At 69.4% G+C, this 56,086-nt stretch carries 48 protein-coding genes and 3 tRNA genes (1 of these 51 cut by a window edge); 31 read left to right on the top strand and 20 right to left on the bottom strand.

Features of this window, described 5'->3' with window-relative positions; all coding sequences use genetic code 11:
- On the bottom strand, positions 1-814 hold the 5' portion of the coding sequence (locus tag AC3WQY_RS17455; RefSeq protein WP_492709815.1) for an efflux RND transporter periplasmic adaptor subunit. Its footprint begins 266 nt before the window's first position; only the first 814 of its 1,080 coding nucleotides appear in the window; the start codon lies at positions 812-814; the stop codon falls past the left edge of the window.
- Positions 815-969: 155 nt separating this feature from the next.
- Between AC3WQY_RS17455 and AC3WQY_RS17450 the strand changes: the two genes are divergently transcribed.
- Entirely contained in the window at positions 970-1,335 is a 366-nt protein-coding gene (locus tag AC3WQY_RS17450) for an ArsR/SmtB family transcription factor (protein WP_285235642.1), read from the top strand.
- Positions 1,332-1,655 carry a rhodanese-like domain-containing protein gene (locus tag AC3WQY_RS17445; protein WP_492709814.1) on the top strand — a complete coding sequence of 108 codons (324 nt, stop codon included), beginning with the start codon at positions 1,332-1,334 and terminating at the stop codon, positions 1,653-1,655. The genes AC3WQY_RS17450 and AC3WQY_RS17445 overlap by 4 nt, the downstream gene beginning before the upstream one ends.
- Positions 1,656-1,660: 5 nt before the next feature.
- Here the strand turns inward: AC3WQY_RS17445 and AC3WQY_RS17440 are convergent, their stop codons facing one another.
- From AC3WQY_RS17440 to AC3WQY_RS17420, 5 genes are all read right to left on the bottom strand, one after another.
- Positions 1,661-2,236 carry a DUF4337 domain-containing protein gene (locus AC3WQY_RS17440; RefSeq protein WP_492709813.1) on the bottom strand — a complete coding sequence of 192 codons (576 nt, stop codon included), beginning with the start codon at positions 2,234-2,236 and terminating at the stop codon, positions 1,661-1,663.
- Between the two features lie 17 nt (positions 2,237-2,253).
- Complete coding sequence (locus AC3WQY_RS17435; protein WP_492709812.1) at positions 2,254-2,754, bottom strand: dihydrofolate reductase; 501 nt, start codon at positions 2,752-2,754, stop codon at positions 2,254-2,256.
- A gap of 70 nt (positions 2,755-2,824) precedes the next feature.
- Positions 2,825-3,670, bottom strand: a complete 846-nt coding sequence (locus AC3WQY_RS17430) for a thymidylate synthase (protein ID WP_492709811.1) — start codon at positions 3,668-3,670, stop codon at positions 2,825-2,827.
- A gap of 35 nt (positions 3,671-3,705) precedes the next feature.
- Entirely contained in the window at positions 3,706-3,918 is a 213-nt protein-coding gene (locus tag AC3WQY_RS17425) for a hypothetical protein (protein ID WP_285232151.1), read from the bottom strand.
- Positions 3,919-4,081: 163 nt separating this feature from the next.
- Positions 4,082-5,902 (bottom strand): ABC transporter transmembrane domain-containing protein, encoded by a 1,821-nt coding sequence (locus AC3WQY_RS17420; RefSeq protein ID WP_492709810.1) that lies wholly within the window; start codon positions 5,900-5,902, stop codon positions 4,082-4,084.
- A gap of 104 nt (positions 5,903-6,006) precedes the next feature.
- Here AC3WQY_RS17420 and AC3WQY_RS17415 point away from each other — a divergent pair, with 104 nt between their 5' ends.
- The 4 genes from AC3WQY_RS17415 to AC3WQY_RS17400 are packed head-to-tail and all read left to right on the top strand — an operon-like array spanning position 6,007 to position 10,723.
- A complete protein-coding gene (locus AC3WQY_RS17415) occupies positions 6,007-6,510 on the top strand; it encodes a MarR family winged helix-turn-helix transcriptional regulator (RefSeq protein ID WP_492709809.1) in 504 nt (167 codons plus the stop codon).
- Positions 6,507-7,910, top strand: coding sequence for an efflux transporter outer membrane subunit (locus tag AC3WQY_RS17410; RefSeq protein WP_492709808.1), 1,404 nt, complete (start codon positions 6,507-6,509; stop codon positions 7,908-7,910). The genes AC3WQY_RS17415 and AC3WQY_RS17410 overlap by 4 nt, the downstream gene beginning before the upstream one ends.
- Before the next feature lie 9 nt (positions 7,911-7,919).
- Positions 7,920-9,152, top strand: coding sequence for an HlyD family secretion protein (locus tag AC3WQY_RS17405; protein ID WP_492709807.1), 1,233 nt, complete (start codon positions 7,920-7,922; stop codon positions 9,150-9,152).
- 2 nt (positions 9,153-9,154) lie between these two features.
- Complete coding sequence (locus AC3WQY_RS17400; RefSeq protein WP_492709806.1) at positions 9,155-10,723, top strand: DHA2 family efflux MFS transporter permease subunit; 1,569 nt, start codon at positions 9,155-9,157, stop codon at positions 10,721-10,723.
- A gap of 371 nt (positions 10,724-11,094) precedes the next feature.
- On the opposite strand, the gene AC3WQY_RS17395 is transcribed toward AC3WQY_RS17400, so the two are convergent.
- Positions 11,095-13,185 carry an acetyl-CoA hydrolase/transferase C-terminal domain-containing protein gene (locus AC3WQY_RS17395; protein WP_492709805.1) on the bottom strand — a complete coding sequence of 697 codons (2,091 nt, stop codon included), beginning with the start codon at positions 13,183-13,185 and terminating at the stop codon, positions 11,095-11,097.
- A 172-nt stretch (positions 13,186-13,357) separates the two neighbouring features.
- Between AC3WQY_RS17395 and AC3WQY_RS17390 the strand changes: the two genes are divergently transcribed.
- The gene (locus AC3WQY_RS17390) at positions 13,358-14,197 is read left to right on the top strand and encodes a GGDEF domain-containing protein (RefSeq protein WP_492709804.1); all 840 of its coding nucleotides are present in this window, start codon (positions 13,358-13,360) and stop codon (positions 14,195-14,197) included.
- Between the two features lie 12 nt (positions 14,198-14,209).
- The gene (locus tag AC3WQY_RS17385) at positions 14,210-15,091 is read left to right on the top strand and encodes a delta(1)-pyrroline-2-carboxylate reductase family protein (RefSeq protein ID WP_492709803.1); all 882 of its coding nucleotides are present in this window, start codon (positions 14,210-14,212) and stop codon (positions 15,089-15,091) included.
- Between the two features lie 17 nt (positions 15,092-15,108).
- On the opposite strand, the gene AC3WQY_RS17380 is transcribed toward AC3WQY_RS17385, so the two are convergent.
- From AC3WQY_RS17380 to mutL, 7 genes are read right to left on the bottom strand one after another with little or no spacing between them, the layout of a single operon-like run.
- Positions 15,109-16,206 (bottom strand): lipocalin-like domain-containing protein, encoded by a 1,098-nt coding sequence (locus tag AC3WQY_RS17380; RefSeq protein ID WP_492709802.1) that lies wholly within the window; start codon positions 16,204-16,206, stop codon positions 15,109-15,111.
- Entirely contained in the window at positions 16,206-18,752 is a 2,547-nt protein-coding gene (locus tag AC3WQY_RS17375; protein WP_492709801.1) for an ABC transporter permease, read from the bottom strand. Before AC3WQY_RS17375 ends, AC3WQY_RS17380 begins: the two co-directional genes overlap by 1 nt.
- A 3-nt stretch (positions 18,753-18,755) precedes the next feature.
- Positions 18,756-19,388 (bottom strand): ABC transporter ATP-binding protein, encoded by a 633-nt coding sequence (locus tag AC3WQY_RS17370; protein WP_492709800.1) that lies wholly within the window; start codon positions 19,386-19,388, stop codon positions 18,756-18,758.
- Entirely contained in the window at positions 19,375-20,331 is a 957-nt protein-coding gene (miaA, locus tag AC3WQY_RS17365) for a tRNA (adenosine(37)-N6)-dimethylallyltransferase MiaA (RefSeq protein ID WP_492709799.1), read from the bottom strand. Before miaA ends, AC3WQY_RS17370 begins: the two co-directional genes overlap by 14 nt.
- An 18-nt stretch (positions 20,332-20,349) precedes the next feature.
- Positions 20,350-21,576, bottom strand: a complete 1,227-nt coding sequence (locus AC3WQY_RS17360) for a Bcr/CflA family efflux MFS transporter (RefSeq protein ID WP_492709798.1) — start codon at positions 21,574-21,576, stop codon at positions 20,350-20,352.
- Complete coding sequence (locus AC3WQY_RS17355; RefSeq protein WP_492709797.1) at positions 21,576-22,853, bottom strand: pseudouridine synthase; 1,278 nt, start codon at positions 22,851-22,853, stop codon at positions 21,576-21,578. Before AC3WQY_RS17355 ends, AC3WQY_RS17360 begins: the two co-directional genes overlap by 1 nt.
- A 45-nt stretch (positions 22,854-22,898) precedes the next feature.
- On the bottom strand, positions 22,899-24,797 hold the full coding sequence (gene mutL / locus AC3WQY_RS17350; protein ID WP_492709796.1) for a DNA mismatch repair endonuclease MutL: 1,899 nt from the start codon (positions 24,795-24,797) through the stop codon (positions 22,899-22,901).
- Between the two features lie 183 nt (positions 24,798-24,980).
- Between mutL and AC3WQY_RS17345 the strand changes: the two genes are divergently transcribed.
- Together AC3WQY_RS17345 and AC3WQY_RS17340 are read left to right on the top strand one after the other, a co-directional pair.
- On the top strand, positions 24,981-25,424 hold the full coding sequence (locus tag AC3WQY_RS17345) for a low molecular weight protein-tyrosine-phosphatase (protein WP_492709795.1): 444 nt from the start codon (positions 24,981-24,983) through the stop codon (positions 25,422-25,424).
- A gap of 5 nt (positions 25,425-25,429) precedes the next feature.
- On the top strand, positions 25,430-26,875 hold the full coding sequence (locus AC3WQY_RS17340; RefSeq protein ID WP_492709794.1) for a diguanylate cyclase domain-containing protein: 1,446 nt from the start codon (positions 25,430-25,432) through the stop codon (positions 26,873-26,875).
- A gap of 9 nt (positions 26,876-26,884) precedes the next feature.
- Here the strand turns inward: AC3WQY_RS17340 and AC3WQY_RS17335 are convergent, their stop codons facing one another.
- From AC3WQY_RS17335 to AC3WQY_RS17320, 4 genes are all read right to left on the bottom strand, one after another.
- Positions 26,885-29,998 carry an efflux RND transporter permease subunit gene (locus AC3WQY_RS17335; RefSeq protein WP_492709793.1) on the bottom strand — a complete coding sequence of 1,038 codons (3,114 nt, stop codon included), beginning with the start codon at positions 29,996-29,998 and terminating at the stop codon, positions 26,885-26,887.
- Complete coding sequence (locus AC3WQY_RS17330; protein WP_492709792.1) at positions 29,995-31,245, bottom strand: efflux RND transporter periplasmic adaptor subunit; 1,251 nt, start codon at positions 31,243-31,245, stop codon at positions 29,995-29,997. The genes AC3WQY_RS17335 and AC3WQY_RS17330 overlap by 4 nt, the downstream gene beginning before the upstream one ends.
- A 97-nt stretch (positions 31,246-31,342) precedes the next feature.
- A complete protein-coding gene (locus tag AC3WQY_RS17325) occupies positions 31,343-32,251 on the bottom strand; it encodes a pseudouridine-5'-phosphate glycosidase (protein ID WP_492709791.1) in 909 nt (302 codons plus the stop codon).
- On the bottom strand, positions 32,244-33,329 hold the full coding sequence (locus AC3WQY_RS17320) for a carbohydrate kinase family protein (protein WP_492709790.1): 1,086 nt from the start codon (positions 33,327-33,329) through the stop codon (positions 32,244-32,246). The genes AC3WQY_RS17325 and AC3WQY_RS17320 overlap by 8 nt, the downstream gene beginning before the upstream one ends.
- A 158-nt stretch (positions 33,330-33,487) precedes the next feature.
- On the opposite strand from AC3WQY_RS17320, the gene AC3WQY_RS17315 reads away from it, so the two are divergent.
- Both AC3WQY_RS17315 and gph read left to right on the top strand, forming a co-directional pair.
- Complete coding sequence (locus AC3WQY_RS17315) at positions 33,488-35,233, top strand: sensor domain-containing protein (RefSeq protein ID WP_492709789.1); 1,746 nt, start codon at positions 33,488-33,490, stop codon at positions 35,231-35,233.
- A 31-nt stretch (positions 35,234-35,264) separates the two neighbouring features.
- Positions 35,265-35,984 (top strand): phosphoglycolate phosphatase, encoded by a 720-nt coding sequence (gene gph, locus AC3WQY_RS17310; protein WP_492709838.1) that lies wholly within the window; start codon positions 35,265-35,267, stop codon positions 35,982-35,984.
- Here gph and AC3WQY_RS17305 read toward each other — a convergent pair.
- A complete protein-coding gene (locus AC3WQY_RS17305) occupies positions 35,956-36,567 on the bottom strand; it encodes a chalcone isomerase family protein (protein WP_285235064.1) in 612 nt (203 codons plus the stop codon). The two genes, gph and AC3WQY_RS17305, sit on opposite strands and share 29 nt — an antisense overlap.
- 385 nt (positions 36,568-36,952) lie before the next feature.
- On the opposite strand from AC3WQY_RS17305, the gene trpE reads away from it, so the two are divergent.
- The 15 genes from trpE (at position 36,953) to AC3WQY_RS17230 (ending at position 52,105) form a co-directional block, all read left to right on the top strand.
- Positions 36,953-38,437: an anthranilate synthase component I gene (gene trpE, locus AC3WQY_RS17300; protein ID WP_492709788.1), complete on the top strand. Its 1,485-nt coding sequence runs from the start codon at positions 36,953-36,955 to the stop codon at positions 38,435-38,437.
- A complete protein-coding gene (locus AC3WQY_RS17295) occupies positions 38,438-39,022 on the top strand; it encodes an anthranilate synthase component II (protein ID WP_492709787.1) in 585 nt (194 codons plus the stop codon). It abuts the gene before it with no gap.
- Positions 39,019-40,050, top strand: a complete 1,032-nt coding sequence (gene ltaE / locus AC3WQY_RS17290; protein WP_492709786.1) for a low-specificity L-threonine aldolase — start codon at positions 39,019-39,021, stop codon at positions 40,048-40,050. The genes AC3WQY_RS17295 and ltaE overlap by 4 nt, the downstream gene beginning before the upstream one ends.
- Position 40,051: 1 nt before the next feature.
- Complete coding sequence (gene trpD, locus AC3WQY_RS17285) at positions 40,052-41,089, top strand: anthranilate phosphoribosyltransferase (protein WP_492709785.1); 1,038 nt, start codon at positions 40,052-40,054, stop codon at positions 41,087-41,089.
- Positions 41,090-41,094: 5 nt separating this feature from the next.
- The gene (gene trpC, locus AC3WQY_RS17280) at positions 41,095-41,886 is read left to right on the top strand and encodes an indole-3-glycerol phosphate synthase TrpC (RefSeq protein ID WP_492709784.1); all 792 of its coding nucleotides are present in this window, start codon (positions 41,095-41,097) and stop codon (positions 41,884-41,886) included.
- The gene (locus AC3WQY_RS17275; protein WP_492709783.1) at positions 41,886-42,593 is read left to right on the top strand and encodes a uracil-DNA glycosylase; all 708 of its coding nucleotides are present in this window, start codon (positions 41,886-41,888) and stop codon (positions 42,591-42,593) included. Before trpC ends, AC3WQY_RS17275 begins: the two co-directional genes overlap by 1 nt.
- A gap of 96 nt (positions 42,594-42,689) precedes the next feature.
- Entirely contained in the window at positions 42,690-43,634 is a 945-nt protein-coding gene (locus AC3WQY_RS17270; RefSeq protein WP_492709782.1) for a glucosamine kinase nucleotide-binding domain-containing protein, read from the top strand.
- Positions 43,634-44,377 carry a GntR family transcriptional regulator gene (locus AC3WQY_RS17265; RefSeq protein ID WP_285235072.1) on the top strand — a complete coding sequence of 248 codons (744 nt, stop codon included), beginning with the start codon at positions 43,634-43,636 and terminating at the stop codon, positions 44,375-44,377. The genes AC3WQY_RS17270 and AC3WQY_RS17265 overlap by 1 nt, the downstream gene beginning before the upstream one ends.
- Entirely contained in the window at positions 44,374-45,501 is a 1,128-nt protein-coding gene (gene nagA / locus AC3WQY_RS17260) for an N-acetylglucosamine-6-phosphate deacetylase (protein WP_492709781.1), read from the top strand. The genes AC3WQY_RS17265 and nagA overlap by 4 nt, the downstream gene beginning before the upstream one ends.
- On the top strand, positions 45,494-46,504 hold the full coding sequence (locus tag AC3WQY_RS17255; protein ID WP_492709780.1) for an SIS domain-containing protein: 1,011 nt from the start codon (positions 45,494-45,496) through the stop codon (positions 46,502-46,504). Before nagA ends, AC3WQY_RS17255 begins: the two co-directional genes overlap by 8 nt.
- Positions 46,505-46,520: 16 nt before the next feature.
- Positions 46,521-48,008 (top strand): beta-N-acetylhexosaminidase, encoded by a 1,488-nt coding sequence (nagZ, locus tag AC3WQY_RS17250; RefSeq protein ID WP_492709779.1) that lies wholly within the window; start codon positions 46,521-46,523, stop codon positions 48,006-48,008.
- A gap of 28 nt (positions 48,009-48,036) precedes the next feature.
- Positions 48,037-49,314 carry an MFS transporter gene (locus AC3WQY_RS17245; RefSeq protein ID WP_492709778.1) on the top strand — a complete coding sequence of 426 codons (1,278 nt, stop codon included), beginning with the start codon at positions 48,037-48,039 and terminating at the stop codon, positions 49,312-49,314.
- A 3-nt stretch (positions 49,315-49,317) separates the two neighbouring features.
- Positions 49,318-50,214, top strand: a complete 897-nt coding sequence (locus tag AC3WQY_RS17240) for a glycoside hydrolase family 16 protein (protein ID WP_492709777.1) — start codon at positions 49,318-49,320, stop codon at positions 50,212-50,214.
- Between the two features lie 27 nt (positions 50,215-50,241).
- Positions 50,242-51,312, top strand: a complete 1,071-nt coding sequence (locus AC3WQY_RS17235) for an acyltransferase family protein (RefSeq protein WP_492709776.1) — start codon at positions 50,242-50,244, stop codon at positions 51,310-51,312.
- Between the two features lie 64 nt (positions 51,313-51,376).
- Positions 51,377-52,105, top strand: coding sequence for a DUF6445 family protein (locus AC3WQY_RS17230; protein WP_285235079.1), 729 nt, complete (start codon positions 51,377-51,379; stop codon positions 52,103-52,105).
- 51 nt (positions 52,106-52,156) lie between these two features.
- Here AC3WQY_RS17230 and AC3WQY_RS17225 read toward each other — a convergent pair whose 3' ends face one another.
- Entirely contained in the window at positions 52,157-54,784 is a 2,628-nt protein-coding gene (locus AC3WQY_RS17225) for a TonB-dependent receptor (RefSeq protein ID WP_492709775.1), read from the bottom strand.
- Positions 54,785-55,233: 449 nt separating this feature from the next.
- Here AC3WQY_RS17225 and AC3WQY_RS17220 point away from each other — a divergent pair.
- The 4 genes from AC3WQY_RS17220 to AC3WQY_RS17205 form a co-directional block, all read left to right on the top strand.
- Positions 55,234-55,319, top strand: a tRNA-Tyr gene (locus tag AC3WQY_RS17220).
- An 82-nt stretch (positions 55,320-55,401) separates the two neighbouring features.
- Positions 55,402-55,475 (top strand) — tRNA-Gly (locus tag AC3WQY_RS17215).
- A gap of 70 nt (positions 55,476-55,545) precedes the next feature.
- A tRNA-Thr gene (locus AC3WQY_RS17210) sits at positions 55,546-55,620 on the top strand.
- Between the two features lie 47 nt (positions 55,621-55,667).
- On the top strand, positions 55,668-56,086 hold a 419-nt coding region (locus AC3WQY_RS17205; protein ID WP_492709774.1), incomplete at its 3' end, for a GTP-binding protein.

Here is a 56,086-nt window from a genome sequence, read left to right as displayed (position 1 = left end):
GCTTGGGCGCAAGATCCAGGCGCAGCTGCAGGGTGTGCGAACTGGCGTCGACGATGGGCAGTTGCTGCACGCGCGTGGGAGCTAACATGCCGCCGGCCAGCCCGGGGATTTCCACCATCGGCGCGCTGCCGGCGGCCAGGCCGGCGGCGATGCTTTGCGGCACATTCGCAGTGACGCGCAGCGCGCTGGGGTCGTACACCGTCACCAGCGGACGCCCCGGCATGGCCATGTCGCCCAGGGTCACGGGCAGCTCGGCCACCACGCCGTCGTAGGGGCTGCGCACGGTGTTGAAACCGCTCTGCGTGCGTGCCACGGCCAGCTGGGCCAGCTGCGCATTCACCTGGGCCTGGGTGGCCTTGTATTGGGCCTCGGCCTGGTCCAGCGCGGCCTGGCTGATGTAGTGCTGCTTGTGCAGCAGCTGCTGGCGCTCGAACTCGCGGCTGGCCAGTTGCAGCGAGGCGCGCGCCGCCTGGGCCTGGGCCTCGCTGGCATTGGCCGCCTGTTCGGCGGCGCGGGCATCGATGCGCATCAGCACCTGGCCGGCCTTGACTCGGTCGCCCGCCTTCACGTCCAGTTGCACGATCGCGCCCGCCACCTGGGCGGCCACCACGGTCTGGCGCAGGGCTTCCACCACGCCGTCCAGGCTCTGCGCCTGGCGGCCGCTGGCGGCGGCCACCGTCAGGCTGCGCAGCGCCGGCGCCGCAGGCGCTGCGTCTGCGGCCGCAGCGCCGATGCTCAGGCTGGCCAGGCTGGCCAGCAACAGCCAGCGCCTGGGGCGCTGCAGGGGCGAGGGACGGGAGGCGTTGGTCTTCATGGCGCGGCTTCTTTCCTGCTCAGCCGGATGGCTGGACAATCAAATATCGTTAACGTATTATTTAACCATTCACGCAAATAGTCAAATAGACATTGCAGCAAGCCCACCAGGTGACAGCCATGCCCTCAGACGCAGATGACGCCGCGCAATCCGCCATGAAGACCTTGCCCGCGGCCGCGCTCGAGCAGGTGGCGGGCTATTTCCAGGCGCTCTCGGAGCCGACGCGCTTGCAGATCCTGAACCTGCTGCGTCAGCAGGAGCGCAAGGTGGGCGAGATTGCCGAGCTGTGCGGCTCCACCGCGGCCAATGTGTCGCGGCATCTCAGCATGCTGCAGCAACATGGGCTGGTGCTGCGCGAAAGCCGCGGCACCAGTGCCTATTACCGCATTGCCGACGCCACCGTCTACGAACTCTGCGACCTGGTCTGCGGCCAGATCGCCCGACAATCGGCACGCCTCATCGACGAGCGCGCCGCCTTCTTTCCACCCAGCAAGCCGACTGCCGGCAAGACATCGCCATGAACCACGCCCTTCTGCAACTCGACCCTCTCGCCGCCCTGCAGGCCCTGCAAGCCGGTGGCTGCTGGCTGGTGGACGTGCGCGAAGCCCATGAGGTGGCGCGCGCCGCCTACGACCATGCGCAGGTCATCCGCCTGCCGCTGAGCGAGCTGGAGCGCCGCCATGCCGAGCTGCCGCGCGATGCCGATCTCATCATGGCCTGCGCCGCCGGTGGCCGCAGCCTGCAGGCCATGCAATACCTGCTGCACCACGGCCACACGCGGGTGCGCAATCTGAGTGGGGGCATGGGCGCCTGGCGCGCCCATGGTCTGCCGGTGCGCTGAGCTTCCTAGAAGTGGAACCAGGCCGCCACGCCCACCAGCACGCCCAGCACGCCCACGCCGATGGTGGCGGCCTCCATCCAGCGCTTCTTGGTGAGCAGGGCGATCGCGGCCAGCGCGATCGAGATCTGCAGCGCCGTGGTGGCCTGGGCCCAGCGGTGGTGCTGGTGCATCTGCTCGGCGCTCATGTGGTCGAACTCGGCGGATTCCTTCTCCAGCGCCTCGGCCTTGTCCTTGATCTCGGCCTTTTCCTTCTTGTAGCGCTCGATCTCCTCGAGGTACTTGCTGCGCTTGTCGTCCGTCACCAGCACCGCCGCCAGCTCGGCCAGGTTCTGCTTGCTGCTCTTGGCCTGGTAGTAGTTCCACTGGTTGGAGGCCTCGGTCTTCTTGATCGCGGCATCGTTCTTGTACAGGCCGGCGTTGGCCTGGGTCGCGCCCCCCATATAGGAGAACATCGCACCGACGGTGGCGAGGATGGCGGTGATCACCGCCAGCTGGCCGGCCAGGCCCTTGGGCTCGTGCTGGGCCGCATGCTCCAGCTCATGGTCATGCGGGCCGTGGACGTGAAAACCGTGTCCGGACATGGGTGAATCTCCTTGAATTACTTGCTGCGGCGCTGGTAGCGCACAAAGGCATAGGGCCAGCCCTGGGCGGACTGCTGCGGTTGGCGCGCGACCTCGGCGAAGTCCTCGGCACGCCAGCTGGGGAAGAAGACATCGGCGCCCTCGAAGCTGGCGTCGATCTCGGTCAGTTCAAGGGCGTCGGCCCGCGGCAGGGCGAGGGCATAGATCTCGGCCCCGCCGATCACGAAGACCTGGGGCTCGCCGGCGCAGGCGGCCAGCGCCGCCTCCAGGCCGGCGCACACCTCGGCGCCTTCCAGCATCAGACCCGCCTGGCGTGACAGCACGATGTTGCGGCGCCCGACCAGGGGGCGGAACTTGGCCGGGATCGAATCCCAGGTCTTGCGCCCCATGATGACGGTGTGGCCCAGGGTCAGGGCCTTGAAGTGCGCCATGTCCTCGGGCAGGCGGCACAGCAGCTCGTTGCCGCGACCGATGGCGCTGCCGCGCGCCACGGCAGCGATCAGGGTGATGCCGCTCATGTTCGCACCCCAGGCGCTGCGCGCCGCCCCGCCGAGCGGGGATTCGCCCCTTCGGGCGGCCGTGCGTGGCTCATACCGCCACCGGCGCCTTGATGGCCGGGTGGTGCTTGTAGTCCAGCACCTCGAAGTCCTCGAACTCATAGTCGAAGATGCTGGCCGGCCTGCGCTTGATGTTGAGCGTGGGGTAGGGGAAGGGCGCGCGCGCCAGCTGGGTCTGCACCTGCTCGGCATGGTTGCTGTAGATATGGCAATCGCCGCCGGTCCAGATGAAGTCGCCCACCTCGAGATCGCATTGCTGGGCCAGCATATGGGTCAGCAGGGCGTAGCTGGCGATGTTGAAGGGCACGCCCAGAAAGATGTCGGCGCTGCGCTGGTAGAGCTGGCAGGACAGACGCCCCCGAGCCGTGGGCGAGTCCGGTGGCGCCACATAGAACTGGAAGAACGCATGGCAGGGCATCAGCGCCATCTGGTCGAGCTCGGCCACGTTCCAGGCGCTCACGATGATGCGGCGCGAATCGGGGTTGTGCTTGAGCTGCTTCACCACCTCGGCGATCTGGTCGACGTGGCTTCCGTCGGCCTTGGGCCAGCTGCGCCACTGCACGCCGTAGACCGGGCCCAGCGAGCCGTCGGGCCGGGCCCATTCATCCCAGATGCTGCAGCCGCGTTCCTGCAGCCACTGCACATTCGAGTCGCCGCGCAGAAACCACAGCAGCTCGAGGATGATGGACTTGAGGTGCACCTTCTTGGTGGTGACGAGCGGAAAGCCCTCGCGCAGGTCGAAGCGCATCTGGTGGCCGAACACACTCCTCGTGCCGGTGCCGGTGCGGTCGCCCTTGTGCACGCCATGCTCGGCCACATGGCGCATGAAGTCTTCGTACTGGCTGCGCACCGGGCGCGAATGGGATGCTTCGGTCATGGGGGCGGATTCTAGTTACCTCCGCCGGTCCCCTCTCAGACCTGCTCCGGCTTTTCGAAGTCCTGGACCAGCGCACCCCATTCGGATGCGCTCATGTCGATTTCGACGATCTCGGGGCGGCGCGGTTCAATGCCGCGCCGGCGCTCGCCCTTGACCAGCGCGGGTTGATCCTTGACGCGCCGGTCCGCTCCCGTCCGGCGCTCGCGGCGGCCGCCCTGTTCCGCGTCCGCGCCTGCACTCTTTGCCATACATCGCTCCCTTCGACCGGGGCAAACAAAACCCATCGGTCCCGACCAGCGCGGCTGGTCGCCATGGCGCTACTGTAGCCAAGGCGCGAGCCCATGCCCGCGGCCCGGCCCGCCGCCGCGTGAGGGATTTCCGCTCTTTGCGGCCCGCTGCCGCGCCGGCCTGCTAGGCCTCGAACTGCAGCGCCGCCAGGCGCGCGTACAGCCCGCCGCGCGCCACCAGCTCGGCATGCGAGCCCTGCTCGACGATGCGGCCCTGATCCATCACGACGATGCGATCGGCACGCTGGATGGTGGCCAGGCGGTGCGCGATCACCAGCGTGCTGCGGTCGCGCATGGCGGCCTCCAGCGCCGCCTGCACCACGCGCTCGCTCTCGGCGTCGAGCGCGCTGGTGGCCTCGTCCAGCAGCAGCAGGGGCGGGTTCTTGAGGATGGCACGCGCGATGCTGATGCGCTGGCGCTGCCCGCCCGAGAGCCGCACGCCGCGCTCGCCCAGAAAGGTCTGGTAGCCCTCGGGCAGCTTCATGATGAAGTCGTGCGCGAAGGCGGCCTTGGCCGCGGCCATCACCTCGGCATCGCTGGCCTCGGGCCGACCGTAGCGGATGTTCTCCAGCGCGTTGTTGGAGAAGATCACGCTGTCCTGCGGCACCAGGCCGATGCGCTGGCGCAGTTCCTTGAGCGCCAGCTGCGGCAGGGCCTGGCCATCCAGGCGGATCTCGCCGGCCTGGGCGTCATAGAAGCGCAGCAGCAGCTGGAACACCGTGCTCTTGCCGGCGCCGCTGGGGCCCACCAGGGCCACCGTCTCGCCGGCCTTCAGCTCCAGATCGAAATCCGCCAGCGCTGCGTGGTCGGGGCGCGAGGGGTAGTGGAACTGCACGCCGCGCAGGCTCAGGCTGGAGCCACCCTGGGCGGCGGCCAGGGCCTGGGGGCGGGCCGGGTCCAGCACCGGCGAGCGGCTGGAGAGCAGCTCCATCAGGCGCTCGGTGGCGCCGGCGGCGCGCAGTACATCGCCCCAGACCTCGGCCAGCACCGCCACGCTGCCCACCAGCAGGGTCACGTAGACGACGGTCTGGCCCAGATGCCCCGGCGTGATGCGGCCGGCCAGCACCGCCTGCGTGCCCTGGTAGAGGCCCCACAGCAGCGCGCCGAAGGTGGCGCTGATGATGAAGGCCACCATGCCCGAGCGCACCTTGGTGCGCTTGCGCGCGGTGTCGAAGGCGGCCTCGCTGGCGGCGCTGAAGCGGCCGGCCTCGGCGCCCTCCTGGGTGTAGCTCTGCACCACGGTGACGGCGTTCAGCACCTCGGCGGCGATCGCGCTGGTGTCGGCCACGCGGTCCTGGCTGGCGCGTGAGAGGCGCCGCACGCGCCGGCCGAAATACAGCGCCGGCAGCACCACCAGCACCAGGATGCCCAGCACCTGGGTCATCACATAGGGGTTGGTGACCACCAGCATGATGAGGGCGCCCACGCCCATCACGATATTGCGCAGACCCATCGAGAGGCTGGAGCCCACCACCGTCTGCACCACCGTGGTGTCGGTGGTGAGGCGGCTCAGCACCTCGCCGGTCTGGGTGGTCTCGAAGAACTCGGGGCTCTGCTTCAGCACATGGCGGTAGACCGCATTGCGCAGGTCGGCGGTGACGCGCTCACCCAGCCAGGTCACCATGTAGAAGCGCGAGGCCGAGAACACCCCCAGCGCCACGCCCACGCCGAACAGCGCCAGGAAATGCTCGCGCAGCGCCATCACGCGCGCCCCCGGGTCGGCGGCCACGATGCCCTGGTCGATCAGCACCTTCAGCGCCAGCGGCAGGGCCAGCGTGCTGAGCGCGGCCAGCAGCAGGAACAACACCGCCAGCGCGATGCGGGCGCGGTAGGGGCGCAGAAAGGGCAGCAGGCCCGAGAGCGCCTTGGGGCTGCCCTTGGGGCGTTCCTGCGGCTTGCTGGCGGCGAGTGGCGGGGCGGTGGTGGCAGTGGCGGTCGAGCTCATCGGCGCAGTGTAGGGGCCCGCCCATGACGCTCGCTGCCGCGACAACCCCAGCTTGCGCAGGGATATATGCTTGGGCAATAATTGCCTAGGCAATCAATCAAGCCATGAGCAAATCCAGCAGCAAACCCGTCAACTTCTACAGCGCCGACACCTACCGGGTGGACGAAAGCCTGGGCTGGCTGGTCAAGCACCTGATGCAGTCCATCGTCTACCAGGCCGACCGGCGGCTGGACCCGCATGACCTGACCCATGCGCAATGGGGCCCGCTGCTGCGCCTGCGCTTCATGGGCCGCAGCTCCAGCGCGGCGCTCGGCCGCGAGCTCGACATGGACGCCGGCGCACTGACGCGCCTGCTGGACCGGCTCGAGGCCAAGCGCCTGATCCAACGCGAGCGCTCCAGCGAGGACAGGCGCGTCGTCATCGTCTCGCTGAGCGAGGAGGGCGCAAGGCTCACCGCCAAGGTGCCGGCCATCCTGTCCGAGGTTTTCAACGCCCATCTGGTCGGCTTCAGCCACGAGGAATGGCGCACCCTGATCCAACTGCTGCAACGCGCGGTCGCCACCGGCGACGCCCTGCGTGCGGCCTCCAAGGAAGAGAAAGAGGCATGAAGAGCCCATACAAGACGCTGCGGCTGGCGCCGCTGCTGGCCAGCCTGGTGCTGGCCGCCTGCGCCCCGATTCCCAAGCTGCCCACGCCCGCCGCGGCGCTGCAGGGCGAACAGCTGGGCCTGGCGCCCCAGGAGCAGGCCAGCCTGAGCAGCGCATGGTGGCAGGGCTATGGCGATGCCCGGCTGAATGCCCTGGTGGAGAAGGCCCTGGCCGACGCCCCCAGCCTGGCGCTGGCGCGTGCGCGCATCGCGCGCGCCAGCGCCGGCATCGAGGCCGCCGAGGCGGCCGACAAACCCGCCACCGGCCTGGGACTGGACATGCAGCGTCAGCTCTATACCGAGACCGGGCTCTATCCGCCGCCGATCGCCGGCAGCGTGCGCAACACCGCCACCCTGCAGGCCGGCATCAGCTATGACTGGGACTTCTTCGGCCGCCACCAGGCCGCCCTGCAGGCCGCGCTGGGCCAGCGCCGTGCCGCCCAGGCCGATGCCGCCGCGGCGCGCCTGACGCTGGCCGCCCAGGTGACGCGCAGCTACCTGGCGCTGGCCCGCGTGCTGGCACAGCGCCAGCTGCTGGCCGAACAACAGGCCCTGCGCGCCGCCAGCCTGCAACTGGTGCGCGAGCGCGCCGCCGCCGGCCTGGACACCCAGCTGGAGCTGCGCGGCGCCGAGGCGCCGGTGGCCGAGCTGCAGCGCCAAGGTCTGGCGCTGGACGAGCAGTCTCAGGCCCTGCGCCACCAGCTGGCGGCGCTGACGGTGCAGCCGGCCCAGGCACTCGCCGAGCTGCGCCCGGCACTGCCGACGGCCCAGGCCTGGGCGCAGGAGCCCGGCATCGACCTGCTGGGCCGCCGGCCCGATCTGCAGGCGGCGCGCTGGCGGGTGGAAGCCGCCACCCAGGACGTGACGGTGGCGCGCAGCCAGTTCTATCCCAATGTGACGCTGACGGCCTTTGCCGGCTTCAGCGCCATCGGCTTCGACCGGCTGCTGGAATCGCGCAGCCTCCAGGCCGGCTTCGGCCCCTCGCTGCGCCTGCCGATCTTCGACACCGGCCGCCTGCGGGCGCAGCTGAAGGGCTCGGCCGCCGAGCAGGATGCCGCGGTGGCGGCCTACAACGCCGCGCTGCTGGAAGCGGTGCGCGACGCCAGCGACCAGCTCAACACCATGAAGTCCCTGCAGGCCCAGGCACAGACCCAGGCCACGCTGGTGGCGAATGCCGAGCAGCAGCTGAAGCTTGCCGAACAGCGTCAGCAGGCTGGCCTGGGCAATCGCCTGCCGGTGCTGGCCGCTCAACAGGCTCTGCTGGCGCAGCAGCGCCAGGCCCTGGACCTGAGCGGCCTGGGCTTGGACGCCCAAGTCAATCTGATGCGCGCCCTGGGCGGCGGCACCACCGAATCAAACTGAGAACCGACCATGAGCAACAACGACAACAGCACCCCTAGCAACGGCAAGCGCAAGCGCGGCCTGACCCTGGTCGCCAGCGCCGTGCTGCTGGGCTTCGCCGGCTACAGCGTCTACCAGTGGCTGGTGGCGAGCCGCTACGAGAAGACCGACAACGCCTATGTGCAGGCCAATGTGGTGCAGATCACGCCCCTGGTGGGCGGCACCGTGCGCGCCATTCATGTGGACGACACCGATTTCGTCAAGGCCGGCCAGCCCCTGGTGAGCCTGGACCCGGCCGATGCCAGCGTGGCGCTGGAGCAGGCCCAGGCGGCGCTGGCGCAGACGGTGCGCGAGGTGCGCACCCTGTACGCCAACAACAGCGCTCTGCAGGCGCAGCTGCAGGGCCGCGAGTCCGAGGTGGCGCGCGCGCAAAGCGAGCTGACCCGCCTGCAGGCCGATGTGCAGCGCCGCGCGCCCCTGCTGGCCAGCGGTGCGATCGGCAAGGAAGAGCTGGAGCATGCGCAGGCCCAGGTGACGTCGGCGCGCAGCGCCCTGGCTACCGCCCAGGCCGGGCTGCAGAGCGCGCGCGAGCAGCTCGCTTCCAACCAGAGCCTCACCGAAGGCACCAGCGTGGCGGAACATCCCAATGTGCAGCGCGCCGCGGCGCGCCTGCGCGAGACCTACCTGGCCTTTAAGCGCAGCGAGCTGCCGTCGCCGGTGAGCGGCTGGGTGGCCCGGCGCAGCGTGCAGCTGGGCCAGCGCGTGGCCGCCGGCGCACCGCTGATGGCGGTGGTTGGCCTGCAGGAGGCCTGGGTCGATGCCAACTTCAAGGAAGGCCAGCTGGCGCGCCTGCGCATCGGTCAGCCCGTCACCCTGGTGGCCGACCAGTACGGCGACAAGGTCGAGTTCCACGGCACGGTGGCCGGCCTGGGCGCCGGCACCGGCGCGGCCTTTGCGCTGCTGCCGGCGCAGAACGCCACCGGCAACTGGATCAAGGTGGTGCAGCGCGTGCCGGTGCGCATCGCGCTGGACGCCAAGGAGCTGGCCGAGCATCCGCTGCGCGTGGGCCTGTCGATGAATGTGGCGGTGGACGTGCGTGATCAGGCCGGCAAGTCGGTGGCCGACGTGCCGCGCAGCGCGCCGCTGGCCGCCACCAAGGTGTTTGACGCGCAGGACCAGGCCGCCGAAGCCGAGGTGGCGCGCATCATCAAGGCCAATCTGGGCCACGCCGCCGCCAAGTCCGGCAAGCCCGCCAAGGCCTGAGCATGAGCAGCAGCTCCCCCGCCGCGGCCGCGCCCGCGCCCCTGCATGGCTCGGCCCTGGTGCTGGGCACGCTGGCGCTCTCGCTGGCGACCTTCATGAATGTGCTGGACTCGTCCATCGCCAATGTCTCGCTGCCGGCGATCTCGGGCGATCTGGGCGTGAGCCCGGTGCAGGGCACCTGGGTCATTACCAGCTTCGGCGTGGCCAATGCGATCTCGGTGCCGCTGACCGGCTGGCTGACGCAGCGCTTCGGCGCGGTGCGGCTCTTCACCATGAGCGTGCTGCTCTTCGTGGTGGCCTCCTGGCTGTGCGGCTTCGCCCATTCGCTGGAGATGCTGGTGGCCTGCCGCGTGCTGCAGGGCCTGGTGGCCGGCCCGATGATCCCGCTCTCGCAGACCCTGCTGCTGGCCAGCTACCCGCGCGAGAAGGCCGGCACGGCGCTGGCGCTGTGGGGGGTGACGACCCTGGTGGCGCCGGTGGTGGGGCCGCTCTTAGGCGGCTGGATCACCGACAACGTCTCGTGGCCCTGGATCTTCTACATCAATGTGCCGGTGGGCCTGCTGGCCGCCGGCCTGACCTGGAGCATCTACCGCGAGCGCGAGACCGCGGTGAAGAAGCTGCCCATCGACGGCGTGGGCCTGGCCCTGCTGGTGATCTGGGTGGGTGCGCTGCAGATCATGCTGGACAAGGGCAAGGAGCTGGACTGGTTCGCCAGCGGCGAGATCCAGATACTGGCGCTGACGGCGGTGGTGGGCTTTGCCTTCTTCCTGGTCTGGGAGCTCACCGATGAGCATCCGGTGGTGGACCTGCGCCTGTTCGCGCGCCGCAACTTCCTGTTCGGCGCCGCCACGCTCTCGGTGGCCTACGGCCTGTTCTTCGGCAATGTTGTGCTGCTGCCGCTATGGCTGCAGCAATGGATGGCCTACACCGCCACCGACGCGGGCATGGCGCTGGCGCCGGTGGGCCTGCTGGCCATCCTGCTCTCGCCGGTGGTGGGCCGCCATGTGGGCGTGCGCGACCCGCGCTGGATGGCCACCTTCGCCTTCGTGATGTTCGCGGTGGTGCTGAGCATGCGCGCCAACTTCACCACGCAAACGGACTTCGCCACCATCATGATCCCGACCGTGCTGCAGGGCGCGGCGCTGGCCTTCTTCTTCATTCCGCTCACCACGCTGACGCTGGCCGGCATCACGCCCGACCGCATCGCGGCGGCGGCCGGTCTGTCGAACTTCGTGCGCATCACCGCCGGCGCCATGGGCACCTCGATCTCCACCACGCTATGGGAAAACCGCGCGGCCCTGCATCACCAGCATCTGGCCGAGCGCCTGGCGCAGGGCGATCTGGTGGCCGGCGAGTCGATCTCGCGCCTGCAGGCCTTGGGCATGGCGCCGCAGCAGGCCCTTGCCTATATCAACCGGCTGATCGATCAGCAGGCCTTCACTCGCGCCGCCGACGACATCTTCCTGGCCTCCGCCTTCATCTTCCTGCTGCTGATCGGCGGCGTCTGGCTCACCAAGCGTCCGCCACGCCTGGGTGCGGCGGGGCCGGTGGATGCGGGCGGGGCGCATTGATCGATCCAGGCACGGCCGGCAGGTGATGTAGGTCCTGCGACGGTACTGCTTCGAAGAACTCGTGCCACCGGCGCTCGGTCGGAGCGGCACAGGCTGGTGGGCACGAGGCCCCTCTTGCGGTGCCGAGCCGCGCAGCCGAACCGGGTTGCGCATCGCTCCTGGCGATGCGTCGAGCGCGCCTTGTTTGAGCACCGAGCACAGTTGGCCGCCGCAGGCGGACAACGGCCCGCAGGGGTGCGAGGGCGAGTTGCGCGCGAGTCCCGGTTTGGCGAGCAGCGAGGGGAGCCTGAACGCAGTGAAGGCCGCCGCATCTGGGGCCGAGTGCCCGCCAGCCTGGGCCGCCGCGCGGACGGCACCAGCAGCGCCCCTCGTCACAAATTCGCTGCAAACAGCCTGCGAATGAACAGGTCCTTGAAGCTCGATGCCTGGTCCAGCCCCAGCCGCTCCAGGTAGGCGGGCGGCACCGGCCGCTCGCCGGTGAGGCTCTTGAGAATCATCGGCAACAGCTGCAGCGGATGCTGGCTGGCATGCTTGAGCTTCTTGAGCGCGCGCACGATGGTGATCTCGTCCTCGCTGAGATCGGTGCCGAAGGGGAAGTCGGGCAGCACGCCCTCGTTGCGCCAGGGTCGCAGCTTCTCGCGCAGCATCTCGGGCCGGTTATTGCGGTAGCGCTCGGGCAACTGGTAGTCGGCCTCCAGCTTGCCATGCGCCTTGGCCTCGGCGATGAGCTGGTCCTGGAAGCGCGAGTCGGCGATCGCCAGCAGGCGCTTCACGATCTCGCCATCGGTCTGGCCGCGCAGATCGGCCACGCCGTACTCGGTGATGGCGATGTCGCGCAGATGGCGCGGGATGGTGATGTTGCCGTAGCTCCAGACGATCGAGCTGGTGAGGCCATGCTGGTTCTCATGCGTGGCACGCAGCATCAGGATGGAACGCGCATCCGGCAGCGCATGGCCCATCGCGACGAAGTTGTACTGGCCGCCCACGCCCGACACCATCTGGCCCGAGTCCAGCCCGTCCGACGAGGCCGCGCCCAAGAGGGTCAGCTTCATGGTGGTGTTGAAGAGGCGCGCATCGCGGCGCTGGGCGCGCTTGAGGCGCTCGCAGCCCAGCGCATCGCCATAGAGCTGGTTGATGTAGGCGATGCGCGTCATCGAGATGCGCTCGCGCTGCGCCTCGGGCAGCTCGCGCAGGCGCTGATAAAAGTCGCGCGGGCCCAGGAAGAAGCCGCCATGCATGATGGTGGCATGCAGCCAGCGCTCGCCCAGCGCCGCGGCAACGCGGCCGTCGTCCAGCGCCGTGCCCGCCGGCACGCGGCCGGGCTGCAGCGCGCCGAGGCGCTCCAGGTAGGCGATATCTGGCGCCGTTAGCTCTGCACCAATGCGGCCGCGCTCGGCCAGCGCCTGCAGCACCGCCAGGTCGGGGCGCGCGCCCACGCGGCCGGCGTTGGCCAGCTCCTGCAGGTCGGCGTCGTCGTAGACCGCGCGGCGTATCAGCCCGGCGTCGATCAGGCGCATGAAGCCGTTGACGAACATTTCCGAGCAGCCGTAGAGGCCCTGGGCGAAGCCGCCCAGCTCGCGACCCGCCAGCCCCTCGGTGCCGTCGGCGCAGAGCGCGCCGAGGATGCTGCGATAGGCCTCGGGCTGGCGGTCGCGCACGATCAGGCCCTGCGCCACCGCGTCGCCCAGCGAACCGATGCCGATCTGCAGCGTGCCGCCGTCCAACACCAGGCTGGAGGCATGCAGGCCGATGGCGTAGTCGGCCCAGCTGATGGAGGCATTCGGCGGGCCGAACAGCTCATGGTTGGCCGCGGGGCAGCGCAGCAGCAGGTCCACCCGATCGAGCGGCCACAGCGCCGTGCCGGGCATGAAGGGCAGGCGCTCGTTCACCACCGCCACCTTAAGCAGCGGCCGGCCTGCGGCCGCCATGCGCTCGATCAGCTCCTGGGTCACGTCGGGGTTGCAGGACATCGAGAGCTGCAGCCCGCCGGCGCCGTCCTCGCGCAGCGCCACCGCCTGGGCGATCACGTTCACGCCCTGGGCCATCATGTCGCGCGCCACGAAGCTGTAGTTGGTGCAGACGAAACCCTGCTGTGACGCGTCGTTGTTGAGGTAGTCGCCGGTCTTGAAGAAGAACTCGTGCACCTCGATGTTCGGCGGCAGGGTCTGGGCGCGCGCCGCCTTCACATAGTCGAGGTCGGGGTAGTCGCCGAACACGCGCTCCAGCAGGGGCCCCAGGAAATGCTGCTCCAGCTCCGACTTGCCCACCGGCCGTTCCAGCGAGAGCGCGGTGAAGATCTTGAGCCGTCGCGCCGGTGTGGCAGCGATGCGACGATAGAGCGCGTTGACCCAGGGGTTGGGCTTGCCCAGGCCCAGCGGGATCGCCAGCACGATCTCGCCCGGGATGCGTTCCAGCACCGCGTCCACCGCGGCCTCCAACTCGGTCAGCGTCTGCATGTCCATTTCATGTCTCCTGCTTGGTTCTTCTGCCTACTTCTTGTGCCTATGGGCCAGTGTCGGCGCAGTCGGCCCGGCCGGACTTGATTTTGGCCAAGTCAAGCGCGCGCACCGCGCCCCCGGGGCCCATCCCCCATTCCGGGGACGCGCGTCGCCAGCCCGGGCAAGCTGTGCTGCAATGGCTGCGCGGTCCACCCACTTTCCCTTCATGCTGTTCAACGAGATCGACACGCCACGCTGGCTGCCCCTGCTGGGGCAATGGATCCAGCGCCTGGGCCTGCTGCGCACCTGGGCGCTGCTGTGCGCCGGCGCGCTGCTGCTGTGCCTGGGGCTGGCCGGCCTGCTGCTGGCGGGGCCGGCCGGCCACCTCGCCGCCGCCCTGGTGGCCAGCGGCATGGCGGCGGCCTGCGCCGCGCTGTGCGGCTACCTGCTGCTGCGCCTGGTCCAGCATATCGACAGCACGCAACGCGGGGTGTTGCGCCACGCCACCGAAGACCCGCTCACCGGCACGCTGAACCGCCGCTACTTCCTCGAACTGGTGGAGCGCGAATGGTCGCGGGCGCGCCGCTACGACATGTCTTGCGCGCTGCTGCTGATGGATGTGGACCATTTCAAGCGCGTCAACGAACGCTTCGGCCACCGCTGCGGCGACCAGGTGCTGCGCGAGATCGCCGCGGCCAGCGTCGAAACCCTGCGCCACGCCGACGTGCTGGCGCGTTTCGGCGGCGAGGAGTTCATCGTGTTCCTGCCGCACACCGACCCGCTCGGCGCGCTGGACGTGGCCGAGCGCATGCGCGAGCGCGTGGAGGCGCTGCAGCTGGCCTGGAACGGCGCAGAGCTGCGCGTCAGCGTCAGCCTGGGCGTGGCGGCGCTGCATCCCGAGCACCTGACGCTGGATCAGCTGATCCACGACGCCGACGATGCGCTGGCTGTGGCAAAGTCCGCGGGCCGCAATTGCGTGCGCGCTGGCGCCGGGCTGCTGCCCGGCAAGCCCAGCATGATGAACAACAACAACTGACGCCCATTCCCCATGCAGATGCTTGACGCCGCGGCCACCGCGGCCCGCTTGCCCTATGCCCGCCTGATGCCCGCCGTGGCCCAGGCCATGCTGGACCTGCGCGCCGGCCGCATCCATAGCTGCCCGCGCGCCGTGCTGCCGCTGCCCGAGGGCGGCAGCTACCTAGCCATGCCCTGCACCGATGCGCAATATGCAATCAGCAAGCTGGTCTCGGTGACGCCGGCCAACCAGGCCCTGGGCCTGCCTACCATCCAGGGCCTGGTGCTGGCCAGCGATGCCCGCAACGGCAGCCCGCTGGCCCTGCTGCATGGCGGCACGGTGACGGCGCGCCGCACCGCCGCGGTGAGCCTGCTGGGCATCGAACGCCTGCTCGGCCGCGCCCCGCAAGACCTGACCCTGGTGGGCACGGGCGGCCAGGCCTGGTCGCATGCGCTGGCGCTGCTGGAGGTCTGGCCGGGCCTGCGCCTGCGCATCAAGGGGCGCAGCGCGGCGCCCGGCTTCGTGCAGCGGCTGGCCGCACAGGGCCTGACGGCCTGCGTCTGGCAGGAGGGCGACGGCTATGGCGATTGCGCGCTCGCCGCCACCACCTCGCTGAGCGCGGTGCTGCCCGAGGACCTGGCGAGCGAAACCCTGATCGTCGGCATCGGCAGCTTCCGCCCCGACATGGCCGAGCTGCCCGCCACCCAGGTGCGGGCGCGCCAGCTCTTCGTGGACGATCCCGAGGGCGCCCGGCACGAGGCCGGCGACCTGCTGCAGGCCGGTGTGGACTGGTCGCGCGTGCATGGCCTGGCCGAGCTGCTGGCGGGCGAGGTGAGGGCCAATGGGCCCTTGCTCTACAAGACCGTGGGCCAGGCCGCCTGGGACATGGCGGCGGTGCGCTGTGCGCTCGGCTGAGGCGTCATGGCAGGGCGTTAGGGCAGACTCATGCGACCGCTGTAGCCCGTCATCTCCAGATAGCCCAGGCCCAGTTCACGGCCCTGGGCATCGGCCAGGCGCGCCGCGCCCTCCCAGTAAAGCATGCCGGTGCTGCGGCGCGCGTCCACCTCCTGGGCGTCGAACAGCGCGCGCAGGCTCAGGCGGCCCAGCGGCGTCTGCAGGGTCCATTCCACCGGGTACTCGGCCTGCGAGACGGCGCTGCGCCAGCGCCGCCCGGGCTGGAAGCCGAGCTCCGCGGCAGGCAGCTCGCTGTGGCTGCCGTCGGCGCGCCGCCAGCTGCCGCCGGCCCAGAGCCGGCTGCCATCGGCGCGGCGCAGCTGGAACAGGGTCAGCGCGCCGCCGTCGTGCAGATTGATGCCCAGCCAATCCCAGCCCACCGCGGCGTCCGCGCCGCTGCCCAGCAGGGCATCGCTCCACTCATGGTCCAGCCAGGCGCGGCCGCTGACTTGCAACTCTCTGGCATCCAGCCGCAGGCGGCCGCTGGCCTGCAGCTGGGGCTCGGTGATGTAGTGGCTGAACTGGGTAGCACCGGGTCCCTTGCGTGACAGACCCTGTTCGCCCTGCAGCAGGGGCGGCCGGCTGGCGGCCAGCTGCAGGTCCAGCCCGAAGCCGGCCTGCGGGCTGTCCAGCCTTGCAACATAACTTGAAGAGCCAGTGCCCCTGTCCTGCTCGCGGCGCAGCTGCCAGGGCCCCAACCGCAGCGCGGTGTCGGCCTCGCCGGCGCTGGCATGCGCGAAACCCTGGCGCGCCAGGCGCTGGTCGTGGCGCAGGCGACCCGCCGCCAGTTCGCTCAATGCCGCATGGGCCAGCAGCAACTGGCGCGGTGCGAAGCTGCCGCTTTGGTTCTGCGCCTCGGCCCGCCGCACGCGGAAAAATGTGAGCTGGAAGCCATGGCTGGGCGGCCCGCCGCCCGCAGCGCCCAGCAGGCCGGTGAGGTACCACCATTCCACCGCCGTCTCGGGGTGGCTGCCATGGTCGCGGGGCAGACGCAGGGTGGCCGCTGCGGCAGGCCGCGGCAGCATGCCGGCCGTCGTCATCGCCATCAGCAGCATGCAGCTTCGGCGCCCCAGCATCACCAGTCCTCCTTGACCGATTGCAACGCATCCGGCCCGGCCGCCGCGCGCGCCGCCCACCAGGCAGTCAGGCCGCTGGCCAGCAGCACCGCGAACATCAGCAGACCCAGGCGCGCCAGCGGCACATGCATGTCCATGCTCCAGTGAAAGCTCTGCGGGTTCAGCACCCACACCAGCACCGCGCTGATCGCCAGCCCCAGCAGCAGGCCGGCGATGGCGCCGGCCGCACCGAACAGCAGGGCCTCGGCCACCACCATGCGCCGCAGCGCGCGGCGCTCGAAGCCCAGGTGCAGCAGCAGGCCGAACTCGCGCCGCCGCGCCAGCACCTGGGCCGAAAGGCTGGCGGCCACGCCGAACAGGCCCACGCCCAGGGCCACGGCCTGCAGCCAATAGGTGACGGCAAAGCTGCGGTCGAACAGCTGCAGCGAGAAGCGCCGCAGCTCGCCGGCCGCCGCCAGCTCGATGTCCTCGGGCCGCTCGGCCAGGGCGCGCAGGCGCTGCTGCAGCGCCTGCATGTCCGCGGCGCCCGGTGGCAGGTGCAGCATCAGATCGGTGACCGCGGTATCGGCGCTCCAGCGCTGGTAGTCGGCCAGCGCGATCAGAAGGGCCGGGCTCTGGCGGCTGTAGTCGCGCCAGACGCCGCGCACCTGCACCGCCAGCGCGGCTTGGCCGGCCAGCTCCAGCATCAGCGTGTCGCCCGGGCGCAGCCGCAGTTGGTCGCGCATCGCTTCGTTCACATAGATCGGAGGCAACTGGCTGCGCGGCGCCAGCGCGCCGGTGAGCGGCAGCCGGCCTTCGTCCGGCAACTCGCGCGCCAGCATCAGCACCGGCTGGCCGGCCACGCTGAGCTCGCGCGTGCGCTGCTGGGCGATGCGCTCGGCCAGGCCGCTGGCGCGCAGGCGCTGCACAAAGGCCGGCGGCAGCGGCAGCCCCTCCTGGCGCGCCGCCCTCAGGCCGTTGCGCACGAACAGATCGGCGGGCAGCATGTCGCGCAGCCAGTCGTCCAGCGAGGTGCGGAAGCTGCCCACCATCACCAGCATCGCCACCGAGAGGCTCAGCGCCACCAGCACGCCGGCCAGCATGCGCGTGGCCTCGCCCGCCTGGTCGTGCGCGCGTTCGCGTATCAGCAGGGCCAGCGCGCTGCGCCGGCGCGGCAGCAGGCGGCGCAAGCCATCCACCAGGGCCGGCACCGCCGCCAGACCGCCGAACAGCAGGCATAACATGGCGGCGTAGGCGCCCAGCGCCAGGCCGTGCAGCGGCGGCAACAGGCTCAGCAGCCCGCCCAGCAGCAGCAGGCCCGGGCCCAGCCAGCGCGGCAGCCGCGGATGGGTATCGGCCCCCAGGCCCTTGAGCACCTGGGCGGCCGGCAGCCGGCGCAGGCCCCAGACGGGCAGGGCGGCGGCGGCCAGGCTCACCAACAGGCCCAGGCTGCCCAGCGCCAGCAAGGGAACGAACGGCAATTGCAGCTGCGGCCTGGCCCCGCCCAACATGCCGCCCAGCATGCCGGCGCCCAGATCGCCGCCGAGCTGGCGCAGGCCCAGCGCCGCCAGGGCTATGCCCAGGGCCAGGCCCAGCAGGCTGCCCAGTAGCCCCAACAGCAGGGCCTCGCTGAGCACCAGACCGGCGCGCTCGCGCGCGCTCATGCCCAGCACGCCCAGCAGGGCGAGCTGGGGCAGGCGCTGCGCCACCGAGAGGGTGTGCACCGCGAACACCAGAAAGCCGCCGACGAACAGCGCCATCAGCGAGAGCACGCCCAGGTTGACGCGGTAGGCCTGGCTCAGCTGGGCCGCCTGCCCCTCGGCCGCCGCGGCGGTGCGCGCGCGCACCCCGGGCGGCAGGGCCAGGCCGGCGGCCACGGCCTGCGGGTCCAGCCCCGGCAGCAGGCGCATCGCGATGCGGTCGAGCTCGCCCGGCCGGCCCAGCAGGGCCTGGGCCACGGCGATGTCCAGCACCGCCAGCGGCGCGCCGGCGGTGGCGGTGCGGCCGGCCAGGCGCAGCGTGACGCTGCGCGCCTGACCCTGGACCTGCAGGCGCAGGCTTAGCTCGGCCGGCGATTTCGCACCAAGGTCCGCGCCGAGGCGCTGCAGCGCCGCGGGATTCAGGAACAGCTGGCCATCGGCGAGCAGATCGGGCCGTGCCTGGGTCGCGTGCTCGCCATCGAACAACGGCAGCAACTCGGGCTGCAGCTGGGCCAGCTGCAGCATGTCCACGCCCAGCAGGCGCAGGCTGAAGGGCTGGCCCTGCGCATCCAGCAGCTGGGCGCGGCCCTCCAGCATCGGCCCCAGCGCCAGCACGTCTTCGCGCTCGGCCAGGCGCGCGAACAAGGCCTCGTCGAGCGCGCCGGTGGCGGCCGACAGTTCCAGATCGGCCTGGCCGCTGAGCGCGCGCGCCGCGGCGTCGAATTCACGCAGGCCGGCGCTGTTGATCAGCTGCACCGCGGTTGCCAGCGCCACGCCCAGCGCGATCGCCAGCAGGGCCAGGGTCTGGCGCCCCCATTGCTGGCGCAGCGCGGGCCAGGAGAGTTGCAGCAGCCATGCGAGCGGCATGGCTCAGGCCAGCTGGATGCAGCGGTCGGCATGCGCCGCCGCGCGCTCGGAATGCGTCACCAGCAGGCAGGCCGAGCCCTGCTCGCGCACCTGGGCCAGCAGCAGCTGCAGCACCTGCTCGGCATGGCGCGGGTCGAGGTTGCCGGTGGGCTCGTCGGCCAGCACCAGGGCCGGGCGGTGCACCAGGGCGCGCGCGATCGCGACGCGCTGCAGCTGCCCGCCGGAGAGCTGGCGCGGCATGCGCGCGCCCAAGTCCCCCAGGCCCACCGCATCCAGCATCTGCTGCACGCGCACCGCATCGGGGCGGCGCTGCAGCAGCAGGGGCAGGCCCACGTTGTCGGCCACGCTCAGATGCGGCAGCACATGGAAGGCCTGGAACACGAAGCCCAGGCGCTCGCGGCGCAGCAGCGCCAGTTCCGCCTCGTCCATCAGGGTCAGGTCTTGCCCTTGCAGCAGCACCCGGCCGGCATCGGGCTTGTCCAGGCCGGCCAGGCAGTTCAAGAGGGTGGACTTGCCGCTGCCCGACTCGCCCAGCAGGGCCACCAGTTCGCCGGCCTGCAGCGTCAGGCTGATGTCGGCGAAGACGCGCGTCTCGCCGTAGGATTTGGCGAGGCCTTCGGCTTCAAGCAGGGCCATGGGCGCGCAGAATCTTTTGCAGGGCCACCAGCACCTGCAGCTCCAGCTGAGCGCTGTCGGCCGCGATCACCTGGCGCTGCGGCATCGAGCGCAGCCAGGTCAGCTGGCGCTTGGCGAGCTGGCGGGTGGCGGCGCTGCCCTGTTCGGCGAGCTGGCGAAACTCGTTCGCATCCAGCGCTTCCCAAGTCTGGCGATAGCCCACGCAGCGCATCGAGGGCAGATCCAGGCTCAGATCGCCGCGCGCGCGCAGGCGGCGCACCTCGTCGACCAGGCCGGCCTCCAGCATCTGCGCGAAACGCTGGTCCAGCCGGCGGTGCAGCCAGGCGCGGTCCTGCGGTTCCAGCGAGATCAGCGGCCAGTCGACGCCACTGCTGCGCTCCTGCTCGGCATAGAGCTGGGACATCGGCCGGCCAGCCAGATGCCAGACCTCCAGCGCGCGCTGGATGCGCTGCGCATCATTGGGCGCGAGGCGCGCGGCGGTGATCGGGTCAACCGTGGCCAGCTCGGCGTGCAGGGCGGGCCAGCCCTGCTCGGCGGCCTGGGCGTCCAGGCGCGCGCGCAGCGCCTCGTCGGCCTTCGGCAGCTCGGAGAGCCCGTCGAACAGGGCCTTGAAGTACAACATGGTGCCGCCCACCAGCAGGGGCAGCTTGCCGCGCGCCAGGATCTCGGCGGCCAGGGTCTTGGCACTGCGCGCGAACTCGGCGGCCGAGTAGGACTGGGTCGGCTCGATGATGTCGATCAGGTGGTGCGGCACCGCCGCCAGCTCGGCTGGCGTCGGCTTAGCCGTGCCGATGTCCATGCCGCGGTAGACCAGGGCCGAATCGACGCTGATGATCTCGATGGGCAGGTATTCGGCGGCCTTCAGCGCGCAGGCGGTCTTGCCGCTGCCGGTGGGGCCGGCCAGGCAGATCGGGCGGAACGAGAAATCTTGTTGCAGCGACATGGGGCAGAAGATGGATTGTCAGGCCAGCGCCGCGCCGCGCTGGCGCCGGCCCTCGGCCTGCACTAGGGTCCAGGCGCACAGCGCCGTCGCCAGGCCCAGGCTCATCATGGTGAGGGCCAGCGGGCGCACCGTGCCGTCCAGGCTGCGGCTCAGCCAGGCGCTCACCGCGAAGGCGCCCAGCGCGATCGCAAAGCCCGAGAGCGCCGCGGCGGCGCCGGCCTGCCTGGGGAAGGGCCCCACCGCGCCGGCCTGTCCGCAGGGCTGCAGCACGCCATGGCCCAGCATGATGAAGCCATGCGGCAGCATCAGGGCCAGCACCGAGGGCGGCCACAGCCAGGCGGCCGCGCCCATGCCCAGCGCGCCCAGGGCGGTGAAGATGGCGCCGCGCCGCACCGTCTGCGGCAGGCTGCCATGCGCCAACCAGCGCCGGCACAGCCAGGTGCCTCCCACATAGATGGCCGCGCCCAGGCTCACCAGGGCGCCGTAATGCATGCGGGAGAGGCCCAGCACCTCGATGAAGACAAAGGAGGAGCCGGCCAGAAAGGCGTAGAGCGTGGCATAGGCCAGGGTGGTGAGCAGGGCGTAGGCGCGAAAGCCCGGGTGCGCCAACACCAGCGCCCAGTTCGCCAGCCATTGGCGCGGGTTGAGTGCCTGGCGGTGCCGCGCCGGCAGGCTCTCGGGGATCTGCCAGGCGATCAGCGCCAGCGCGCCGGCGGCGAACAATCCGGTGGCCAGCAGCGCGGCGCGCCAGCCCAGGTAGAGCGCCAGCAGGCCGCCCAGGGTCGGGCTCAGCATCGCGATCAGGCCCAGGCCGCTGAGGGCGCGCGCCATCACGCGCGCACCTTCGCGCGGCTCGAACCAGTCGCGCAGCATGGCGCGGCCGCCCACCACCGCGGCGGCCAGGGCCAGGCCCTGCAGGCTGCGGCAGGCCACCAGCAGCCAGATGTCGGGCGCCAGCGCCGCGGCGAGCGCGGCCAGCACATACAGGGCCAGGCCACCCAGCAGGATGGGCCGGCGGCCGAAGCGGTCGGACAGCGGCCCGATCAGCAGCTGGCCCAGGCCGAAGCTGAGCATCAGCGCCGAGAGCGTTAGCTGCACCGCGCTCATCGGCGCGGCCAGCTCGCCGCGCAGCGCCGGCAGGGCGGGCAGGTAGAGATCGGTGGTGACGGGCTGCAGGCCCAGCAGCAAGGCCAGCGCCGCGACCTGCATCAGCAAGCGCGGGGCGGCGCCCTGGTCCATGGCCATCAGTCGAAACGCTCCCAGGGCGCCAGAAAGCGCCACTGGCCGGCCGGCAGATGGCCCAGATTGATGCGGCCGATGCGCACGCGCTTCAGCCCCACCACCTTCAGGCCCACCAACTCGCACATGCGGCGGATCTGGCGCTTGCGCCCCTCGCGCAGCACGAAGCGCAGCTGGTCTTCGTTGGCCCAGCTGACCTTGGCGGGCTTGAGCTGCACGCCGTCCAGCTCCAGACCATGGTTGAGCAGGGCCATGCGCTCGGGCGGCATCTGTTCCATCGCACGGCCGGGGCCCACCGGTTCGCCGTTCAGGCCCACGAACTCCACGCGCACCAGGTATTCCTTCTCGACATTGGAATCCTCGCCGATCAGCACCTTGGCGACGCGGCCGTCCTGCGTCAGCACCAGCAGGCCGGTGGAGTCGATGTCCAGGCGGCCGGCGGGCGCCAGGCCGCGCGTGTGGCCGATGTGGTACTTGATGCCCGAGGCATCGTCCGCCCACTGGGTGTTGCTGCGCACCAGCACCGAGGCGGGCTCGTAGCCGTCTTCGGCCTGGCCGGAGACATAGCCGATCGGCTTGTGCAGCAGGATGGTGACCTGCTTGGCCTGTTCCTTGTGGGCGCGCTGGTCGACCTCGATCTTGACCTCGGGGCCGACGCGCTGGCCCAGCACGGCCATCTTGCCGTCCACGCGCACCCAGCCGGCGGCGATCCATTCATCCGCCTCGCGGCGCGAGGCCATGCCCAGCTCGCTCATGCGCTTGGAAAGGCGCTCACCCTCGTCCGAGGGCATCTCGCGGTGCTCGGCGCGCTGGCGCGGCGCCGGGCGCTGGGGCTCGCCCCAACTCTCGCGCTGAGGCGGGTAGGAGGGGCGCGGGCCGCTGGCGCGGCGCTGGTCGCGGCGGGGTTCGGGCGCGGGGCCCTCGCCGCGCGCGCCGCGCGGATCTCGTTGATCCCGTTGCTGCGGGCCATCCTCGCGGCGGAAACTGCCGCCGCCGGCGGGGCGGGCATCGCGGCGCGCCTCGCCACGGGATTCTGTGCGGGGGCCAGGTCTTGCGTCCGAGCGCGGCTCGGCGCGGCCGCGCGGTGCGGCGGGCCTTCTTTCTTCCTCGCTGGCGCGGCGCTTCTCGAACTCCGCCTGGCGCTCCTGACGCTCCGCCTGGGCCTGCTCCAGGGTCTGGCGCGGGCGCGACACGCCCTTGCCGCGCAGCGGCGCTCGGCGTTCACCGTCGGGGCTGGGCTTGCTGCTGCTGTTGTTCTTTTTCTTGAGGGTCAGGGTGGCCATGGTGATGCTCGGCTGTTCAAGACCGTATTGGACCACGCCGTGCCATCAACGGCCGCGCAGAAACAGCGCGTCCAGCTCGCGCATGCTGAGCTGGCGCCAGGTCGGGCGGCCATGGTTGCACTGGTCGGCGCGTTCGGTGCGCTCCATATCGCGCAGCAGGGCGTTCATCTCGTCCAGGCTGAGCTGGCGATTCGCGCGCACCGCGCCATGGCAGGCCATCGTCGCCAGAATCTCGTGCTGGGCACGCTCGATGGCATGGCTGGCATCGAACTGGGCCAGCTCGGCCAGCACGCCGCGCACCAGCTCCACCACATCGCCGCCGGCCAGCGCGGCGGGCCGGGCGCGCACCGCCAGCACCTTGGCCGACAGGGGCGCCACGTCCAGGCCAAGCCGCATGAGCGTCTGGCCCTGCGCCTCGGCGGTGGCGATTTCGGCCGCGGTGGCGGCAAAGGTGACGGGGATCAGCAGCGGCTGCGACTCGATCGCGGCCTCGCCCAGGCTGGCCTTCAAGCGTTCGTAAACCACCCGCTCATGCGCCGCATGCATGTCCACGATCACCAGGCCCTGGGCGTTCTCGGCCAGCACATAGACGCCCTGGATCTGCGCGATGGCGCGGCCCAGCGGCCAGTCGCCGGCGGGCAGGGGGGCAGGCGCCGGGGTATCGACGCGCGGCTGTGGGGGCGCGCTGCCATACAGCGTGGCCACCTCGGCCAAGCCCAGCGAGGCCTGGGTATTGCTGCGCCAGCTGGGCGTCGCCCCGCTCAGGCTGCCATTGCCCACATAGCCCGGCGCGGCGCGCTCCTGGGCCGAGGCCGCGTTGAACCATGCGGGCGGATTGCCGGGCCCGGGCCGGCCGAGGCTCACGCTGCTGCTGTGCGCCGCCGACAGCACACCGGCGGCCTCGGGCGCGGGCTCGGCGGCGGCAGCCTCCTCGGCCGAGCGCGAGATCGCCAGCGCGCCCTGCACCGCGTAGCGCACGCGCTGGTGGATCTCGCGGCCATCGCGAAAGCGCACCTCGATCTTGGTGGGATGCACGTTCACGTCCACGCGGTCGGGCGCGATCTCGATGAAGAGCACATAGCTGGGCTGGCGGTTGCCATGCAGCACATCCTCGTAGGCCGAGCGGATGCCGTGGGCGATCAGCTTGTCGCGCACATAGCGGCCGTTCACATAGACGTACTGCATGTCCGAGCGGCTGCGCGCCGCCTCGGGCAGGCCGGCGCGGCCGAACACGCGCAAGGGGCCGGCCTCGGAGAACACCGCGCGGCTGGCCGCGAAGAACTCCTCGCCCAGCACATCCTTCAGGCGCTGCTCGGCGCCGGCGGCGCGCCACTGCTCCACCAGCTTGCCCTCGTGCCAGATCGCAAAGCCCACATCGGGCCTGGCCAGCGCATGGCGGCGCACCGCCTCCAGGCAATGGGCCAGCTCGGTGGCATCGGTCTTGAGGAATTTGCGGCGCGCCGGGGTGCTGAAGAAGAGCTCGCGCACCTCCACGCTGGTGCCGCGCGAGCGCGCCGCCGGGCTCAGCTCGCCCGAGCGCGCATCCAGCCGGTTGGCATGGGGCGCGCCCTCGCAGCGGGTGGCGATGGCCATCTCGGCCACCGAGGCAATCGCCGCCAGGGCCTCGCCGCGAAAGCCCATGGTGGCCACCGATTCCAGCTCTTCCAGGCTGCGGATCTTGCTGGTGGCATGGCGCTTGAGCGCCAGCGGCAGCTCGTCCACCGGAATGCCCAGGCCGTCGTCTTCCACCACGATGGCGCGCACGCCGCCCGCCATCAGCTTCACATTGATCTGGCTGGCGCCGGCGTCCAGCGCGTTGTCCACCAGCTCGCGCACCACCGAGGCGGGGCGCTCCACCACCTCACCGGCGGCGATCTGGCTGATCAGTTCATCGGGGAGTTCGCGGATCGCGCGGCGTTGTGTCGGTGGCGAAGACAGGTCCATGGCGCATTGTATGAAGCGGCCCGGCCCGCAGGGTGAGGCCCCCAAAGGCGCCCACTCGTTGTTGCCAACGCTTGTCGGGCGCACAGCACGACTGCGCGTCGGCGCCTAGATTGGACCCCTTTGGGGGCCTCACGCGGGTGCAAGCCATTGCTTCACAGCCTCTCAGCCTTATCATCGGCGCCCATGAGTTCCATCCTCCTCGTCTGCGTGGCCAATATCTGCCGCTCACCCATGGCCGAGGTGGTGTTCAGGGCGCGCGCCCCGCTGCTGGGCCTGGGGCGCATCGAATCGGCCGGCGTGCGGGCCTCGCCGCGCGGCAATCCGATGGACCCGCGCGCGCTCGCCGCGCTGGCGCAGCGCCAGTACAAGGCCGAGAAGAAATGGCGCTCGCGCCGTGTCGCGCCGGTGGACTTCGAGCGCTTCGACCAGATCCTGGCGATGGACCTGGAGGTGCTGGAGGTCTTGCGCGAGCAATGCCCGCCGCCGCTGCTGGCGCGCCTGGGCCTGTTTCTCGAGGACGGGGCCGAGGTGCCCGATCCCTATTACGGCAGCGCCAAGGGGTTTGAGCATGTGCTCAACCTGATCGAGGCGCGGGCTGAGCAGCTGGCCCGAGGCGTACCAGCCTAGCGCCCATGCTGATACGCACCAAGCTCGCCCTGCATCTCTCGCTCCAGGTGGTCTTGGTCGGCGCCATGATGGCGGCGCTGCTGCATCTGGCGATGTCCTACAAACACCTGGGCGAGGTGCAGGCGCGCCGCCTGGAGGCGCGCGAGCTGGCCGGCGAGATGCAGAAGTCCTCCGACGACCTGACGCTGATGGCGCGCCTGTTCGTGGTGACGCGCGAGCCCCGCTATGCCGAGTACTTCCGCGAGATCTCGCGCATGCGCGACGGCCTGGTGCCGCGCCCGCCGCATGATGACGGTTTCTACTGGGACATGGTGCTGGCCGAGCCGGGCCTGCGTCAGGCGCGCGGCCAGGGTCGCGAGAGCTCGCTGAGCGAGCGCATCCGCCAGGCCGGTTTCGCCGCCGACGAGCTGGCGCTGCTGGATGCCGCCAAGCGGCGCTCCGATGCGCTGCTGGCGGTGGAGGAGCAGGCCATCGGCATGGTGGACACGCGCGGCTCGGCGCAAAGCCTCAGCGACGAGGAATGGCGCCAGGCGCTGGAGCTGGTGCATGGCGCGGCCTACCGCCAGGCCAAGGCCGAGATCATGCGGCCGTTGCGTGAATTCCATCAGCTGCTGGAGCAGCGCCTGAGCGCGCAGCGCGAGGCCACCGAACAGCAGATCAGCTGGGCCATCTGGCTGGCCGCGGGCGTGGCCATGGTGCTGTTCCTGCATGCGCTGCTGCTGTTCTACAACTTCGACCGCTCGGTGCGGCATCCGCTCGAGGTGCTGCGGCGCTGGGCGCAGGCAGTGCGGGTGGGCCGGCATGGCAGCCGCACCAAGCTGCAGGACAGTTCCGAGTTTGGCGAGCTCTCGGCGGTGATCGACGAGATGGCCGAGTCGGTGGAGCGCAGCCTGGCCGAGCTGAAGGACGAGGTGGCCAAGCGCACGCGCGCCGAGGAGGTGGTGCGGCATCTGGCCAACCACGACGCGCTCACCGGCCTGCCCTCGCTGCGGCTGCTGCACGACCGCCTGGACCGCGCCCTCGCCCATGCCCAGCGGCACCAGCAGGGCCTGGCGCTGATGTTCGTCGACCTGAACGGCTTCAAGCCGGTGAACGACCGCTACGGCCATGAGAGCGGCGACGTGGTGCTGAAGGCGATGGCGCAGCGTCTCGCCGCCGGCCTGCGCGATGCCGACACGGTGGGCCGCGTGGGCGGCGACGAGTTCCTCATCATCCTGCCCGAGGTGGCCAGCCATGAGGCCGCGGCCCTGGTGCGCGAGAAGCTGGTGGCGGCGCTGGCCGCGCCGGTGTTCCTGGCCCAGCACCATGTGGCGGTGCATGTCAGCGCCGCCATGGGCATCGCCATCTTCCCCGACGACGCGCGCGACATGCAGGACCTGCTGCGCGCCGCCGATCAGGACATGTACAAGGTCAAGGCCGAGATGCAGAAGGCCCCGGCGAGCCCGGGCTAGTCAACTCGCCTAACTCGCCGCATGCTCGGTCATGCGCGTGGCCTTGACCTCGCGCATGTCCGGCCCCTTGCCGCTGTAGCGGTCCAGCGCCAGATAGATCACCGGCGTGATGTAGAGCGTCACCGCCTGCGAGACGATCAGGCCGCCCACCACCGCCAGGCCCAGGGGCTGGCGCAGCTCGGCGCCGGCGCCCAGGCCCAGCGCAATCGGCAGCGCGCCCATCAGCGCCGCCAGCGTGGTCATCATGATGGGGCGGAAGCGCAGGATGCAGGCCTCGCGGATGGCGGCCTGCGGGCTCATGCCGCCATTGCGCTGCGCGTCCAGCGCGAAGTCGATCATCATGATGGCGTTCTTCTTCACGATGCCGATCAGCATCACGATGCCGATGGTGGCAATCACCGTCAGCTCGACGTTGAAGAGCTGCAGCGTCAGCAGCGCGCCCACCGCCGCCGAGGGCAGGCCGGCCAGGATGGTGATGGGGTGGATATAGCTCTCGTAGAGCACGCCCAGCAGCACATAGATGACCGCCAGTGCCAGCGCGATCAGCAGCAGCTGGCCGCCCTGCGAGTCCTGGAACACCGCCGCATCGCCGCCATAGCTGGTGATCACGCTGGCCGGGAAGCGTAGCTCCTTCACATAGCCGTCCAGCCTGGCGGTGGCGTCGCCCAGCGGCACATCGGGCGCCAGGTTGAAGGACAGCGTGATCGCCTGCAGCTGGCCCTGGTGGTTGATGGCGGTGGGCCCGAGGCCGCGCCGCACCGTGGCAAAGGCGGTGAGCGGCACCTGGGCGTTGTTCTTGCCGCGCAGATAGATCTTGTTGAAGGCGTCCTCGCTGAGGCGGTCGCCCTCGCTGGCCTCCATGATCACCTGGTAGGTGTTGCTCTCGGCGTAGATGCTTGAGATCTGGCGCTCGCCGAAGGCGTCGTAGAGCGCGCTGCGCAGGTCCTGCATCTGCACGCCCAGCATGGCGGCGCGCTCGCGGTCGATGATGAGGTTGGCCTCCAGTCCGCGCAGCTGCGAGTCGCTGGTGACGTCGCGGAACAGCGCGTCGCCGCGCAGCTTTTCCTGCAGCTTGACCGCCCATTGGTTGAGCTCGCCCGCGGCCACCGACTGCAAGGTGTACTGGTAGCGGCTCTTGCTCTGGCGGCCGCCCAGCTGCAGGTTCTGCACCGGGCGCAGGTAGACGGCGATGCCGGGCAGGCCGCGCAGCTTCTTGCGCAGGCTCTCCAGCACCTGGGGCATGGGGGGGCGCTCGCCGCGCGGCTTCAGGTTGATGAACATGCGGCCGGTGTTGCTGGCGTTGCCGCCGCCGCCGCCCTGGCCCACCGCGGCCGCCACGCTGGCCACCGCGGGGTCGGACTTCACCAGCGCGGCCGCCTGCTCCTGCAGCACCGTCATGGCGTTGAAGCTGATGTCCTCGCTGGCCTCGGTGCTGGCCTGGATCTGGCCGATGTCTTCCTCGGGGAAGAAACCCTTGGGGATGGCGTTGTAGAACCAGACGGTGGCGGCAAAGCTGGCAAGCGCCAGGCCCAGGATCCAGGGCCGGTGCCGCAGCGCCCAGTCGAGGCTGCGCGTGTAGGCACCCAGCACCGCATGGAAGCCGGCCTCGAAGCTGCGCCCCAGTGCGTTTTCCTGCACATGGTGGTGCGGCTTGAGGAAACGGCTGCACAGCATCGGCACCAGGCTCAGCGAGACGCCGGCCGAGACCAGGATGGAGAGCGACACCACCACCGCGAACTCATGGAACAGCAGGCCGATCACCCCCGGCATGAAGAAGATCGGGATCAGCACCGCCACCAGCGAGATCGAGATCGACATGATGGTGAAGGCCATTTCGCGCGCGCCGCGTATCGCCGCGGCGAAGGGCTCCATGCCGTCCTCCACATGGCGCACGATGTTCTCCAGCATCACGATGGCATCGTCCACCACCAGGCCCACCGCCAGCGTGATGCCCAGCAGCGAGATGTTGTCGAGGCTGTAGCCCAGCGCGAACAGCAGGGTGAGGGCGCCGATCAGCGAGATCGGCAGCGACAGCGTGGGGATCAGCGTGGCGACGGCGCGGCGCAGGAAGATGAAGATCACCAGCACCACCAGGGCCACCGTCAGCGCGAGCGTGAAATTGACGTCGTGCAGCGACTCGCGGATCGAGCGCGAGCGGTCGTTCAGCGTGGTCATCTGCACCGAGGCGGGCAGCTGGCTGGCAAAGCGCGGCAGCATCGCCTTCACCGCGTCCACCACCTGCACCGTGTTGGCGTCGGGCTGGCGCTGCACCGCCAGCACGATGGAGCGCTCGCCGTTGAAGTTGCTGAAGGACTTGACGGTCTCGTAGCTGTCCTGCACCTCGGCCACGTCGCGCAGGTAGATGGGCGCGCCATTGCGCGAGGCCACCACGATGGTGCCGAATTCGCGCGCGCTCTTGAGCTGCTTGTTGGCCTGGATGGTGAGGGTCTGGCGCGAGCCGTCCAGCACGCCCACCGGGGTGTTCGCATTCGCGCCCTTGATGGCGGCCTGCAGCTCCTCCAGCGTGATGTTGCGCTGGTTCAGGTCCTCGGTGCGCACGCGGATGCGCACCGCATAGCGCTTCTGGCCGAAGATCGAGACCTGGGCCACGCCGTTGATGGTGGAGAGGCTGGGGGTGATGAGGTTCTCGGCAAAGTCGTTGAGGTCCGAGAGATTCATCGAGGGCGAGGTCAGCGCCACCAGCAGCACCGGCGCATCGGCCGGATTCACCTTGCGGTAGGAGGGCGGCGAGGTCATCTCGGCCGGCAGCGCGCGCAGCGAGCGGAACAGCGCCGCCTGCACGTCCAGCGCCGCGGCATCGATATTGCGCGAGGGGTCGAACTCGATCGTCAGCGAGGTCGAGCCGAGGATGTTGGTGGACGAGATCGTCGTCACGCCGGCGATGGTGGAGAACTGCTTCTCCAGCGGCAGCGCCACCGAGGACGACATGGTCTCGGGGCTGGCGCCTGGCAGGCTGGCCTGCACATTGATGACCGGCGTGTTGTAGGAGGGCAGGGCGGCCACCGGGATCTTGCCCCAGGCGGCCAGGCCGGCGATCACCAGCGCGATGTTCAGCAGCACGGTCATCACCGGCCGCCGGATGAACAATTCCGTGAGGTTCATTTGGCGGCTCCGGACGCGGCGTCGGAGGCCTTCTTGGCCGGGGCCGCGGGATTCACCGCCGCCGCCTGCTCCTTCACCGGCGTGCCCGGGCGCAGGTTCTGCTTGCCGTCCAGCACCACGGTGGCGCCGGCGGCAATGCCTTCCACCACCGCCAGCTCGCCGAAGGGGTAGCGCAGCTGTACCGGCTTGAGTTGCGCGGTCTTGTCGGCATCCACCACATAGACCGAGCGCTCGTTGCCGCGCAGGATGATGGCGGCCTGCGGGATCACCACCGCGTCCTTGATGCTGCGCAGCGTCATGCGGATGCGCACATACTGGCCGGGCCAGAGCGTCTCACCGGCGTTCTCGAAGTCGGCGCGCACCTTGATCGTGCCGGTGCTGGCGTCGACCAGGTTGTCCACGAAGCTGACGCGGCCCAGCACCTTGGCCTCGGGCGCGCCGCTGCGCGCCGCACCGGGCATCAGCACCTGGGCTTCCAGGGCCGCCGTCTCGCCCTTGCCCTGGCGGGTGGCGGCCAGCAGCGGCGCGAGCTGGGTCTCGGGCACGTTGAAGCTCACGCCGATGGGGTTGATCTGCGCAATGCTCACCAGCGGCACGGCGGCCGCGCTGGCCTGCACCAGGCTGCCCGCCACCACGCTGACGATGCCGGCGCGGCCGGACAGCGGCGCGCGCACCTCGTTGTAGCTGAGCGCCACCTGGGCCGACTGCAGCGCGGCCTCGTCGGCCTGCAGCTGGGCGCGCTGGCCTTCCAGATTGGCCAGCGCGGTATCCACCGCGTTCTGCGCCACGAAGTTCTGCGCCAGCAGCTCGCGCGCGCGCTGGTACTGGCGCTCCAGGTCGGCCATGCTGGCGCGGCTGCGCGCCGCCTGGGCACGCGCCTTCTCGAGGTTGGCGCGGTCGGCGCGGTCGTCGAAGCGGAACAGCAGCGCGCCCTTGCGCACCGTCTGGCCGTCCTTCACCAGCACCTCGCGCACGGTGCTGGTGGTCTGGGCGCGCAGGTCCACATTGCTGAGCGCGGTGACCGTGCCGCTGGCCTCCAGGGTCACGGGCACGTCCTGGCGCAGGGCCTTCACCACCCCCACGGCCTGCGGGGCGGCGCCCTTGCCGGCGCCGGTCGCCGCGGAAGCCGCCGGCGTGGCCGTGCCGTCCTTCGCCCCCCCGCCCGCCTGCTGTTGTTTCCACCACCAGCCGCCGGCGGCGATGGCTAGGACAAGGGCGGTGAGGGCGATGGACTTGCTGCTGCGCATGCTGGTGTCGGGCTCGGCTGAAGGGGCCGCTCAGCTTAGCCGGTTCCACCGCCGGCGGTGTTTCGCTTCGGTGAACGGGCGCAGCGCCGTGCGCACTTCATACTTGCAGCGCACGCGCCAGCCGCGCCCCCGCCACCGCGTTGTGCTTCACCAGGGCGATATTGGTGGCCAGGCTGCGCCCCTCGGTGAGGGCCTTGATGCGCGCGAGCAGAAAGGGCGTGACGGCCTTGCCGGCGATGCCCTGGGCGGCCGCCTCCTGCAGGGCCTGCGCGGTGATGGCGTCGATCTCGGCGCGCGGCATGGCCTCGGCCGCCGGCACCGGATTGCTGATCACCACGCCACCGCTCAGGCCGAGCGCCCACTTGGTCTTCAGAAAGCCCGCCTGCTCGGCCGGGCTGTCGAGGCGGAAGTCCGCCTTGAAGCCGCTGTCGGGCGTGTAGAAGGCGGCGAAATTGTCCTGGCCGATGGACAGCACCGGCACGCCGTGGGTTTCCAGGTACTCGAGCGTCAGGCCGATGTCCAGAATGCTCTTGGCACCGGCGCACACCACCGCCACCGAGCTGCGCGCCAGCTCCTGCAGATCGGCCGAGATGTCGAAACTGGTCTCGGCGCCGCGGTGCACGCCGCCGATGCCGCCGGTCACGAACACCCGGATCTCGGCCAGCGCGGCGCAGATCATGGTGGCGGCCACGGTGGTGGCGCCGATCTTGCCGCTCGCGATCACATAGGGCAGGTCGCGCCGGCTCACCTTCATGGCCTCGGGCGACTGGCCCAGCAGCTCCAGCTCGGCGTCGGCGAGGCCGATGCGGATCTTGCCGTCCAGGATCGCGATGGTGGCCGGCACCGCGCCCTCGGCGCGTATCAGGGCCTCCACCTCGCGCGCGGTCTGCACGTTCTGCGGGTAGGGCATGCCATGCGAAATGATGGTGGACTCCAGCGCCACGATGGGCAGGCCGGTGCGGCGGGCAGCGGCCACTTCGGCCGAGAACTCGAGGTATTCATGCATGGGATAGAAACTCCGGCGTCAGGTCGGGGTGGACGGTATGTTCGGTCTGCAGGGTCAGGGCGGCGAGCCTGAGGCCCAGGCGGCAGGCCGCCGCCAGGTCTTCGGGGGCGTGGTGCAGGGCGGCGCAGACACCGGCGGCAAAGGCGTCGCCGGCACCGGTGACGTCGGCCACCGGCACGGCCGCGGCCGCCATGGTCTGCAGGTCGCCGCCTTGCTCGGCCAGGCGCAAGCCGGCGGCGCCATCGGTCACCACCAGGCGCTGCAGGCCGCGCGCGCGCAGCTGTTCGAGGGCGCGCTGCCAGGCGCGCTCGCTGCCCAGGCGCAGGCCGCTGAGGGTCTGCAATTCGTCGCGGTTCAGGATCAGCAGGTCCAGGCCCTGCAGATCCTCGGGCAGGCGCTCCATCTTGGGCTGGGAGACCGCCACCGCGCTGAGGCGCTGGCCGCTGGCGCGCGCCTCCTCGATCAGCAACTGCACGCTGGCGGCCGGCAGGTTCAGGTCCAGCACCAGGCTGCCGGCCTGGGCGCGCTGGGCCGCGCACAGGCGCAGGAAGTCGGGCGTGATGCGCTCGACCAGCTCCATATGCGCGAGCGCCAGCACCAGCTCACCGGACAGATCCAGCACCGCCGTGTAGCTGCCGGTGTGGGCGTCGGCGGCCTGCAGGCTGCCGCCGGTCTGTGCACCCAGCTGCTGCAGCTGGCCCAGCAGGCCGCGCCCGGCCGGGTCGTCGCCCACGGCGGTGAGCAGATGCACCGGCAGGCCCAGCCGCGCCAGGTTCTCGGCCACATTGCGCGCCACCCCGCCCGGGGTCTCGCGCATGGCCGCCGGGTTGGAGGTGCGCATCTGCAGCGGCGCCAGGCTGCGCAGCTTGCGGTCCACATTGCTGCCGCCTATACACACGATGGGGCGCGCCTGAGGCAGCACATAGGCGCGCCCGAGGATGCGGCGCTCCCGCGTGAGGGCCGCGATATGCCCGGCCACCGCCGAGCGCGACAGCCCCAGCTGCTGAGCCAGATCCTGCTGGCTCACATAGGGATTGGCGCGCAGCAGCGCGTAAAGCTGTTCTTTCTTGCTGTCCATTGCGGCATTCTAAAACAATTGTCCGTCTTAAAGGACAAGTGTCCTTGTCGCCTTCTCAGGGGCAGCCAAGCCGGCCGGATCGGACTAGAGTCAATAGCTCGGGGAGCTTGCGGCGCAAAGACCGTCTGCCTTGGAGACCTCAGGTGCACCAGGATGCCGTGCTTGCCGATTTGCATGTGCCGCCCGCCGAGCCGCAGGGCGCCTGCGATTTCCAGCTGCTGTTCAACACGCTGCCGGGGCTCTACCTGGTGCTGGACCCGGCGCTGCGCATCCTGGCCGCGACCGACGCCTATTTGCGCGCCACGCTGACGCAGCGCGAGGCGGTGATCGGGCGCGCGCTGTTCGAGATTTTTCCGGACAACCCCGACGATCCCATGGCCGACGGCGTGCGCAATCTGCGCGCCTCGCTGGGGCGGGTGCAGCAGCGCCTTGAACCCGACCGCATGGCGGTGCAGCGCTACGACATCCGGCTGCCCGACGGCAGCGGCTTCGAGGAGCGCTATTGGCAGCCGCTGAACCTGCCCGTGCTGGGCCCGGACGGCGCACTGGCCTGCATCGTCCATCAAGTGGAGGACGTGACCGAGGCGCAGCGGCGCAGCCGCGAGGTGGCCGCGATCAACAGCCGGCTGCGCCAGGCCGAGCAGGGCTTGCAGGAGTTCGCCGCCATCATCGAGTCCTCCACCGATGCCATCCTCAGCGAGCGGCTGGATGGCGTGATCGTGAGCTGGAACCATGGCGCCGAGCGCATGTTCGGCTACAGCGCCGCCGAGGCCATCGGCCGGCCCAGCGCGATGCTGCTGCCACCCGATCGCGGCGAGGAGCAGGCGCAGCTGCTGGCGCGGGTGGCGCGCGGCGAGTGGGTGGCGCATTTCCAGACCGTCAGGCTGGCCAAGGATGGCCGCCTGCCGGACATCGCCGCCACCATCTCGCCGGTGCTCAACGAACATGGCCAGGTGGTGGGCGCCTCCACGATCGCGCGCGACATCAGCAATGCCAAGCGCGCCGAGCGCATGCTGCGCGAGAGCGAGGCGCGCATGAAGGAGCTGTTCGAGAACCTCAGCAGCGGGGTGGCGATCTTCCGCGCCCTGCCCGATGGCCGGGACTTCCAGCTGATCGGCTTCAACCGCACGGCCGAGCGCATCGAGAACGCCAGCGAGGCCCAGGTGATGGGGAAGCTGGTGCAGCAGGTCTACCCGGGCCAGATCGGCCAGGCGCTGCTGGAGGCCCTGCGTCAGGTCTGGCGCAGCGGCCAGGCGCAGCAGGCGCCGGTCTCGCTGCGCGGCGAGGACGGGCAGATCGCCGGCTGGCGCGCCAACTACATCTGCAAGCTCTCGCTGGGCGAGCTGGCGGTCATCTACGACGACCTCACCGCCGAGAAGCAGGCCGAGGAGCGCATGCTGCAGCGCGCCCATTACGACGCGCTCACCGGCCTGCCGAACCGCACCCTGCTGACCGACCGTGTGCAGCAGGCCCTGGTGGCGGCCAAGCGCGGCAAGGCGCGGCTGGCCGTGCTGTTCGTCGACCTCGACCGCTTCAAGCCCGTCAATGACGAGCTGGGGCATGGCGTGGGCGACCAGCTGCTGTGCGAGGTGGCGCTGCGCATGCGGCGCTGCCTGCGCGAGTCCGACACCGTGGCGCGCGTCGGCGGCGACGAGTTCGTGGTGCTGCTGCCCCAGGTGGCCAGCGGCGCCGATGCCCTGGCGGTGGCCGAGAAGATCCTCTATGCGCTGAACCAGGACTTCGAGCTCGCCGGGCGGCGCGTCAACATCGGTGCCAGCATCGGCGTGGCGCAGTATCCCGAGCATGGCGGCAGCGAGGAGCTGCTGGCCAAGAACGCCGACGCGGCCATGTACCGGGCCAAAAACGAGGGGCGCAACTGCGTGCGCATGGCCGCGAGCCCATAAGATCGATGCGCGCAATACCCGCGCGCTGACGATCCGAACCGTGTTGCCCACCTCCGCCAGACTCGCCATCCCCCAAGCCTTCATCGTCGATCTCGACGGCACCCTGGTCGATACCCTGGGTGACTTTGTGGCCGTGCTGCAGCGCGTGCTGGCGGAACTGGAGCTGCCCCTGGTGGGACGCAAATTCGTCGAGCACACGGTGGGGCAGGGCAGCGAGCATTTGATTCGCAGCACCCTGGCCGAGGTGGGCGGCGCGCCCAGCCTCTATGACCCGGCGTGGCAGCTCTACCAGCGCTTTTACCGCGACATCAACGGCCAGCATGCCGAGGTCTTCCCGGGCGTGCGCGCGGGCCTGGACGCGCTCAAGGCCCTGGGCCTGCCGATGGCCTGCCTGACCAACAAGCCGGCCGCCTTCGCGCGCGAGCTGCTGGCGCGCAAGCAGCTCGCCGGCTATTTCACGCTGGTGTTCGGTGGCGACGACTTCGAGCGCAAGAAGCCCGACCCCCTGCCCCTGCTGAAGACCTGCGAGGCCCTGGGCACCGCGCCGGCGCATACCTGGATGGTGGGCGACTCCAGCAACGATGCGCGCGCCGCGCGTGCCGCCGGTTGCCCGGTGGTGCTGCTGAGCCATGGCTACAACCATGGCCAGCCCATCCACGCAGTGGATGCCGATGCGGTGTTCGACTCGCTGGATGAATTTCCGCGCTGGCTGGATGCGAAAGTCAGCCGCGACCCGAACGCTCGCGCTTGATACCCAGCAGGGCATCCTTGAGCTGCTCGTCGGCGGGCGACTTGCCGAGCCAGATCTTCAGCAGCACGTTGTAGAACTCGGCTTCCTTGATGGGCTCGCCCTGCACCTTGCCGTTCACATAGACCACCGTGCCGGTGCCCGGCACCCAGTCGACGCTGAAATGCTCGCCGGTGCTCATGCGCTTCTTGCTGGAGAAGATCTCGGCCACGCGCAGCACGCCGTTGATGGCCTTGGAGAATTCCTCGCGCGTGGAGTTGTCTTCCATGCCCTTGGTGAAGAGCTTGCCGAGTTCGTTGCCGTCGATCTCGCGCAGCATCTGGATGTGCAGGCGTTTGGCGCCCGTCGCGCCCAGCACGGCCTCGGGCGAGGTGGCCTTGGCCGCGAGATAGAGGCCGGCGGTATAGACCTTGAAGAAGGCCTTGTAGCGGATGCCCGCGCCATTGAGCTGCAGCTTGGCGCCCCCGACCTCGGCCGTGGGCTCGTACTTGACCCCGGCCACCTCGACGTTTTGCGCCAGCGCGGTCAGGGGCAGGGCCATGGCCATCGCAGCCGCGGCCATGGAGGCCAGGATTACTCGTCGCATTTGTCTCGCTCCGTTCAGAGTCTGTCTACGCCTGGACCCAACGACCTGCAGGCTTGTGGGCCAAGTATCTGCCATCGACGCGCCTGCTGTGCATAGGGGCGACGCGTAAACCGTGCGAGCCGTGACCGCTGCTACACTTGGTCGCATCATGTTCATCACGCGCAAGCAGATCAAGGGGTCGAACGACCGGGGAGCCTGGCCCTGGCGTCGCCCCCACGACTTCGCCTGAAGCCGCTGCTGCTTGCTGTCTGCCGCCCATCCCGGCCGGCCGAGATCCAAGACCTTATGCTTTGAGCCACCCCCGGCTTGGAGTGGCCGCAGCGCGGCAACCCTGAGACGGCGTGCGCCTGCCCGGTGCGCGCCCAGAAACGCAAGGTTTGAGCACGTGATCACCGAACTTGAATTCCAGAGCCTGGCCGCCCAGGGCTACAACCGCATCCCCCTCATCAGCGAGGCTTTTGCGGATCTCGAAACCCCGCTATCCCTCTACCTGAAGCTGTGCGCCGGTGCCGGCAATGGCCGCCACAGCTTCCTGCTGGAATCGGTGGTGGGCGGCGAGCGCTTCGGGCGCTACTCCTTCATCGGCCTGCCGGCGCGCACCGTGCTCAAGAGCAGCGGCCTGCGCACCGAGGTGCTGCGCGATGGCGTGGTGGTGGAGACGCACGAAGGCAATCCGCTCGATTTCATCGAGGCCTACCAGCAGCGCTTCAAGGTGGCGCTGCGCCCCGGCATGCCGCGCTTCTGCGGCGGCCTGGCCGGCTACTTCGGCTACGACGCGGTGCGCTATATCGAGCCCAAGCTGGCCAAGACGGCGAAGCCGGGTGGCCTGGACACGCCGGACGTGATGCTGCTGCAATGCGAGGAACTGGCCGTCATCGACAATCTCTCGGGCCGGCTCTACCTGATCGTCTATGCCGACCCAGGCCAGGCCGAGTCCTTCCACAAGGCCAAGAAGCGCCTCACCGAGCTGCGCGACAAGCTCACCTACAGCGTCTCCGCCCCCCAGGTCAAGCGTGGCCAGGCCCATCCGGTGCAGCGCGAATTCGCCAAGGCCGACTACCTGGACGCGGTGCTCAAGGCCAAGGAATACATCGCCGCCGGCGACATGATGCAGGTGCAGGTGGGCCAGCGCCTGTCCAAGCGCTACACCGAATCGCCGCTGAGCCTGTACCGCGCGCTGCGCTCGCTCAACCCCAGCCCCTACATGTATTTCTACGACATGGGGGAGTTCCAGATCGTCGGCGCCTCGCCCGAGATCCTGGTGCGCCAGGAGCGCACGCCGGCGGGCCAGAAGGTCACCATCCGGCCGCTTGCCGGCACGCGCCCGCGCGGCGCCACCCCCGAGCTGGACCTGGCCCTGGAGGCCGAGCTCAAGGCCGACCCCAAGGAGCGCGCCGAGCACCTGATGCTGATCGACCTGGCGCGCAACGACATCGGCCGCATTGCCAAGACCGGCTCGGTCAAGGTCACCGACGCCTTCGTGGTGGAGCGCTACTCGCATGTGATGCACATCGTCAGCAATGTCGAGGGCGAGCTGAAGGACGGCATGAGCAGCCTGGACGTGTTCCGCGCCACCTTCCCGGCCGGCACGCTCACCGGCGCGCCCAAGATCCGCGCGATGGAAATCATCGACGAGCTCGAGCCGGTGAAGCGCGGCATCTATGGCGGCGCCTGCGGCTATCTCAGCTTTGCCGGCGACATGGACCTGGCCATCGCGATCCGCACCGGCATCGTGCAGGACCAGGTGCTCTATGTGCAGGCCGCGGCCGGCGTGGTGGCCGACTCGGTGCCCGAGCTGGAATGGCAGGAAACCGAGGCCAAGGCGCGCGCGCTGCTGCGTGCCGCCGAACTCGTTGAGGAGGGCTTCTAAATGCTCTTGATGATCGACAACTACGACAGCTTCACCTTCAACCTGGTGCAGTACTTCGGCGAGCTGGGTGCCGAAGTGCGCGTGGTGCGCAACGACGAGATCACGGTGGAAGAGATCGGTGCGCTGAAGCCCGATCAGCTGGTGTTCTCGCCCGGCCCCTGCTCGCCCGCCGAGGCCGGCATCTGTGTGGAGGCGATCCGCGCCTTCCAGGGCAAGCTGCCCATCCTGGGCGTGTGCCTGGGCCATCAGAGCATGGGCGCGGCGCTGGGCGGCAAGATCGTGCGCGCCAAGACCCAGATGCATGGCAAGGCCAGCACCATCACCACCGACCAGCAGGGCGTGTTCAAGGGCCTGCCGCGCGAGTTCAGCGTCATTCGCTACCACTCGCTGGTGATCGAGGAGGCCAGCCTGCCGGCGGTGCTGGACATCACCGCGCGCAGCGAGGACGGCGAGATCATGGGCGTGCGCCACCGCGAGCTGGCCGGCACGGCCACGCCGATGGAGGGGGTGCAGTTCCATCCCGAGTCCATCCTCAGCGAGCATGGTCATGCGATGTTGAAGAACTTCCTGCAGGGGGCGCTATGACCGTGGTTGATCTGCGCAGCGATACCGTCACCCAGCCGACGGCCGCGATGCGTGCCGCCATGCTGGCGGCGCCGCTGGGCGACGATGTGTTCGGCGACGACCCCAGCGTCAACGCCCTGCAGAGCGCCCTGGCCGAGCGCCTGGGTTTCGAGGCCGCGCTCTTCATGCCCACCGGCACGCAGAGCAATCTCTGTGCGCTGATGAGCCATTGCCAGCGCGGCGACGAGTACCTGGTGGGGCAGTTCGCCCATACCTATCGCTGGGAGGGTGGCGGCGCGGCGGTGCTGGGCTCGATCCAGCCGCAACCGCTGCCGCACCAGGCGGACGGCTCGCTGGCCCTGGCCGACATCGAGGCCAATATCAAGCCCGACGACGCCCATTTCGCGCGCACAAGGCTCTTGACGCTGGAGAACACCATCGGCGGCAAGGTGCTGCCGCTGGCCTATCTCTCGGCGGCTTCGCACCTGGCGCTGGGCAAGGGCTTGTCGCGGCATCTGGACGGCGCGCGCCTGTTCAATGCCGCCGTGGCCTTGGGTGGGGACCCCTACCAGGCGGCGCGCCAGATCTGCAGCCATTTCGACAGCGTCTCGGTGTGCTTCTCCAAGGGCCTGGGTGCCCCGGTGGGCTCGGTGCTGTGCGGCAGCCGCGACTTCATTGCGCGCGCGCACCGCTGGCGCAAGATGGCCGGTGGCGGCATGCGCCAGGCCGGCGTGCTGGCCGCGGCGGCCCAGCATGCGCTGGACCATCATGTGGCGCGCTTGGCCGATGACCATGCGCTGGCGCAGCGCCTGGCCGCCGGCCTGCAGGGCCTGCCCGGCGTGACGGTGGAGACCCCGCAGACCAATATCGTCTTCGTGGATGTGGCGGGCCCGTCGCAAGAACGGGCGGCGGGCGTGATCCCGCACCTGAAGTCGCGCGGCGTGCTGGCCACCGGCCTGTATCGCCTGCGTTTCGTGACCCATCTGGATGTGGATGCGGCCGGCGTGGACCGTGCCATCGCCGCCATGCGTGACTATTTCGGAGCCTGATATGCCGATCACCGACAACGAAGCCCTGACCCGCGTCATCGAGCACCGCGAGATCTTCCACGACGAGATGCTCACCCTGATGCGCCGCATCATGAGCGGCGAGATGTCGCCGGTGATGTCGGCGGCGCTGCTGATCGGCCTGCGCGTCAAGAAGGAAACCATCGGCGAGATCACCGCGGCGGCCCAGGTGATGCGCGAGCTCTCCAACAAGGTGCCCGTGCCCCCCTCGCCGCATCTGGTGGACGTGGTGGGCACCGGTGGCGATGGCGCCCATACCTTCAACATCTCCACCTGCTCGATGTTCGTGGCCGCGGCCGCGGGCGCGCAGATCGCCAAGCATGGCAACCGCAGCGTTTCCAGCAAGACCGGCAGCGCCGATGTGCTGGAAGCCCTGGGCGCCAACATCATGCTGACGCCGGCCCAGGTGGCCGAGAGCGTGCTGCAGACCAGCATCGGCTTCATGTTCGCGCCCAACCACCATCCGGCCATGAAGAACATCGCGCCGGTGCGGCGCGAGCTGGGCGTGCGCACCATCTTCAACATCCTGGGCCCGCTCACCAACCCGGCCGATGCCAAGAACATCCTGATGGGCGTGTTCCACCCGGATCTGGTGGGCATCCAGGTGCGCGTGATGCAGCGCCTGGGCGCCGAGCATGCGGTGGTGGTCTATGGCAAGGATGGCATGGACGAGATCTCGCTGGGCGCCGCCACCCTGGTGGGCGAGCTGAAGAATGGCGAGGTGCGCGAGTACGAGATCCACCCGGAGGACTTCGGCCTGGCCATGGTCAGCAACCGTAGCCTCAAGGTGGCCGGCCCGGAAGAGTCGCGCGTGATGCTGCTGGGCGCGCTGGCCGACGAGCCCGGCGCCGCGCGCGACATCGTGCTGCTGAACGCCGGCGCCACGCTCTATGCCGCCAACGTGGTGGGCAGCATTGGCGACGGCATCGCCAAGGCACGCCAGGCCATCAGCAGCGGCGCCGCGCGCGCCAAGCTCGACCAGTTCGTGGCCACCACCCAGGCCCTGGGGAAGAAGGCCTGAAAACCATGTCGGACATCCTGAACAAGATCAACGCCGTCAAGCATGAGGAAGTGGCCGCCGCCAAGGCGCGCCGCTCGCTCGCCAGCCTGCGCGAGGAGGCCGAGGCGCTGCATGACACCCGTGGCTTTGAAGCCGCGTTGCGCGCCAAGATCGCCGTCGGCCAGAGTGCCGTAATCGCCGAGATCAAGAAGGCCAGCCCCAGCAAGGGCGTGCTGCGCGCGGATTTCCGCCCGGCCGAGATTGCGCAGAGCTACGCCCAGCATGGCGCGGCCTGCCTGAGCGTGCTGACGGATGAACGCTTTTTCCAGGGCTCGGTGGCCTATCTGCAGCAGGCACGCGCCGCCTGTGTGCTGCCGGTGCTGCGCAAGGATTTCCTGGTCGACGAATACCAGGTCTACGAGGCGCGTGCCATGGGCGCCGATGCCATCCTGCTGATCGCCGCCAGCCTGGACGATGCCTTGATGGCCGACCTGGAGGCCTGCGCCCTGGGCCTGGGCCTGGACGTGCTGGTGGAGGTGCACGACGGCGCCGAGCTGGAGCGCGCCCTGCGCCTGAAGACGCCCCTGCTGGGCATCAACAACCGCAATCTGCGCAGCTTCGAGGTGACGCTGCAGACCACGCTGGGCCTGCTGGACCGCGTGCCCGCGGAGCGGCTGCTGGTGACCGAATCCGGCATCCTCAGCCGCGCCGATGTGCAGACCATGCGGGCCGCCCGGGTCAACGCCTTCCTGGTGGGCGAGGCCTTCATGCGCGCGCCCGATCCGGGTGCGGCGCTGGCCGAACTGTTCGCGGCCTGATGGCTTCGCTGACCGACGCGCTGCGCGGCGCCACGCTGGATACCGGCTGGCAGACGCCGCTGGACGCCTGGCTGGCGAGCCCCGCCGGCCGCGATGTGCTGGCGCATCTGCAGGCCCGTGAGGCCGCGGGCGCCACCATCTACCCGCCCGATCCGCTGCGCGCGCTGCGCCTCACGCCGCTCGCCCAGGTGCGCGTCGTGATCCTCGGCCAGGACCCTTATCACGGCCCGGGTCAGGCCGAGGGCCTGGCCTTCTCGGTGCCCGATGGCAACAAGCTGCCGCCCAGCCTGCGCAATATCTTCAAGGAGCTGCAGCGCGATCTGGGGCAGCAGCCGCCCATGAGCCCGCATCTCGGGCCCTGGGCCGCGCAGGGCGTGCTCTTGCTCAACACCTGCCTGACGGTGGAAGACGGCGCGCCCGCCAGCCACGCCAAGATCGGCAAGGCAGGCGGCTGGGAGGCGCTGACCGACGCGCTGATATGCGCCGCGGCCGCCGACCCCGCGCCCAAGGTCTTCATGCTCTGGGGCGCCCATGCCCAGGCCAAGGCGTCCTTGATCGCCGCGGCCGGCCCGGCGCAGCTGGTCCTCACGGCCAACCATCCCTCGCCGCTGTCGGCCACCCGGCCTCCTGCGCCCTTCATCGGCTGCGGGCATTTTTCCGAGGCGGCGGCCTGGCTGGCGGCGCGGGGCCGGCACATCGCCTGGTAGCCCGCCGGCCTTGCCCGGGGGAGGGTTTGCGATAAGTTAAGTCCAGTGACGTACCAATTGACGCTTTATCGTCTTTGGTACTAAACTGGTATTAACATGAATCGCCCCAACTCCCCGGCCGCACGGCCCGGCCCTTCTCCCGCCACGGCGCCCCTGAACCAGGTGCGCTATCTGGTCGGCGTGGATGGCGGCGGTACCGGCACGCGGGTGCGCTTGAGCGAGCGCTCGGGCCGTATTCTGGGGCAAGGCGAGTCCGGCCCCTCGGCGCTGGGGCAGGGGGTCGAGCAGGCCTGGCGCCATGTGCAGGAGGCGGTGGCCTTGGCGGCCGCGCAGGCCGGGCTGGCGCCGCTGGATCTGAGGCAGGTGGCGATCGGCCTGGGCCTCTCGGGTGCGAACCTGATCGAGGCGGTGGCCGAGTTCCACGCCCAGCAGCCCGGCTATGCCCTGGTGGCGTTGGACAACGATGGCTTCACCTCGGTGCTGGGTGCGCATGGCGGCCGGCCGGGCGGCGTGATCGCGGCCGGCACCGGCGCGGTGGGCGAGGCCTTGCGCGCCGACGGTTCGCGCGTGTGCATCAGTGGCTGGGGCTGGATCAGCGGCGACGAGGGCAGCGGTGCCTGGCTGGGGCTGAAGGCGATGCGCCACGCCCAGCAGGCGCTGGACGGCCGCGCCGTGCCCGGCGCACTGGCGCGCGCGGTATGGGCGGTGGCCGGCCAGGAGCGCCACACCATCCTGGCCTGGTGCGCCAAGGCCGGCCAGCATGGCTATGCCACGCTCGCGCCGCTGGTGTTCGAGGCCGCGCCCGACGATGAAGTGGCCCGGGCCTTCCTGGCCGAGGCCGTGGCCGAGCTGGAGAGCCTGGCGCGCGCGCTGGACCCGAGCGAGCAGCTACCCCTGGCCTTGAGCGGCAGCATCGCGCTGCGCTTGCGCGAAAGATTCTCAGGCAATATGCGTGCCCGTTGTGTCGAGCCGCAAGGCGACTCGGCCGACGGCGCACTGCTGCTGGTACGCAGTGCACTCAACTCAGAACCGGGTGTGTGATGTCGACCAAACTGCCGTTCCAATTCAAGCCTGACGCCGAAGCCGCCTCGCCGCTGTACATGCAGCTGGCCCACAAGCTGGCCCAGGCGATCCGCGAGGGCCAATACCAGGCCGACGAGGCCCTGCCCTCGGAGCGCGTGCTGTCCGAGGCGCTGGACCTCTCGCGCGTGACCGCCCGCAAGGCGATCGACCGCCTGGTGGAGCAGGGGCTCATCATCCGCAAGCGCGGCAGCGGCAACTACATCGCGCCCAAGCTGGAGCAGCCGCTCTCGCGCCTCACCAGCTTCTCGGAAGAGCTGCACCAGCGCGGCTTCCAGCCCAGCTCGCGCTGGCTGCTGCGTGGCTTTGCGATGGCCGCCCCCGACGAGCAGCTCTCGCTGGGCCTGGTGACGGGCCAGCGCGTGGCGCGCCTGGAGCGCCTGCGTCTGGCCGACCGGGTGGTGATGGCCTATGAGGTCAGCGTGCTGCCTGAGGCGGTGCTGCCCGACCCCGAGGCGGTGGACAGCTCGCTCTACGAGCATCTCTCGCAGGGCGCGGGTGCGCCGGCGCGCGCGCTGCAACATATTCGTGCCATCAATGCGGATACCAAGCTGGCCGGCCTGCTGGAAGTTCCAGTCGGCCAGGCGGTCTTGTTCATCACGCGGGTGGGCTATCTGGAGTCGGGTCAGGCGGTGGAGCTGACCCATTCGTATTGCCGCAGCGATTACTACGACTTCGTGGCGGAGATGAGGCGTGACGGATGAGCAAGGTTGAAGGGTTTGTTCTGACGCCGCAGGGCTTCGTCCGCGGCGCGCTGGAACAGACCGATGGGCGCATCACGCGCATCACGGGCGAGGCAGTCAGCGAGTCCGAGGTGCGCAACGGCAAGCAAGACCTGCCCCTGGTGCTGCCCGGCTTCATCGACATTCACGTGCACGGCGGCGGTGGCCGCGACACCATGGAAGGCGGCGATGCCGCCGCGCAGATCGCACGCCTGCATGTGCGCCATGGCACCACGGCCCTGCTGGCCACCACCATGACGGCGCCGCTGGACGAGATCCGCGCCGCGCTTGCCGCCCTCGGCCCGGCCTGCCATACCCGCGTCTCGCAGGGTGCACGCATCCTCGGCGTGCATCTCGAGGGCCCTTACATCAACCCCGGCAAGCTGGGGGCCCAGCCCGACTTCGCCAAGCCCGCCAGCATCGAGGAAATCCAGGCGCTGAGCGCGCTGGCACCGATCCGCCTGATCACGCTGGCGCCCGAGCTGCCCGGCAATCTGGAGCTGATCACGGCGCTGCGCGCGGCCGGTTTCCAGGTGCAGATCGGCCACACCCTGGGCACTTACGAGGACGGCGTGGCCGCACTCGAGCGCGGCGCCGGCGGCTTCACCCATCTCTTCAACGCGATGACCGGCCTGCACCACCGCGAGCCCGGCATGGTGGGCGCGGCGCTGGCGCACGCGCGCTATGCCGAGATCATCCCGGACCTGCTGCATGTGCACGAGGGCGCCGTCAAGGTGGCGCTGCGAGCCATCCCCTGCATGTTCTGCGTCACCGATTCGACCGCCGCCGCCGGCATGCCCGACGGCGACTACCAACTGGGGCGGCACACCGTCACCAAGTGCATGGGAGGCGTGCGCCTGCCCGACGGCACCCTGGCCGGCAGCACCCTGACGATGGACCAGGCACTGCGCAATCTGGTGGACCTGGGGCTGGAGATCGCGGACGCCTCGCGGCGCGTCTCCAGCTACGCGGCCGAATACATGGGCTTGAGCGAACGTGGCCAGCTGGCCGTGGGCGCCTGGGCGGATCTGGTGGTGATGGACCGTGACTTGCAGTTGCAACGCGTGGTCGTTGAAGGGGAAGAGATTGACCTCGCGAATGTATGAGGAGTGCCTGAGCGCTCCGGCCGTGGTGGCGCGCCAGCTGGCCGCTGATCAAAATGCTTATGCGGCCCTGGGGAGCGCGCTGCGCGACCAGCCGCCCACCTCGCTGCTGACGGTGGCGCGCGGCAGCTCGGACCATGCCGCCCACTACATGGCCTATCTGATGATGGCGCGCCTGGGCCGGCTGGTGACCTCGCTGCCGATGTCGCTGATCACCCTGTACCAGAGCAAGATCGCCTGCGAGGGGCTGGTGTCGCTGGCCTTCTCGCAATCGGGTCAGAGCCCCGATCTGGTAGCGCCGACGAAGTTCTTCCGCGCCGGTGGCGCCCGCACCGTGGCCTTCGTGAATGCCGAGGGTTCGCCGCTGGCCGAGGCCGCCGAGCATGTGTTTCCGCTGCATGCCGGCGTGGAGCAGAGCGTGGCCGCCACCAAGAGCTATATCGCCCAGCTGGTGGCCGGCGCCCGCGTGGTGGCCGCCTGGAGCGAGGACGAGGACCTGCAGGCCGCGCTGCAGCAGCTGCCGCAGGCCTTGGAGCAAGCCGCTGCCAAGCGTTGGGATGTGGCGGTGGACGCGCTCAAGGACGCCGACCGCCTGTTCGTGATCGGCCGCGGCACCAGCCTGGCCGTGGCCATGGAGGCGGCGCTCAAGTTCAAGGAGACCTGCGGCATCCAGGCCGAGGCCTTCTCGGGCGCCGAGGTCAAACACGGGCCGATGGCGCTGGTGGACGAGGGCTATCCGCTGCTGGTGTTCGCGCCACGCGGCCCGGCCCAGGCCGGCCTGCTGGCCCTGGCCGATGAAATGCGCGGCCGCGGCGCGCGCGTGCTGCTGGCCGCGCCCGAGGGCACGCCGGGCGCCGAGTTGCCCCTGGCTTGCACCGGCAACGAAGACCTGGACGCGATCGCCGCGGTGCAGAGCTTCTACCCCATGGTGGAGGCGCTGGCGCGCGCACGCGGGTTGAACCCCGACCAGCCGCGCCATCTGGCCAAGGTTACCAAGACGCACTGATTGAGGTTCATCGCCCATGTCCAAGGCATTTCATCCGGGCCAGTTGGTGATGGTGGACATCCAGGGCAAGCGCCTGGATGCCGAGACCGCCGCCTTTTTGCGCCGCCACCAGATCCGCGCCGTCTGCCTGTTCCGCAAGAACCTCGGCACCGAAGCCGAGGTGCAGCAGCTCACCCGCGACCTGCGCGAGGTGATGGGCCCAGACGCCCTGATCGGCCTGGACCAGGAGGGTGGTTCGGTGGTGCGTGCCACCTTCCTGCCGCAAGCGCCCTCGGCCATGGCCCTGGGCGCGGCCGACGACGAGGCCCTGGCCGAAAGCGTGGGGGCGGCGGTGGCGCGCGGTCTACGCAGCATCGGCATCAACTGGAACTTCGCGCCGGTGCTGGACATCAACAACAACCCGGCCAACCCGGTGATCGCCGAGCGCAGCTTCTCCGAGGACGCCGACGACGTGACCCGCCTGGCGGGGGCCTGGATGCGCGGCTCGCTGCGCGAAGGCGTGGCCTGCTGCGTCAAGCATTTCCCCGGCCATGGCGACACCCATGTGGACTCGCACCTGGCCCTGCCCACGGTGGACAAGAGCCGCGCCGAGCTGGATGTGCTGGAGTTGCGCCCGTTCAAGGCCCTGCGCGATGAAGCGCCCGCCGTGATGACGGCCCATATCGTCTATCCGCAGATCGACCCCGAGCATCCGGCCACCCTGTCCACCAAGATCCTGGGCGACATCCTGCGTCGCGAATGGGGCTACGAGGGCGTGGTGATCACCGATGCGCTGATGATGAAGGCCATCTTCGAGCGCTACGGCTATGCGCGCGCCGCGGTGCTGGCGATCCAGGCCGGTGCCGACATGATCCTGGCCCAGGGCTCGCTGGACGAGCAGGGCCAGTCCATCGCCGCCCTGGAGGCCGCGTTTGCGCGCGGCGAGCTGAGCCAGGCGCAGGGCGAGCGCGCCCGCGCCCGCCTCGATGCGCTGGCGCGCGCCTACCCGGTGCAACATGCCGGCTACGCCGGCGCGCAGCGTGCGGACGACGACGCCCTGATGCGTCGCGCCTGGGCGCGCGGCCTGACGCTGCTGCGTGGCGCCCAGGCGCCCGACCTGCACGCACCGCTGCGCGTGGTTGTGCAGGGTCAGGTGCCCACCGACGGCGTCTCCGAGGCCGGCCCCACGGGCGCCCAGGTGGCCGCGCTGTTCGACGGCTTCGCCGATGCCGAGGTGCTGGTGCTGCAGGACATCGCCACGCTCGATTGGGCCCGGGTGCCGCAGGACGGCCGCAAGACCGTGATCGCCTCCACCCAGCGCGCCCGCTATGACGAGCTCGGGGGCCTGGCCCAGGGCTGGCGGCCCGATCTGCACCTGGTGCTGTGGAACCCCTTCCAGGCCCTGGACGTGCAGGCGCCCACCGTGATCACCTGGGGCTATGCCGATGGCGCGCTGGAAGGGCTGAAGCAATGGCTGGAAGGCCGGGCCCCGGCCACGGCGCAATCGCCCGTGACCCTGAACTGAACGCAGCACAGCAACGCCAGGAGACTTCATGTCCAGCCGCCCCACTCTTGCGCCGATGCGCTGGATTCCCAGCCTGTACTTTGTGCAGGGCATGCAGTTCTTCGTGGTGATGCTGATCGCCGGTCTGATGTTCAAGAACATGGGCGTGGCCAATGACCAGATCGCGCGCTGGACCGGCGTGCTGGGCCTGGCCTGGGCCTTCAAGCCGCTGTGGAGCCCCTTCCTGGAACTGGCGCGCAGCAAGAAGCTGATCGTGGTGGCGATGCAGTTCACCGGTGCGGTGGGCCTGGGCCTGATGGCGCTGGCGCTGCAACTGCCGATGTACTTCGCCGCCAGCATTGCGGTGCTGTTCCTGCTGGCCTATGCCTCGGCCACGCACGACATTGCCTGCGACGGCCTCTACATGGCGGCGCTGGACAGCAAGCAGCAGGCGGCCTATGCAGGCTGGCAGGGCGCGTTCTTCAACGCCTCCAAATTCCTCACCCTGGGTGGCCTGCTGGTGCTGGCCGGGCATCTGGAGAAGAGCCTGGGGGTGTTCAATGCCTGGTCCATCATCTTCGCCGCGCTGGCCCTGCTGCTGGCCTTGCTGGCGGCCTACAACGCCTACGCGCTGCCGGGCACCCTCAACACCGAGCATGCGGACCTGACGGTGAGCAGCGTGTTCGCCACGCTCAAGGAGGTGGTGGCCGACTTCCTCGGCAAGCCCGGCGTCTGGCTGGCGATCCTCTTCATCGTGCTGTTCCGCTTCGGCGAGGGGCAGGTACAGACCATCGGCCCGCTGTTCCTGATCGAGGCACGCGACAAGGGCGGTTTGGGGCTCAGCACCGAGCAGGTGGGCGGCATCTATGGCACGGCGGGCACTGCAGCTTTCCTGGTGGGCAGCATTCTGGGCGGTTATTTCACCTCCTGGCTGAGCCTGAAGCGCGCCATGCCCATGCTGATCCTGGCAATGGCGGTGCCCAACGCGGTGTTCTACTACCTCAGCGCCAGCCTGCCCACCGATCTGTTCCACATCGGTGCGGCCATCAGCGTGGAGATGTTCGGCTACGGCTTCGGCTTCGTCGGCATGATTCTCTACATCATGCAGGCGGTGGCGCCGGGCCGCTACCAGACCGCCCATTACGCGCTGGGCTCGGGCGTGATGCAGCTGGGCTTCATCTTCTCCAAGACCATCAGCGGCGACATCCAGCTGGCGATGGGCTACCAGAGCTTCTTCCTCTGGACCATCGCCTGCGGCTTGCCGGCGCTGCTGCTGATGTTTTTCGTAAAGATTCCGGCGACGGCGTCGCCGGCCACCAACAGCTGAGCCATGCGCAGACGGTTGCTGGCCATGGGCCTGGGTCTGGCGGCGCTCGCGGCCCATGCCGCCGAGCGCTTTTTCGACGACTTCAGCTACGCCGACCTGCAGCAGCTGCGTGCCGGCGGCTGGACCCCGCGCACCCAGGCCGGCCACCCGGGCGTGGAGGGCGCGAGCTGGAGCGAGCAACAGCTGCAGCTGCTGGCCGATCCGGCCCAGCGCGGCAACCGCCTGCTGCGCCTCAGCGCCAGCACCGATGGCAGCGGCGCGGGCACACGCCAGGCCCAGCTGTGCCACCAGCGCAAATACCTGGAGGGCACCTATGCCGCACGCGTGCGCTTCAGCGATGCGCCGACGCAGGGCATCGATGGCGACCCCGTCATCCAGACCTTTTACGCGGTCACGCCGCTGCGCTTCGACTACGACCCGGAGTTCAGCGAGCTGGACTGGGAGTACCTGCCCAATGGCGGCTGGGGCAGCGCGCAGACGCGGCTCTACGGCATCGCCTGGCAGACCGTGCAGCTCAATCCCTGGAAGAGCTACAACCAGGCGCATGAGGAGTTCGGCAGCCTGCAGGGTTGGCATCAGCTGATGATGCAGGTGGGCGATGGCCAGGTGCGGCTGTTCCTGGACGGGCGCCAGATCGCCCAGCATGGTGGGCGCAACGTTCCCGTGTCGCCGATGTCCATCAACTTCAATCTCTGGTTCTCGCCCGGCGGGCTCTTGCCCAGCAGCGCCGCGCCGCGCGTCTACGAACAGGACGTGGACTGGGTGTTCCATGCGCGCAAGGAGCTGCTGAGCCCGGCCCAGGTGGAGGCGGCGGTGGCGGCCTATCGCGCGGCCGGCCAGGCGCGGGTGGACGGCGTGCCGGCCGCGCAGCCGGCGCTGCCCAGCCCCTGCGATTTCTGATTCCGGGTCTGAGGAGGCCCGTCCCTCATGCATCAGCAAAAGCGTCTGGCGTCGGTGGATGCCCTGCGAGGCCTGACGGTGGCGGCGATGCTGCTCGTCAACAACCCGGGCGACTGGGGCCATGTGTTCTGGCCCCTGGAGCATGCCGAGTGGCATGGCTGCACGCCCACCGACCTGATCTTTCCCTTCTTCCTCTTCATCGTCGGCGTGTCGCTGTCGCTGGCGCTGGGGCCGCGCCTCGACGCGGGGGCGGCGCCGGGGCCGCTGCTGCGCGGCGCCCTGCAGCGTGCCGGCCGCATCATGGCGCTGGGCCTGCTCCTGCACCTGCTGGCCTGGTGGCTGATGCACAAGCCCGAGTTCCGCATCATGGGGGTCTTGCAACGCATTGCCCTGTGCTTCGGCTTTGCCGCGCTGCTGGCCTGCGGCTGGCGTTCCGCCAAGGCGCAGTGGGCCTTGCTGCTGGCGCTGCTGCTGGGCTATGGCGGCTTGCTGCTGGGCGCCGGCGATCTGAGCAAGGCCGGCAATATCGCGTCCCGGCTGGACACGCAGCTGCTGGGGCGCTTCGCCTATGAGTGGGATGCTGGCATGGGCCGCGCACATGACCCCGAAGGTCTGCTCAGCACGCTGGGCGCGCTGGCCACCACCTTGCTGGGCTTGCGCGCCGGCGCCTGGCTGCGCCGCGGTGCGCGGCGCGAGCTGTGCTGGCTGGCGGCCGGCAGCCTCCTGTTGGGGGCCCTGGCCACGGCATGGCTGCCCTGGAACAAGCAGCTCTGGACCCCCAGCTTCGTGCTGTGGACCGGCGGCTGGGCCACCGCGGCCCTGCTGCTGGCCCACCAGCTGGTGGACCGGCTGCAATGGCGTCCGCTGGGGCGCGCCTTCGGCGTGAATGCCATCGCCGCCTATGCGGGCGCCTGGATGTGCACGGTGCTGCTGGAGGGCCTGGGCTGGATGGCGCCCCTGTATGCCGCCGGCTTTGGCTGGCTGGCTCGGCTCGCCGGGCCGAGCATGGCGTCGCTGGCCTTCGCGCTGGTCTTCGTGGCCGTCTGGGCGCTGATCGTCCGTTGGCTCGATCGTCGCGGCTGGTACTTCAAGGTCTAGCCAGGCAAGCAGGCCGCGCTTGTACGATCTGCCGGCGCACTGAAAGAAATGAAGGATCTCCCGCATGAGCCAGCGCTTTGCCGTTCGCATGCCACCCGATGTCCGCTCGGTGCGGATCGGCGATCACGAGGTCGTCTTCATCGACGATTTTCTGGAGGACCCGGACGCGCTGCATGCGCAGGCGCTTGAGCAGCGCTTCCAGCCTTATCCGGGCGTGCGCGAGCACAAGGGCTACCCGGGCGTGCGCGCCGAGGCGCCCGGCGATTACACCCACCATCTGGTGGCGCTGGTGGAGCCGCTGATACGCATCAACTTCGGTGTGCCCGAGGCGCTGCCGCTGCGCAAGAGCATGTGCGCGTTCTCGCTCATCACCGCGGCGCCCGGGCAGCTGGGGCCGCTGCAGCGCACGCCGCATTTCGATGCCAGCACGCCTCATCACATGGCGGTGCTGCTCTATCTGTGCGGCGAGCAGCATGGCGGTACCGGCTTCTACCGGCACAAGGCCACCGGCATCCAGCGCGTGACGCCCGACAACCGCGATCGCTACCTCGATGCCTACCAGCAGGAGCTCGCACGGCGGCCGCCCAGGCCGCGCTACTTCGCTGACTCCGACGAGCATTTCGAGCTGCTGGGCATGATGCCGGCACGCCGCAACCGGCTCGTCGTCTATCCCGGCAGCCTGCTGCACAGCGCGTGCATCAATCCGGCCATCAGCCTCTCGGACGATCCGCGCAGCGGCCGCCTGACGGTCAATTCCTTTTTCGACTTTGGTTTGATACCAGCGCCGATGTGATGAAAAAAAAGCCCGGCAACTGCCGGGCTTTTGCGTTCGGTTGGGGACCGATCAGAACTTGGCGCTCAGGCCGAGGCGGTAGGTGGTCTCGCCCTGGAAGGACCAGGCCGGGAAGCCGGCGCGCAGCGGATCCTTGATGCTCGTGTTGGAGGCATCGGCAGCGCCGTACTGCACGTCGTCCTGCTTGAGCAGGTTGATGACTTCCAGCGACAGCTTCAGGTTCTTGTTGATGTTCCAGCCGAAGCTTGCATCCAGCGTGCCGTAGGCATCGTGCATGCGGTTGCCGTACCAGAAGGCGCCTTCGCGAATCATGTACTTCGAGCGCCAGTTGTAGGCCAGGCGGCCGGAGTAGGTTTCGTTCTCGTAGTAGCCGACCAGGTTGACGTTGTGCTTCGAGGCCTGGGTGAAGATGCCGAGGTTGTCGATGTAGCTGCTGGCCGGTGCGGTGCCTTCGGTGAAGGTGTAGTTCGCGATCACGCCATAGCCGTTGTTGAAGGCATGGTTGGCCTGCAGTTCCAGGCCGCGGATGCGACCGCCGCCGGCGTTCACGAAGCTCTGCACCGTCCAGTTGTCCAGCTTGGACACCGGATCCACCAGGCCCACCTTCTGGTTGTTCTTGACCTCCGCGGTGATGAAGTTGGAGATGTCCTTGCTGAAGAAGGTGGCCGACAGCAGGTTGCCCTTGCCGTAGTAGTACTCCACACCGATGTCGGCGTTGCTGGACTTCATCGGCTTGAGCGACACGCTGCCGTTGGTCCAGGTCTCGTTCCCGACGCGGTCATCGTTGTAGCCCGACACCGTCACGCCGAACATATTGGCGAAGTTCGGGCGCGTGATGGTTTGCGAGGCGGCGACGCGCAGCACCATGTTGCGGCTCAGGTCGAAGGCCAGGTTGGCGCTGGGCAGCACGTCGTTGTAGCTGGACTTCTTGGTGGCGGTGTTGCGGCCCCAGTTGAGGTTGCCCGAGTAATCGCCGGCGGCCAGCGGCGTGCCGTCGAAGGCATAGCCGGTGCTCTTCACATCGGTGGAGATGTAGCGCAGGCCGAAGTTGCCGCGCATGTTCTGCGCGTCGAACTCAAACATGCCGTAGGCCGACTTGTTCTTCTCGTTCAGCTCGCTGAAGCCGGAGCGGTCCTCGATCCAGGAGGCGATGTTCTTGTTGGTGTTGGCGATCATCGCGCCGATGTTGGGGCGCGGCACGTCCCAGCCACCCACGCCCACCGAGCCGCTGTAGAGGCTGGCGGTGTCGACCGGTGCAATCGTCGAGTTCCAGACCGGGCGGAAGGTGCGCTTCTCGAAGGTGTGGTCGGCCATGCGGATGCCGGTCTTGAACGAGGAGATCGCGCCCCAGGCCAGGTCGAAGGTGGCGTCCAGCTGGGCGAACTTCTCCTGATCCTTGTTCGGACCCTGCGACGAGGCCCAGGTCTCCGGCGAGCTCTGCTTGGGCAGGGCGCTCACGCCGAACGATTGATCCTTGCTGGGGCTCAGGACGATCTGCTTGCCGGTGGCATCGATGGTGCCCTGCCACTTGGCGGGCGTATCCCACCAGCCGTAGGCGTAGTTGGTGGTCAGCGAGGTGCCGCCCTTGGCCTTGGTGCTGCCGGCGACCAGGTCGAACTTGGCGCCATCGACGCGGTAGTGGCCGTCGAAGGTGACGCTGTCCGAGGTCATCGCTGCGGCTCGGGCCCAGTTCTGGAAGAACTGGTTCATCAGCGGCTTGGCGGCCGTGGTGGTGCTGTGCAGGCACACGCCGTTGGGGTTGAAGTCGGACTTCACGGCGGTATTGCGCTGGTCGCAGTTGGCGTCGTGGAAGATGTAGTCGCTGCTGTTCGAGTTGTCAGCGCCCAGCTTCAGGTGCAGGACATTGAGGCCCAGCTCCAGGCCGTCGATCGGCTTGGCTTGCAGGATGACATTGACGGCATCGCGCTTGCGATCCTGCACGAAGGCGGTCGGCGCGACGTCCGAGGACCAGCGGCTGTCAGCCTCGATGCCCTGGCGGATGTAGGCGCCTTCCGAATGGCCGCCGGCGATCAGCGCGCCGAAACGGCGGCTCTGGTCGCGCCAGCTGTAGAGGCCGGAGACTTCCTTCTCGTCATCGCTGATCGTGCCCTTGCCGTACTTCACGCTGGCGAAGGCGGTGCCGGCCGCCATGTCCAGCGGCTTGCGGGTCTTCACGATCACGGTGCCGCCGATGCCGCCTTCGGTCAGGTCGGCCTGGGAGGACTTGTAGACCTCCATGCCACCGATCAACTCGGGCGGCAGCAGGGAATAGTTGAACGAACGGTCGATGTCCATCTGGTCGTACCAGCCGGTGGACGCGACGGTCTGGCCGTTCAGCGTGGTGTAGGTCATCTGCGGGTCGGAGCCGCGGATCGACACCGAGGCGCCCTGGCCGAAGGCACGACCCACCGAGACGCCGGGGATGCGGCCCAGCGATTGGCCGACGTCGGAGTCGGGGAGCTTGCCCACATCTTCCGCGGACACGGCGTCGACGACCGCGCTGGCGTTCTTCTTGATGTTGACCGCGGTCTCCAGCGAGGCGCGAATGCCGGTGACAACCACCTGATCCAGCTGCGCCGCCTCAGCCTTCTTGTCGGCCTGTTGGGCTTGCGCGCCAAAGGCGGCACCAAGCAGGGTGATCGTCACCGCTGCCGCGATAGGGGTCTTTCTGACCTTCATGAACTGCTCCTCGATATGGCCGTTGGCTTCGTGCTCGGCCTGTTGAGACTCGGAGCCAAGGCGCATCACCGTGTGAGCGGCATGCGCCTGGCGCCTCGAAATGCAATGCAAATGCAACCAATGCCATGCCACTATAGCCATCAGTAGTGCCACTTTGCTACCACTTTTAGGGGCGTGTTTTCCCTGCTGTGGCGAGCCTGCAATAGCGATTAAGACGCAAATCTGGCCGTTATTGGGGCTACAGGTACGGCATGCCCCGTGATGGCGGTGGCCGGGCTTGGTAGTAAATTGGTATCTATCGACGTCTGCGAAAGCGGGAGATTGCTCCATCGGGCCGTGCGCATGCCATCCCGGCGCAGCGGGCGAGCCGCTTCTTGGGGTCCGCTGCGCTGGATGTCGAAAATTGTTTGCGGCCCAAAAATGCTGTGCTATAGTTGCGGGCTTGCCTCGGAGGGGTGGCCGAGTGGTTAAAGGCAGCAGACTGTAAATCTGCCCGCTAACGCGTACGCTGGTTCGAATCCAGCCTCCTCCACCAAGGCAAACAACAATTCAAGCGATTGAAGCTTGTTTGGCGCAAGGGTCGAAGGGCCTGGGCGATGAGCGAGTGATACTCCCGGGCGGGAGTAGTTCAATGGTAGAACCTTAGCCTTCCAAGCTAATGACACGGGTTCGATTCCCGTTTCCCGCTCCAGTCGGCTTGCTTGGAAGGTGAATGTGTCGGCACTGGTTTGTTGATCTGTGGTCAATAAACCTGTGTCGATGCCCATGTGGCTCAGTGGTAGAGCACTCCCTTGGTAAGGGAGAGGTCACGCGTTCGATCCGCGTCATGGGCACCACCTCTTTTCTTCTTCCCCTTCTCTGATCTGATCGCCAGGAGCGCAAGATGGCAAAAGGTAAATTCGAACGTACCAAGCCCCACGTGAACGTGGGCACGATTGGTCACGTTGACCACGGCAAGACCACGCTGACTGCTGCGATCGCCACCGTGCTGTCGAAGAAGTTTGGCGGCGAAGCCAAGGCTTACGATCAGATCGATGCGGCCCCTGAAGAAAAGGCCCGCGGCATCACCATCAACACCGCCCACGTCGAGTACGAAACGGCTAACCGCCACTACGCTCACGTGGACTGCCCTGGCCACGCTGACTATGTGAAGAACATGATCACCGGCGCGGCCCAGATGGATGGCGCGATCCTGGTGTGCTCGGCCGCTGACGGCCCGATGCCTCAGACCCGCGAGCACATCCTGCTGGCTCGCCAAGTGGGCGTGAAGTACATCATCGTGTTCCTGAACAAGTGCGACAT

This window comes from Roseateles sp. FW301-B2 (assembly GCF_058788955.1).
The sequence above is the reverse complement of the archived record's forward strand: the minus strand, read 5'-3'. Positions and strand labels throughout refer to the sequence as shown.

What these genes read in the sequence shown, in the direction of transcription:
- AC3WQY_RS17420 (WP_492709810.1), bottom strand. Translation starts at nt 5,902, where the DNA reads ATGAGCTCGACCGCCACTGCCACCACCGCCCCGCCACTCGCCGCCAGC.
- nagZ (WP_492709779.1), top strand. Translation starts at nt 46,521, where the DNA reads ATGTCCAAGGCATTTCATCCGGGCCAGTTGGTGATGGTGGACATCCAG.
- AC3WQY_RS17340 (WP_492709794.1), top strand. Translation starts at nt 25,430, where the DNA reads ATGCTGATACGCACCAAGCTCGCCCTGCATCTCTCGCTCCAGGTGGTC.
- AC3WQY_RS17435 (WP_492709812.1), bottom strand. Translation starts at nt 2,754, where the DNA reads ATGAGCGGCATCACCCTGATCGCTGCCGTGGCGCGCGGCAGCGCCATC.
- trpC (WP_492709784.1), top strand. Translation starts at nt 41,095, where the DNA reads ATGTCGGACATCCTGAACAAGATCAACGCCGTCAAGCATGAGGAAGTG.
- trpD (WP_492709785.1), top strand. Translation starts at nt 40,052, where the DNA reads ATGCCGATCACCGACAACGAAGCCCTGACCCGCGTCATCGAGCACCGC.
- mutL (WP_492709796.1), bottom strand. Translation starts at nt 24,797, where the DNA reads ATGGACCTGTCTTCGCCACCGACACAACGCCGCGCGATCCGCGAACTC.
- miaA (WP_492709799.1), bottom strand. Translation starts at nt 20,331, where the DNA reads ATGTCGCTGCAACAAGATTTCTCGTTCCGCCCGATCTGCCTGGCCGGC.
- AC3WQY_RS17240 (WP_492709777.1), top strand. Translation starts at nt 49,318, where the DNA reads ATGCGCAGACGGTTGCTGGCCATGGGCCTGGGTCTGGCGGCGCTCGCG.
- AC3WQY_RS17395 (WP_492709805.1), bottom strand. Translation starts at nt 13,185, where the DNA reads ATGGACATGCAGACGCTGACCGAGTTGGAGGCCGCGGTGGACGCGGTG.
- AC3WQY_RS17375 (WP_492709801.1), bottom strand. Translation starts at nt 18,752, where the DNA reads ATGCCGCTCGCATGGCTGCTGCAACTCTCCTGGCCCGCGCTGCGCCAG.
- ltaE (WP_492709786.1), top strand. Translation starts at nt 39,019, where the DNA reads ATGACCGTGGTTGATCTGCGCAGCGATACCGTCACCCAGCCGACGGCC.
- AC3WQY_RS17445 (WP_492709814.1), top strand. Translation starts at nt 1,332, where the DNA reads ATGAACCACGCCCTTCTGCAACTCGACCCTCTCGCCGCCCTGCAGGCC.
- AC3WQY_RS17440 (WP_492709813.1), bottom strand. Translation starts at nt 2,236, where the DNA reads ATGTCCGGACACGGTTTTCACGTCCACGGCCCGCATGACCATGAGCTG.
- AC3WQY_RS17385 (WP_492709803.1), top strand. Translation starts at nt 14,210, where the DNA reads ATGCAGATGCTTGACGCCGCGGCCACCGCGGCCCGCTTGCCCTATGCC.
- AC3WQY_RS17450 (WP_285235642.1), top strand. Translation starts at nt 970, where the DNA reads ATGAAGACCTTGCCCGCGGCCGCGCTCGAGCAGGTGGCGGGCTATTTC.
- AC3WQY_RS17275 (WP_492709783.1), top strand. Translation starts at nt 41,886, where the DNA reads ATGGCTTCGCTGACCGACGCGCTGCGCGGCGCCACGCTGGATACCGGC.
- AC3WQY_RS17225 (WP_492709775.1), bottom strand. Translation starts at nt 54,784, where the DNA reads ATGAAGGTCAGAAAGACCCCTATCGCGGCAGCGGTGACGATCACCCTG.
- AC3WQY_RS17425 (WP_285232151.1), bottom strand. Translation starts at nt 3,918, where the DNA reads ATGGCAAAGAGTGCAGGCGCGGACGCGGAACAGGGCGGCCGCCGCGAG.
- AC3WQY_RS17335 (WP_492709793.1), bottom strand. Translation starts at nt 29,998, where the DNA reads ATGAACCTCACGGAATTGTTCATCCGGCGGCCGGTGATGACCGTGCTG.
- AC3WQY_RS17370 (WP_492709800.1), bottom strand. Translation starts at nt 19,388, where the DNA reads ATGGCCCTGCTTGAAGCCGAAGGCCTCGCCAAATCCTACGGCGAGACG.
- AC3WQY_RS17400 (WP_492709806.1), top strand. Translation starts at nt 9,155, where the DNA reads ATGAGCAGCAGCTCCCCCGCCGCGGCCGCGCCCGCGCCCCTGCATGGC.
- AC3WQY_RS17235 (WP_492709776.1), top strand. Translation starts at nt 50,242, where the DNA reads ATGCATCAGCAAAAGCGTCTGGCGTCGGTGGATGCCCTGCGAGGCCTG.
- AC3WQY_RS17245 (WP_492709778.1), top strand. Translation starts at nt 48,037, where the DNA reads ATGTCCAGCCGCCCCACTCTTGCGCCGATGCGCTGGATTCCCAGCCTG.
- AC3WQY_RS17255 (WP_492709780.1), top strand. Translation starts at nt 45,494, where the DNA reads ATGTATGAGGAGTGCCTGAGCGCTCCGGCCGTGGTGGCGCGCCAGCTG.
- AC3WQY_RS17345 (WP_492709795.1), top strand. Translation starts at nt 24,981, where the DNA reads ATGAGTTCCATCCTCCTCGTCTGCGTGGCCAATATCTGCCGCTCACCC.
- AC3WQY_RS17430 (WP_492709811.1), bottom strand. Translation starts at nt 3,670, where the DNA reads ATGACCGAAGCATCCCATTCGCGCCCGGTGCGCAGCCAGTACGAAGAC.
- AC3WQY_RS17380 (WP_492709802.1), bottom strand. Translation starts at nt 16,206, where the DNA reads ATGCTGGGGCGCCGAAGCTGCATGCTGCTGATGGCGATGACGACGGCC.
- AC3WQY_RS17230 (WP_285235079.1), top strand. Translation starts at nt 51,377, where the DNA reads ATGAGCCAGCGCTTTGCCGTTCGCATGCCACCCGATGTCCGCTCGGTG.
- AC3WQY_RS17360 (WP_492709798.1), bottom strand. Translation starts at nt 21,576, where the DNA reads ATGGCCATGGACCAGGGCGCCGCCCCGCGCTTGCTGATGCAGGTCGCG.
- AC3WQY_RS17270 (WP_492709782.1), top strand. Translation starts at nt 42,690, where the DNA reads ATGAATCGCCCCAACTCCCCGGCCGCACGGCCCGGCCCTTCTCCCGCC.
- AC3WQY_RS17415 (WP_492709809.1), top strand. Translation starts at nt 6,007, where the DNA reads ATGAGCAAATCCAGCAGCAAACCCGTCAACTTCTACAGCGCCGACACC.
- AC3WQY_RS17320 (WP_492709790.1), bottom strand. Translation starts at nt 33,329, where the DNA reads ATGGACAGCAAGAAAGAACAGCTTTACGCGCTGCTGCGCGCCAATCCC.
- AC3WQY_RS17405 (WP_492709807.1), top strand. Translation starts at nt 7,920, where the DNA reads ATGAGCAACAACGACAACAGCACCCCTAGCAACGGCAAGCGCAAGCGC.
- AC3WQY_RS17325 (WP_492709791.1), bottom strand. Translation starts at nt 32,251, where the DNA reads ATGCATGAATACCTCGAGTTCTCGGCCGAAGTGGCCGCTGCCCGCCGC.
- AC3WQY_RS17330 (WP_492709792.1), bottom strand. Translation starts at nt 31,245, where the DNA reads ATGCGCAGCAGCAAGTCCATCGCCCTCACCGCCCTTGTCCTAGCCATC.
- AC3WQY_RS17355 (WP_492709797.1), bottom strand. Translation starts at nt 22,853, where the DNA reads ATGGCCACCCTGACCCTCAAGAAAAAGAACAACAGCAGCAGCAAGCCC.
- AC3WQY_RS17410 (WP_492709808.1), top strand. Translation starts at nt 6,507, where the DNA reads ATGAAGAGCCCATACAAGACGCTGCGGCTGGCGCCGCTGCTGGCCAGC.
- AC3WQY_RS17295 (WP_492709787.1), top strand. Translation starts at nt 38,438, where the DNA reads ATGCTCTTGATGATCGACAACTACGACAGCTTCACCTTCAACCTGGTG.
- AC3WQY_RS17265 (WP_285235072.1), top strand. Translation starts at nt 43,634, where the DNA reads ATGTCGACCAAACTGCCGTTCCAATTCAAGCCTGACGCCGAAGCCGCC.
- nagA (WP_492709781.1), top strand. Translation starts at nt 44,374, where the DNA reads ATGAGCAAGGTTGAAGGGTTTGTTCTGACGCCGCAGGGCTTCGTCCGC.
- AC3WQY_RS17390 (WP_492709804.1), top strand. Translation starts at nt 13,358, where the DNA reads ATGGCTGCGCGGTCCACCCACTTTCCCTTCATGCTGTTCAACGAGATC.
- AC3WQY_RS17305 (WP_285235064.1), bottom strand. Translation starts at nt 36,567, where the DNA reads ATGCGACGAGTAATCCTGGCCTCCATGGCCGCGGCTGCGATGGCCATG.